This window comes from Cesiribacter sp. SM1, assembly GCF_020178975.1.
GTDB lineage: Bacteria > Bacteroidota > Bacteroidia > Cytophagales > Cyclobacteriaceae > Cesiribacter.
Map to the genome: position 1 here is coordinate 173015 of NZ_JAHXBU010000089.1, position 57671 is coordinate 230685.

46 protein-coding genes and 1 riboswitch (2 of these 47 running past the window's edge) are annotated in these 57671 nt (G+C 48.7%); of the genes, 21 read left to right on the forward strand and 25 right to left on the reverse strand.

What is annotated here, in order from left to right; genetic code table 11:
- From argC to KWJ01_RS15905, 8 genes are all read right to left on the reverse strand, one after another.
- Positions 1 to 745 carry the 5' portion of an N-acetyl-gamma-glutamyl-phosphate reductase gene (argC, locus tag KWJ01_RS15870; RefSeq protein WP_224997695.1) on the reverse strand. Its footprint begins 224 nt before the window's first position, so the window shows 745 of its 969 coding nt (coding positions 1–745); the start codon lies at positions 743 to 745; its stop codon lies beyond the left edge, outside the window.
- On the reverse strand, positions 742 to 1941 hold the full coding sequence (locus KWJ01_RS15875; RefSeq protein ID WP_224997697.1) for an argininosuccinate synthase: 1200 nt from the start codon (positions 1939 to 1941) through the stop codon (positions 742 to 744). The genes argC and KWJ01_RS15875 overlap by 4 nt, the downstream gene beginning before the upstream one ends.
- Positions 1938 to 2663: a GNAT family N-acetyltransferase gene (locus KWJ01_RS15880; RefSeq protein ID WP_224997698.1), complete on the reverse strand. Its 726-nt coding sequence runs from the start codon at positions 2661 to 2663 to the stop codon at positions 1938 to 1940. Before KWJ01_RS15880 ends, KWJ01_RS15875 begins: the two co-directional genes overlap by 4 nt.
- A 721-nt stretch (positions 2664 to 3384) precedes the next feature.
- Positions 3385 to 5808 carry a heavy metal translocating P-type ATPase metal-binding domain-containing protein gene (locus tag KWJ01_RS15885; RefSeq protein ID WP_224997699.1) on the reverse strand — a complete coding sequence of 808 codons (2424 nt, stop codon included), beginning with the start codon at positions 5806 to 5808 and terminating at the stop codon, positions 3385 to 3387.
- A complete protein-coding gene (locus KWJ01_RS15890) occupies positions 5801 to 6661 on the reverse strand; it encodes a hypothetical protein (protein WP_224997701.1) in 861 nt (286 codons plus the stop codon). The genes KWJ01_RS15885 and KWJ01_RS15890 overlap by 8 nt, the downstream gene beginning before the upstream one ends.
- A 197-nt stretch (positions 6662 to 6858) precedes the next feature.
- Positions 6859 to 7569 carry a Crp/Fnr family transcriptional regulator gene (locus tag KWJ01_RS15895; protein WP_224997702.1) on the reverse strand — a complete coding sequence of 237 codons (711 nt, stop codon included), beginning with the start codon at positions 7567 to 7569 and terminating at the stop codon, positions 6859 to 6861.
- A gap of 214 nt (positions 7570 to 7783) precedes the next feature.
- On the reverse strand, positions 7784 to 9730 hold the full coding sequence (locus KWJ01_RS15900) for an AAA domain-containing protein (RefSeq protein ID WP_224997703.1): 1947 nt from the start codon (positions 9728 to 9730) through the stop codon (positions 7784 to 7786).
- A gap of 240 nt (positions 9731 to 9970) precedes the next feature.
- Positions 9971 to 10708, reverse strand: coding sequence for a transporter (locus tag KWJ01_RS15905; RefSeq protein WP_224997704.1), 738 nt, complete (start codon positions 10706 to 10708; stop codon positions 9971 to 9973).
- A 359-nt stretch (positions 10709 to 11067) separates the two neighbouring features.
- On the opposite strand from KWJ01_RS15905, the gene KWJ01_RS15910 reads away from it, so the two are divergent.
- From KWJ01_RS15910 to KWJ01_RS15935, 6 genes are all read left to right on the forward strand, one after another.
- Positions 11068 to 11760, forward strand: coding sequence for a response regulator transcription factor (locus KWJ01_RS15910; RefSeq protein ID WP_224997706.1), 693 nt, complete (start codon positions 11068 to 11070; stop codon positions 11758 to 11760).
- Positions 11750 to 13108: a HAMP domain-containing sensor histidine kinase gene (locus tag KWJ01_RS15915; RefSeq protein WP_224997708.1), complete on the forward strand. Its 1359-nt coding sequence runs from the start codon at positions 11750 to 11752 to the stop codon at positions 13106 to 13108. Before KWJ01_RS15910 ends, KWJ01_RS15915 begins: the two co-directional genes overlap by 11 nt.
- Before the next feature lie 119 nt (positions 13109 to 13227).
- Positions 13228 to 14538 (forward strand): TolC family protein, encoded by a 1311-nt coding sequence (locus tag KWJ01_RS15920; protein ID WP_224997710.1) that lies wholly within the window; start codon positions 13228 to 13230, stop codon positions 14536 to 14538.
- Entirely contained in the window at positions 14513 to 15670 is a 1158-nt protein-coding gene (locus tag KWJ01_RS15925; protein WP_224997712.1) for an efflux RND transporter periplasmic adaptor subunit, read from the forward strand. Before KWJ01_RS15920 ends, KWJ01_RS15925 begins: the two co-directional genes overlap by 26 nt.
- Positions 15671 to 15678: 8 nt before the next feature.
- Positions 15679 to 18795 carry an efflux RND transporter permease subunit gene (locus KWJ01_RS15930; RefSeq protein WP_224997713.1) on the forward strand — a complete coding sequence of 1039 codons (3117 nt, stop codon included), beginning with the start codon at positions 15679 to 15681 and terminating at the stop codon, positions 18793 to 18795.
- A gap of 550 nt (positions 18796 to 19345) precedes the next feature.
- Entirely contained in the window at positions 19346 to 19945 is a 600-nt protein-coding gene (locus KWJ01_RS15935; protein WP_224997714.1) for an ACP phosphodiesterase, read from the forward strand.
- On the opposite strand, the gene KWJ01_RS15940 is transcribed toward KWJ01_RS15935, so the two are convergent.
- The 5 genes from KWJ01_RS15940 to KWJ01_RS15960 all read right to left on the reverse strand — a co-directional run bounded on the left by KWJ01_RS15940 (position 19946) and on the right by KWJ01_RS15960 (position 25797).
- Positions 19946 to 20989: a metallophosphoesterase gene (locus KWJ01_RS15940; RefSeq protein WP_224997715.1), complete on the reverse strand. Its 1044-nt coding sequence runs from the start codon at positions 20987 to 20989 to the stop codon at positions 19946 to 19948. It abuts the gene before it with no gap.
- A 78-nt stretch (positions 20990 to 21067) separates the two neighbouring features.
- Complete coding sequence (locus KWJ01_RS15945) at positions 21068 to 21754, reverse strand: hypothetical protein (RefSeq protein WP_224997717.1); 687 nt, start codon at positions 21752 to 21754, stop codon at positions 21068 to 21070.
- Positions 21755 to 21760: 6 nt separating this feature from the next.
- The gene (locus KWJ01_RS15950; RefSeq protein WP_224997718.1) at positions 21761 to 21964 is read right to left on the reverse strand and encodes a hypothetical protein; all 204 of its coding nucleotides are present in this window, start codon (positions 21962 to 21964) and stop codon (positions 21761 to 21763) included.
- A 255-nt stretch (positions 21965 to 22219) separates the two neighbouring features.
- Positions 22220 to 22726, reverse strand: coding sequence for a hypothetical protein (locus KWJ01_RS15955; protein WP_224997719.1), 507 nt, complete (start codon positions 22724 to 22726; stop codon positions 22220 to 22222).
- Positions 22727 to 22983: 257 nt separating this feature from the next.
- The gene (locus tag KWJ01_RS15960) at positions 22984 to 25797 is read right to left on the reverse strand and encodes a YCF48-related protein (RefSeq protein WP_224997720.1); all 2814 of its coding nucleotides are present in this window, start codon (positions 25795 to 25797) and stop codon (positions 22984 to 22986) included.
- Positions 25798 to 26249: 452 nt separating this feature from the next.
- Between KWJ01_RS15960 and KWJ01_RS15965 the strand changes: the two genes are divergently transcribed.
- On the forward strand, positions 26250 to 26396 hold the full coding sequence (locus KWJ01_RS15965; protein WP_224997722.1) for a hypothetical protein: 147 nt from the start codon (positions 26250 to 26252) through the stop codon (positions 26394 to 26396).
- Between the two features lie 218 nt (positions 26397 to 26614).
- Here the strand turns inward: KWJ01_RS15965 and KWJ01_RS15970 are convergent, their stop codons facing one another.
- From KWJ01_RS15970 to KWJ01_RS15985, 4 genes are all read right to left on the reverse strand, one after another.
- Positions 26615 to 27283: a carboxypeptidase-like regulatory domain-containing protein gene (locus KWJ01_RS15970; RefSeq protein ID WP_224997724.1), complete on the reverse strand. Its 669-nt coding sequence runs from the start codon at positions 27281 to 27283 to the stop codon at positions 26615 to 26617.
- A 182-nt stretch (positions 27284 to 27465) separates the two neighbouring features.
- A complete protein-coding gene (locus tag KWJ01_RS15975) occupies positions 27466 to 28521 on the reverse strand; it encodes a M42 family metallopeptidase (protein ID WP_224997727.1) in 1056 nt (351 codons plus the stop codon).
- A 72-nt stretch (positions 28522 to 28593) separates the two neighbouring features.
- Positions 28594 to 28884 (reverse strand): hypothetical protein, encoded by a 291-nt coding sequence (locus KWJ01_RS15980; protein ID WP_224997728.1) that lies wholly within the window; start codon positions 28882 to 28884, stop codon positions 28594 to 28596.
- A 125-nt stretch (positions 28885 to 29009) separates the two neighbouring features.
- On the reverse strand, positions 29010 to 29984 hold the full coding sequence (locus tag KWJ01_RS15985; protein ID WP_224997735.1) for a GTP-binding protein: 975 nt from the start codon (positions 29982 to 29984) through the stop codon (positions 29010 to 29012).
- A gap of 102 nt (positions 29985 to 30086) precedes the next feature.
- Between KWJ01_RS15985 and KWJ01_RS15990 the strand changes: the two genes are divergently transcribed.
- From KWJ01_RS15990 to KWJ01_RS16020, 7 genes are all read left to right on the forward strand, one after another.
- Positions 30087 to 30362, forward strand: coding sequence for a hypothetical protein (locus KWJ01_RS15990; RefSeq protein WP_224997737.1), 276 nt, complete (start codon positions 30087 to 30089; stop codon positions 30360 to 30362).
- A 267-nt stretch (positions 30363 to 30629) separates the two neighbouring features.
- Positions 30630 to 31049 (forward strand): hypothetical protein, encoded by a 420-nt coding sequence (locus tag KWJ01_RS15995; protein ID WP_224997739.1) that lies wholly within the window; start codon positions 30630 to 30632, stop codon positions 31047 to 31049.
- Between the two features lie 141 nt (positions 31050 to 31190).
- Positions 31191 to 33707, forward strand: a complete 2517-nt coding sequence (locus tag KWJ01_RS16000) for a YbcC family protein (RefSeq protein ID WP_224997741.1) — start codon at positions 31191 to 31193, stop codon at positions 33705 to 33707.
- Positions 33708 to 33712: 5 nt separating this feature from the next.
- On the forward strand, positions 33713 to 35584 hold the full coding sequence (locus tag KWJ01_RS16005; RefSeq protein ID WP_224997743.1) for a proton-conducting transporter membrane subunit: 1872 nt from the start codon (positions 33713 to 33715) through the stop codon (positions 35582 to 35584).
- Between the two features lie 28 nt (positions 35585 to 35612).
- Positions 35613 to 37250 (forward strand): SulP family inorganic anion transporter, encoded by a 1638-nt coding sequence (locus KWJ01_RS16010; RefSeq protein WP_224997746.1) that lies wholly within the window; start codon positions 35613 to 35615, stop codon positions 37248 to 37250.
- Positions 37251 to 37261: 11 nt separating this feature from the next.
- Complete coding sequence (locus tag KWJ01_RS16015; protein ID WP_224997748.1) at positions 37262 to 37798, forward strand: carbonic anhydrase; 537 nt, start codon at positions 37262 to 37264, stop codon at positions 37796 to 37798.
- Between the two features lie 21 nt (positions 37799 to 37819).
- Positions 37820 to 38041, forward strand: coding sequence for a hypothetical protein (locus KWJ01_RS16020; RefSeq protein ID WP_224997750.1), 222 nt, complete (start codon positions 37820 to 37822; stop codon positions 38039 to 38041).
- Positions 38042 to 38183: 142 nt separating this feature from the next.
- On the opposite strand, the gene KWJ01_RS16025 is transcribed toward KWJ01_RS16020, so the two are convergent.
- Together KWJ01_RS16025 and KWJ01_RS16030 are read right to left on the reverse strand one after the other, a co-directional pair.
- Complete coding sequence (locus tag KWJ01_RS16025) at positions 38184 to 40946, reverse strand: TonB-dependent receptor (protein ID WP_224997752.1); 2763 nt, start codon at positions 40944 to 40946, stop codon at positions 38184 to 38186.
- A gap of 369 nt (positions 40947 to 41315) precedes the next feature.
- On the reverse strand, positions 41316 to 42635 hold the full coding sequence (locus tag KWJ01_RS16030) for a voltage-gated chloride channel family protein (RefSeq protein WP_224997753.1): 1320 nt from the start codon (positions 42633 to 42635) through the stop codon (positions 41316 to 41318).
- Between the two features lie 37 nt (positions 42636 to 42672).
- Positions 42673 to 42742, reverse strand: a riboswitch (Fluoride riboswitch).
- A gap of 256 nt (positions 42743 to 42998) precedes the next feature.
- Between KWJ01_RS16030 and KWJ01_RS16035 the strand changes: the two genes are divergently transcribed.
- The 3 genes from KWJ01_RS16035 to KWJ01_RS16045 all read left to right on the forward strand — a co-directional run bounded on the left by KWJ01_RS16035 (position 42999) and on the right by KWJ01_RS16045 (position 45882).
- Positions 42999 to 43772 carry an SDR family NAD(P)-dependent oxidoreductase gene (locus tag KWJ01_RS16035; RefSeq protein WP_224997755.1) on the forward strand — a complete coding sequence of 258 codons (774 nt, stop codon included), beginning with the start codon at positions 42999 to 43001 and terminating at the stop codon, positions 43770 to 43772.
- Positions 43773 to 43868: 96 nt separating this feature from the next.
- Positions 43869 to 44663 carry a hypothetical protein gene (locus tag KWJ01_RS16040; RefSeq protein WP_224997757.1) on the forward strand — a complete coding sequence of 265 codons (795 nt, stop codon included), beginning with the start codon at positions 43869 to 43871 and terminating at the stop codon, positions 44661 to 44663.
- Positions 44664 to 44802: 139 nt separating this feature from the next.
- Positions 44803 to 45882, forward strand: a complete 1080-nt coding sequence (locus KWJ01_RS16045; RefSeq protein ID WP_224997758.1) for a DUF748 domain-containing protein — start codon at positions 44803 to 44805, stop codon at positions 45880 to 45882.
- A gap of 49 nt (positions 45883 to 45931) precedes the next feature.
- On the opposite strand, the gene KWJ01_RS16050 is transcribed toward KWJ01_RS16045, so the two are convergent.
- Both KWJ01_RS16050 and KWJ01_RS16055 read right to left on the reverse strand, forming a co-directional pair.
- Positions 45932 to 46357, reverse strand: a complete 426-nt coding sequence (locus KWJ01_RS16050; RefSeq protein WP_224997761.1) for a response regulator — start codon at positions 46355 to 46357, stop codon at positions 45932 to 45934.
- A gap of 6 nt (positions 46358 to 46363) precedes the next feature.
- A complete protein-coding gene (locus KWJ01_RS16055; protein WP_224997764.1) occupies positions 46364 to 48898 on the reverse strand; it encodes a PAS domain S-box protein in 2535 nt (844 codons plus the stop codon).
- Between the two features lie 445 nt (positions 48899 to 49343).
- Between KWJ01_RS16055 and KWJ01_RS16060 the strand changes: the two genes are divergently transcribed.
- A complete protein-coding gene (locus KWJ01_RS16060) occupies positions 49344 to 49763 on the forward strand; it encodes a response regulator (RefSeq protein WP_224997766.1) in 420 nt (139 codons plus the stop codon).
- 165 nt (positions 49764 to 49928) lie between these two features.
- Complete coding sequence (locus KWJ01_RS16065; protein WP_224997769.1) at positions 49929 to 50213, forward strand: DUF4235 domain-containing protein; 285 nt, start codon at positions 49929 to 49931, stop codon at positions 50211 to 50213.
- A 176-nt stretch (positions 50214 to 50389) separates the two neighbouring features.
- Here KWJ01_RS16065 and KWJ01_RS16070 read toward each other — a convergent pair whose 3' ends face one another.
- Together KWJ01_RS16070 and KWJ01_RS16075 are read right to left on the reverse strand one after the other, a co-directional pair.
- Positions 50390 to 51499 (reverse strand): PepSY domain-containing protein, encoded by a 1110-nt coding sequence (locus KWJ01_RS16070; RefSeq protein WP_224997771.1) that lies wholly within the window; start codon positions 51497 to 51499, stop codon positions 50390 to 50392.
- Positions 51500 to 51601: 102 nt separating this feature from the next.
- Entirely contained in the window at positions 51602 to 53950 is a 2349-nt protein-coding gene (locus KWJ01_RS16075) for a TonB-dependent receptor (protein ID WP_224997772.1), read from the reverse strand.
- A gap of 408 nt (positions 53951 to 54358) precedes the next feature.
- On the opposite strand from KWJ01_RS16075, the gene KWJ01_RS16080 reads away from it, so the two are divergent.
- Positions 54359 to 55684: an erythromycin esterase family protein gene (locus tag KWJ01_RS16080; protein ID WP_224997773.1), complete on the forward strand. Its 1326-nt coding sequence runs from the start codon at positions 54359 to 54361 to the stop codon at positions 55682 to 55684.
- A 157-nt stretch (positions 55685 to 55841) separates the two neighbouring features.
- Here KWJ01_RS16080 and KWJ01_RS16085 read toward each other — a convergent pair whose 3' ends face one another.
- Positions 55842 to 56729: a LysR family transcriptional regulator gene (locus KWJ01_RS16085; RefSeq protein ID WP_224997774.1), complete on the reverse strand. Its 888-nt coding sequence runs from the start codon at positions 56727 to 56729 to the stop codon at positions 55842 to 55844.
- A gap of 90 nt (positions 56730 to 56819) precedes the next feature.
- Between KWJ01_RS16085 and KWJ01_RS16090 the strand changes: the two genes are divergently transcribed.
- Positions 56820 to 57074, forward strand: a complete 255-nt coding sequence (locus tag KWJ01_RS16090; RefSeq protein ID WP_224997775.1) for a hypothetical protein — start codon at positions 56820 to 56822, stop codon at positions 57072 to 57074.
- Between the two features lie 24 nt (positions 57075 to 57098).
- On the opposite strand, the gene KWJ01_RS16095 is transcribed toward KWJ01_RS16090, so the two are convergent.
- Positions 57099 to 57671 carry the 3' portion of an oxidoreductase gene (locus tag KWJ01_RS16095; RefSeq protein WP_224997777.1) on the reverse strand. Its footprint extends 459 nt past the window's final position, so only the last 573 of its 1032 coding nucleotides appear in the window; its start codon lies beyond the right edge, outside the window — the gene reads right to left on this strand; the stop codon is at positions 57099 to 57101.

Below are 57671 nucleotides of genomic sequence, written 5' to 3' on the forward strand. Positions count from 1 at the left end.
TACGGTAGTATTGCTCGTACAGCTGGTAGGCCTGCTCCAGACTTAGGTCAGCATTGGTATAGATGCTGGCAAAAATACCGCGTGCAAAATCGCCGCGCAGTGGTATAAAATTAATCTCCTGTTTAAACCCACTATCCAGCTTCCTGATGCTCTGCTTAATTTCATCAAGGTGCTGGTGCTGAAATGCTTTGTACACCGACAGGTTATTGCTGCGCCAGCTAAAGTGCGTGGTAGACGAAAGTCCTGCACCGGCACCGGTAGAGCCGGTGATGGCATGCACATGTACTTCATCCTTTAGCAGCCGCTCCCTGGCCAGGGGCAGCAGCGCCAGCTGAATGCCGGTAGCAAAGCAGCCGGGGTTGGCTACATAGTTGCTGCCCATGATGGCTTCTTTGTCCAGCTCAGGCAATCCGTAAGTAAAAGACTTATCGCCCAGCTTTAGGCCCAGGCGGTAATCATTGCTTAGGTCAATAAGCCTGGTTTTATCAGATACAGGGTTCTCCTGCAGAAACTCCTTTGCTTTGCCATGCGGCAGGCACAGGAATATGACATCTACCTCCTGAATTTCATTGCTGAATTTCAGGTCGGTATCGCCTTTCAGATCGGTATGTACAGAAGTGACGGCTTTGCCGCTCTGGCTATTGCTGTATACGAATTTCAGTTCAGCAGCAGGATGGTGCAGGAGTAACCAGATCAGCTCGCCGGCGGTATAGCCTGTGCCGCCTATGATGCCTGCCGTAATCATGCTTCCTGCTGGTTTTGATTTACAGCATGGTATATCTTCAGGCTATTGGCCATGATTTTGGTGAATCCTTTTACATCTTCGCCAGACCAGCCGTTGTTCTCCTCGCCGTATTTGCCGAAAGTACTGTTCATCAGGTCGTGCTCCGATTCGATGCCCTGCACCTGGAAACGGTATGGCATCAGGGCCACGCGTACTTTACCGCTTACGTTGGTTTGGGTATCGTCCAGAAATTTCTCGATGTTGCGCATTACCGGGTCCAGGAAGGTGCCTTCGTGTACCATCATACCGTACCAGTTGGCCAGCTGCTCTTTCCAGTAGAGCTGCCATTTGGTAAGGGTATGCTTCTCGAGCTGGTGGTGTGCTTTTATGATTACGTATGAGGCAGCAGCCTCAAAACCAATACGGCCTTTAATACCGATAATAGTATCACCTACATGATAATCTCGGCCAATGGCATAGGGGGCAGCCAGCTCTTCAAGATACTGAATGTTGCTTACCGGGTCACCGAATACATCATTTACACCTACCAGTTCGCCTTTTTCAAAATGGAGCACCACTTCAGAAGGTTCTGCTTTTTTTAGCTGGCTAGGGTAAGCATGCTCTGGCAGCGGCTGGTGAGAGGTTAAGGTTTCCTTACCACCCACGCTGGTGCCCCAAAGGCCCTGATTAATGGAGTATTGTGCTTTGGTCCAGTCGCGCTTTACACCTTTTGCGGTGAGGTAGTCAATCTCTGCCTGGCGCGAAAGCGACTGATCGCGGATAGGCGTGATTACCTGGATCTCGGGGCAAAGAATATGAAAAACCAAATCGAAGCGTACCTGGTCGTTACCGGCCCCGGTACTGCCATGCGCAATATAGGAAGCGCCAATTTTCCTGGCATAATTAGCAATGGCAATGGCCTGGAACACACGCTCGGCACTTACCGATAAGGGGTAGGTACCATTACGTAATACGTTGCCAAAGATCAGATACTTTACGCACTGCTGATAATAGGCTTCTGTTTCTTCCAGTGTAACATAGGAAGCTGCACCCAGCTCCATAGCGTTACGTTCAATTGCTTCCAGCTCTGTGGTACTGAAACCACCGGTGTTTACCGTAGCGGTATGTACTTCGAGCCCTTTGTCGTCCTTGAGGTACTTAACGCAATAGGAGGTATCTAAACCGCCGCTAAAGGCCAGTACTACTTTATTGTTCATGACTGTAGTTTTGGTTGTTTTGCTTTAAAAAGTTGCTTAAGGCTGCCGGCTAACTTGCCCATTTTAGCAATCCCCCTGTCATCCTGCTGTATTTCCACCAGCTGCTCTTTTAGCTGCGGCTGTTGCTGCTGTTTTGGCTTGATCAGTTCCTTCAGGTTATTAACCGTTTTATTGATCTTTGCCATTTTGCTTTCCTGGGCAGGATCGTAGAGCATACCTGTGCAAAGGCACATTTTACGCTCGTTGCGGGTAAGGATGTCGAAGTTTTTACAGCTGGTGCAGCCCTTCCAGAACTCCTCGTCCTGCGTTAGCTCCGAAAAAGTAACCGGCTTATAGCCCAGGCTTGAATTGATCTTCATTACCGCCAGGCTGGTGGTAATGCCGAAGATCTTAGCATCGGGATACTTCTTGCGCGACAGGCGAAAAACTGCCTGCTTGATTTTTTTTGCCAGCCCCAGCTGACGATACTGAGGCAGCACAATAAGGCCTGAGTTGGCAATGAACTTAGCGTGGCTCCAGGTTTCTATGTAGCAGAAACCAGCCAGCTTATCATCTACCAGGGCAATTACCGCTTTGCCCTCGGCCATTTTAGACATAATATATTCAGGTTTGCGACGAGCAATACCTGTTCCCCTTGCCGCTGCAGAAAGGGCAAGTTCTTCACAAATTTGTTCTGCGTATTTTATATGCTGTGCACCAGCTTCCACAATGGTCACTTTCATTGGGTATTAGTAGTAATAGGGTAAGTAATAAGGAAGAAGAAAATAAGTGGAGCAAGCAAAGCACGAAGCTTCGCCCAGATTATATCCACCCCGGGGGATTAGATCCTGTGGGTATGCACCCCGCGGGTCGGCACACCACGGGTCGTCGGTGGTGCACTGTAGCATAAAAAGTACAATCCTGTAACGGCCCGGCTGAAAGCCCTGCGGAGGCCTGCTCAACGGCAAAAAGGATATGTAGTTTAGATGTCTTCAATTCCTTAACTGGAAATAGAATGAATGAAAGAGAAACTCTTGTTAAGAAGAAATATGCTGGGGTCTGAGATTGCAGAAGTGCACGGCTTCCGCTATGTATTTAATGTCGCCCGTTAGGGGCGACGGGGTGTACGTCGGGGGCTAATAACAGCAGCACACACAGACAGGGCGTCTGTTAAAAAAAGGGGCGTATGTGCGTTTAGTGCTGTCATTTGTGTACAAATGTAGAATAATAAATTTATTCAACAACAGGCTCTCCCTATTTTTTTTCAAATAGATAATTCTGCCGTTCTGTAGAATCATACGCCAGCCCCCCCTAAAAAGTTCAGCATCGGCCAAATTTTATTGGGACCACACCACAAAAAAAGGCGCCGGACTGCTTACGCAAATCCGACGCCCGGGAATAGAGAAATAGAGAGCTAACAAACAGAGGAGTTAGTTTATCTGCAGAGTAATCGTTATTTACTACTCATTTTTCTTTTGATGCCAGTCTTTTACCTGTCAGATGCACGGCAGCGCTTACAAATCCTACAATGGTAACCGAGCTTAACGGCATTAAAATGGCGCATACAATAGGACTTAGCTGGGCACTAACGGCAAAGCTTAAGCCTATGATGTTGTAGAGGAACGACAGCACAAAGGCTATACGGATGATCGTCATGCTGCTCTTGGCTAGCTGCATGCTGACCGAAATCTTATCAAAGCTCCTGGCATCCAGAATGGCATCGCAGGCGGGCGAGAAATGGTAAATATCATCGCTGATGCTGATGCCCATCTGGCTCTCTTTCAGGGCGCCGGCATCGTTCAGGCCGTCGCCCACCATCAGCACCTTTTTGCCGCTGGCTTTCAGCTTGCGGATGTACTGCAGCTTGTCCATGGGCTGCTGGTTGAAGTGCAGGGCATCAAAAGCTTCCTTAAGAACCTCACGCTCCCGGTCATTATCGCCGCTTAGCAGGTGCAGCTCATAGTTCCGCTTCCGCAGGTCACCCACCAGCTCATCGAGACCATCGCGGTAGTTGCTCTGGAACTCGTAATAATCCAGAAATTTTTCTGCCCTGCGGATGTACACACGTGTTGCACGGCTGGCCCCAGTATTTGCATTGCCTATATATGCTGCAGAACCCAGCTTATACTGCTCGTCATTTACCCAGCCACAAATTCCTTTGCCTGCTTCTTCCGTATACTCCTGCACCGGGCATAGCGGTGCGGTTTCGCCCAGCTTGCTGTAAATGGCCTGGCTTAAGGGGTGTGTTGAGTTGCGGGTAAGCGAGCGAATAGCAGAAGCTGCCTGCTCATCGAGCTCACCATGAAATTCCAGTAGGCCTCCCTTTTTATGGGTGATGGTGCCGGTTTTATCAAACACCAGGGTATCGGTAAGGGCGAGGTCTTCTACTGCCCCGGCATTCTTAAGGTACAAACCCCAGCGGCCCAGCACCCGGATGGTATTGCCAAAGGAAAATGGAATTACCAGCGCCAACGCACAGGGGCAGGCTACGATGAGCACCGCCGTTACAGAATTCCAGATCTCAGCCGGATTTACCACATACCAGTAGGCAGCGGTAGCCAGGCTTAAAAACAGGATAAAGAGGGTAAAGCGCCTGCTTAGGCCCTGCACCAGTGCCGACATTTTATGGCCATTGCCCTTGCGGAAGGCCTCCTGGTTCCAGAGCTGGGTAAGGTAGCTGCTTTCTACTGCTTTCTGAATCTCTACCTCCAGTGTGCCCCCGGTCTGGCGGCCACCTGCGTAGAGCAAATCGCCGCTCCGGCGGTCCTGCGGTTCCGATTCTCCGGTTACAAAAGCATAATCCACCTTGCCCTCTCCTTTCATCAGAATGGCATCGGCTGGTATCAGCTCCTGGTTGCGGATCAGGATCCGGTCGCCGGGCTTCAGGTCTTTCAGCAGCACGGTGTCTTCTACACCGCCTGTTAGTCTGGTAGCGGCTACAGGAAAATAGCTGTTATAGTCACGCTCAAAGCTAAGGGCCTCGTAGGTTTTGCTCTGGTACCACTTGCCGATGAGCAGGAAAAACACCAGACCGCAAAGGCTATCCATATAACCTGCACCAGTAAGGGTCAGGATCTCGTAAACACTGCGGCCCCAGATGGTGAGGATGCCCAGCGAAATAGTAAGATCAAGGCTGATGTAGCGGTAGCGGATGCCCCGCCAGGCAGATTTGTAAAAATCTGTAGCGGAAAACAGCACCACCGGCAGCGATAGCAGCATGTTTAACCAGGCAAAGAACTGCTGGTATTCAGGCTCTACCAAAGATTTACTGTCGAGGTACTCCGGCAGGCTTAGCATCATGATGTTGCCAAAGCAAAAACCGGCAATACCCAGCTTCAGGTAAAAGCTCCAGTCGCGCTTCTTTTTTCCTTTTTCTTTACCAGCTGCTGCCAGTGTAATATCGGGAGCATAGCCCAGGCGGCTAAGCAGCTCTGCCAGCCCTCGCAGGCTTAAGCTGTCTTCGGCCCAGGTAATGCCTACCTCTTTCTTGCCGAAGTTCACTACGGAAGCACGTATGGCAGGCTGCAGCTTATGCAGGTTTTCCAGCAGCCAGATGCAGGAGCTGCAGTGGATGGCCGGCAAGTAAAAGGTTATTTTACTGATGCGGCCATCGGTAAAGCTTAGAAGCTGCTGGCGCACCTCGTCCTTCTCCAGGTAAGCCCAGCGGTCTTTCTGTTCCTCACCACCCTTGCTGTTTGTACGCTCGGGCAGGCTGTAGAACTCCTCCATGCCGCTCTCGTTGAGCAGCTCATAGACTGTCTGACAGCCCTGGCAGCAAAACTGATGATTGTGGCTAAAGAGCGGCTTAGCGGGTAGTTTATCGCCACAGTGGTAGCAAAGGGTTTCGGCTGCTACCGGCTGGGGTGCGGTTTTTATTATTTCAGACATTGACTATCTCCTCTTCTATATCTGCGGCTCCGGATGTGTAGAGCCTTAGGGGTGGATGCAGCATGGCAGAGCCATCCAGCAGCTTTCTGAGCATAGGCAGGTTTTTGGGCGATGGGTTATTCACCACCACCAGCGCCCTTTCATTTAAGCCTACTGCGCTTAATAAAGTATGTTCCGATCCTTCTGTCAGGCGGTGCAGTGCTACATTGCTGAAATGCTGCTTCAGGTATTCTATGAATAACTTTTCTTCAGAAGCCGGCAGTTCGCTGTTATGACTGTAAGTAGAGAGTATGGTAATGGGTAGCTTTTGGGCCAGGCCATCGAGCAGGTAAGTGAACTGCTTAATGCCTGCCATAGCACGGGCAGAGCCATCAAAGGTCATCACCACCTGCTCCAGGTCTGCCGGTTGTGCAGGCAGCACAAAAACAGGGCAGCTACAGTCTTCCAACACTTTGCTTACCGGTACCGGGTGCGGCCCTGCTACCGAAGTAAGGTAGGTTTCCTGCGAAAGCACCAGCAAATCTGCATAGCGGGTCTGGTGCATAAGCTGCTCCAGTGTACAGCCGCTTTCCTGGTGAATGATGGATTTAGCCCCAAGGTCTTTGCATTGCTCCTGCAGGTAGTGGTAAAGGCGGGTTCTGTCGCGCTGGGTATTTTTATGCACACAACTATGCCCTTCTTCACTGCAGCCTGATTCACTGCAGCCTGCATGGCTGGTGGTAACCAGCAGATCTGTGATAACCGTACCCACCACCAGCATCTTTGGCTGTGCCAGGTAGCGGAGGGTAAAATCTATCTCCAGTTCACTGAACTCGCTGCTACCAAATCCTATAATTATTTTTTTGCACCGCATACTCTTCTTGCTTAATGCAGGCACCTTAAAGGCCTGCGACTATTACTCACACTGCAAAAATCAACAGAAGGCACAAGAGGGGCTATGACTGGTATCAAGGCTAAACATGATATTTGTCAACTTTCTGGCATCCAGGAAAAAGAAAGAGGCAGCCTTGGCTACCTCCTGTAAGTTGATTGGTTGGTTTTGATTATTGGTTATAAGCGGGCTGCTTTTGCTAATCCTCTGGGATTTTTTACTACTATTTTTCTGCCCCTGGTTTCAATCAGGTCTTCTTCCTTGAAATCGTGCAGCAGGCGGATAAGTGTTTCGGTGGCGGTACCTACAATATTGGCTAAATCCTCGCGGGTAAGGTTAATTTCAACCTCCTCGCTCTCCTCCCCATCTATGCCGTAAGTATCTTTTAACATCAGCAGGGCCATGGCAAAGCGCTCCCTTACTGATTTCTGCGCAAGGTTGGTCAACTTATTCGACATAACCCCCAGCTCATGACAGATGCTCTGCAACAACCTTTTATTGAAAGAAGGACTATCGGTAACCAGGTGCAGAAAATCAGACTTTGGCAGAAAACAGATGGTGCAGTCTTCCAGCGTTTCGGCCGTTACCGGGTACTCATCTTCGCTGATCATGGCTTTATAGCCCAGCACATCGCTTTCCCTGGCAATACGAATGATCTGCTCTTTACCGTCGGAGCCCAGCTTGTAAACCTTTACCTTGCCTCCGTATATACAAAAAACCCCCAAAGGGCGGGTACCTTCATGAAAGAGCACCTGTCCTTTTTTATAAACCGTACAGGATTTGGCATCCGATACACGCGTTGATTCCTCGGTGCACAAAGCACCAAAAAGGGAATTTCTGCGGAACTGGCAATCCTCACAGCGAACATCCAGGTATTTTTTATTCGGCATACTTCGATCTAATTTTGGCAGCGCCATGCTGAACACAGCCGTCAGCGCAGCTACTTTTCGGTCGAGCAGGAGACATACAATTTCTATTGAAGTTATTGATGCTTCACCCAACCCTAACCTTATCTGTAGCACAAAATTAGTCTCCCCCTCTGCAAGCCACTATGATATATATCAGCTTTTGCCGGAGATTTAGCTGCTTGTTATCATGTTTCTGCTATTCATACATCCATTCAAACACGCTGCGGTAGGCACCTACCTCATGTACATAGTCCAGAAAGCGGCTGTAAAAGGGGTTGTTGCCGAAGGTGGCACTGTCACCAATCACCACCAGTTTTTTTCTGGCACGGGTAAGGGCTACGTTCATGCGGCGCACATCGGCCAGGAAGCCAATCTCGCTGCGATCGTTGCTGCGCACCAGGCTGATGTACATGATATCCCGCTCCTGCCCCTGGAAGGCATCTACCGTGTTGATTGTGAGATCTGGCAGGGCTTCTTTTAAATCTGCCTGCTGGGGGTGCATTTCTGTTAACAGCTTTACCTGTGCCCGGTATGGCGCAATAATGCCGGCTTCCAGTGCTTCGGTGGCTACGCCAGCTGCTTTCAGGCGCTCCAGTAGCGCATTAAGATGCTTGAACAGGGCTCTTGCTTCTTCTTCATTAAATAAGCTGCGGCTCTCCGGATCGAGGGTTTCTGCAAAACCACTGCCGGCCGTGTCTACAAATTCAAAAGGCGCTTCATCTGGCAACAGCTGCCAGCTGGCTACGGCAGGAGCCGCCTGGAGCCTGCCTTTGTAAAACTCTCGGCTGCTAAACTCCATGATCTGGCTATTCATGCGGTACTGCACCTCCAGCATGCGGGCAGCTCCGGTGCGGGTAATGCACTTTTCAAAGAGGGTTTCTGAAAGTCCTTCGCGGGCGGCATCGTAGCTTTTAATTGTGGGTGGCAGCTGCCAGTGGTCGCCGGCAAAAATTACCCGGTCGGCCATTTGTATAGGTATCCAGCAGGCAGGTTCCAGGGCCTGGCCGGCCTCGTCGATAAACAGGGTTTTGAAGTGCATCTCCTGCAGCAGCGGATTGCCTACAGCGCCCACCATGGTAGCACAAAATACCTGGGTTTTGGCAAAAATGTCGTACATGATGTAGTACTCCAGCTGCTCTGCCTGGGCTTTCATATCAGAAGATTCCTTGATCAGCATTCTGCGCTGCTCCCGCTCCGACCGGCCAAAACTGCGCTTGTATTTAAAGGCCATGTTGCGCATTTCTTCGGCTTTGCGGCGCAGCTGTTTCAGCTCTTTATAGCTGGGGTGGCTGGCCATGCGCCCGTCTACGGTGTAGGGCAGGTTATCTTCGTTTACCCGGGCAGGGTGGCCTATTCGTAATACAGATAACTCCTGCTCGGAGAGCTTATCGGCCAATAAATCTACGGCTGCATTGCTGGGGGCACAAACCAGCACCTGGTTTTCTTCCTGTACTACCTGTTTAATTACCTGTACCAGCGTAGTGGTTTTACCAGTGCCGGGAGGGCCATGGATAATGGCTACATCTTCGGCTGCCAGGGCATAACGCATGGCTTCCTGCTGCGGCTCGTTGAGGTTGAGTCCTTCGGGTATAGGGCCCAGCGGACGAAAATTAGGCTTATGATGCCCAAGCAAAGTATCGCGCAGCTCAAGGGTGCGGCCCTTTGCTTCCAGAATTTTATACATGGCAGCATCCATGGCTTTATAGCTGGCTTCATCAAACAGCAGGTCAATGCCCAGCTTGCCGTCGTATAGCCAGTCGGGCAGGTCGTCGCCATTGAGGGTAAAGCGCATGCGGTTGCCTTTTACCCAGTTTACCACCGCCGCCGCCCTGTTGGCTGTGGCGCCCCCTTTACTGTTGTCATTTACGAACAGGCTAATGGTTTTACCTGCATTGAAAACATGCGGCTCATTTGGATTGCCAATACGCTCCACCTCCATCACATAGCGCTCACCGGTTGAGATCCGGTGGTTGATCAGGTTAATGGGATACCAGCACAGGCCTTCTTTTTTGCGGTCTTCATGAGAAGTGTTGAGTACTTTATTCCTGTAGTACTCCAGCTCTGCCTTTTTCTCTTCTTTAAGCAGCCTGCGGGTGTGCTCCAGCTCTTCTTCGGGTTTCGGTAGTGGTTTATGTGTAGCCAAGATTTATATAGATGTTAGAGTTTAGAAGATAGAAGAAAGACAAAACTGCGGCATTGCTGTCAGTTTTTTTTCCCGAGACGCCAGCATAATCGTTTTCTTACGTTAGTCTGCCTGAAACAGGCACAGATTTAACTGCCCAAACACAAGTATAAAGTAGCATAACTATTTTTGCGGCAAAAGGTAACAAAAAAGCCACTCGAGCGAGTGGCTACACGGTAAAGGTTTCTGTACGGAGCAGCCTCAGTAGGGGAAACGCCAGGATATTCCGGCACTTACATAGCCATTTTCTGCCTCTTCTGTTAAGCCAAATCCTCCTGAAAGGTCTAGCTGCAGGTTGTAGAGCACAAGGTATGTAAAGCCCCCATCGGCAGAAAGACTCACATCGTCACTATTTTCCTTCTCACCAAACACCTCTACATAAGCACCCAATTTATCGGTTAGTTCTCTGCTCACAGCAAGCGTATATACCACTATAAATTTATTCCGCCCCATGTAAGCACCTCCTATATTGTACCCAAGCCCTACTTTATCAGTCAGACTATGGGAGAACAACCCCCGCACCAGGTACTGACTTGTTTCACCTTCTCTAAGCACCTCCGAACCTGTAGGCAATACATAATCCAGAATAACAGCAGCCTGTGGCCGCAGGGCTTTTTCGTTCCAAAGTAATATTTTTGTACCAACTGTTAAAGGGCCTAAACCATCCCGGACTATTTCTCCATTTTCCACATCTATATGCTGGCGCTGTAATTGTTGTGTTAAACGAAGTTCAGCAAAACGGGCAAGGCCAATGCGAAGTAAGGTGGAATTATAATCCAGCGTAGAACGGCTTCTGTTCTCCCAGTTCATTTTTACTTCTGTTTCTAGTTGTAGTGTTCTTACTGGAACCAGAAAAGCCGATTCTGTCTGATCTGGACGATCAGTAATAATGGGCAGTGTTTCCTTAACAAGCTCCTGCGCCCATACTGCCTCTTGCATCAAAATCAGGATTATCGTAAAAAGATATCTCATTTAAAAAATATTTAGACTAGACTAAAAATATATTTAACTTTATGTAAACATATAAATTAGATATTTCTAATGCAATATTTCGACAAACAAAACAATAAACTTAATCAGATGGAGGGTGAAGTATTTTTATAGTAAAGCTTTTAGAAATACGCTGATCTTCTCTTTTTACCAGAATGCCCCCACAATGCTTATCATAAAATTCTCTGAAGTGGCTAGGCTGCACACTTGCAGCACATGAATTAGTAACAGTCTACCTGAAAAATAGAGAGAGAATCTTGCAGTAGATAGGTATGCCCCATTCCCATTTATTCAGTAAACTTGTCCCTATGATTAAATGCCTCATAGTTGAAGACGATCAAAGGGTAGCTTCTTTCATACAGGAAGGGCTGTTGGAAAAAGGCTATGTGGTAGAGCTGAGCGGCGAGGGCTACGATGCAATTCAGAAGATTCAGCAGCACGATTTCGATGTGGTAATCCTGGATATCATGATCCCGGGAATAGATGGATACGAGGTATGCAAGATTACCCGAAAGAGAAACATCAAGTCGATCATCATCATCCTGAGTGCCCTGGGCAACCCGGAAGAAAAAATTCAGGGCCTGGAAGCTGGCGCCGACGACTTTATGACCAAGCCCTTTCATTTTCGTGAACTGCTGGCCCGTATCCAGGCCAACATGCGCAGAAAGCAACTGGAAAAGGGCATCCATGAAGATAACCATTATGGCGACCTGGAAGTAAACGTGGAGCAGAATATCGTAAAGCGGGGCGATCAGGAGATCACCCTCTCACCACGCGAGTTCAGCCTGCTGCTCTTTATGTTTCGAAACAGGGAAAAGGTACTTTCCAGAACCGAAATAGCTGAAGCCGTGTGGGACATCCACTTCAGTACCAACACCAATGTGGTAGATGTTTATATCAATTACCTGCGCAACAAAATAGATAAAAACTTCCCCCAGAAGCTTATTCACACCATTAAAGGCAGGGGCTATCAGTTAAAATTGAAGGAAGATGAATCTTAAGAAGAAATTAGCCCTTCGTTCTACCCTGGTTTTTGCCATTACCCTTGCCATAGTATTCGCAGGTACTTTGTACTTTTTTGATCAGTACCTCAGCAATCAATTCTTCCACCAACTCCGGGAACGAGCCCTCACCACTGCCATTATTTTTCTGGAGAAAGATGAGCTTAACAAACGGAAATACCAGGAATACGAACAGGCATACAACCAGGTAGTAACCGAAGAACTGGCCCAGATTTATGATACCAGCGATCGGGTAAGATTCAATCCTGAAATCCCGGACTTTCCCGTGAGCAACGAATTTCTGGAGCAGGTGCGCCAAACGGGCATGCAGGAGTTTCAGGAGGGGGGGCGGCAGTTTAGCGCTATCTTTTACCAGGATAACCAGGGCGATTTTGTGATTGTGCTTTCCGGCATCAATGCGCAGGGCCGGGCGCAGCTTCAAAACCTTGCCCTGTTACTGGCAGTAGCATTGCTGGTGGGGCTCCTTATCAATTACCAGTTCAACATTGCCCTGGCCAGGCGCACCTTCAGACCCTTCACCAGCATTCTGAATAGAGTAAACGCCCTTTCGGCAGAAAACCTGCACCACCGCCTGGCGCCACCCTCCGCCTCCAAAGACGAACTGGCACTGCTGGTAACAACCCTCAATACCTTTCTGGAAAGGCTGGAGAACGAGGTAAACAACCAGAAACAGTTCCTGAAAAATGTGTCGCATGAACTAAACACGCCACTTACAGCCATAATTGGCCAGGCAGAAGTAAGCCTGGAAAAAAGCAGCAGCCCTGCAGAGCTACAGGCCGTATTACAAAAAATCATCAAAGACACCTTTGATCTGAAAACGGTTATCCAGAGCCTGCTGCTCATTAGTGGCCTGCAATCTGCTAAAAGCGGTAGCAAGCCCCAGGCTTTTCGCTTGGATGAACTGGTGTGGGCTAGCCTGGAAAAGCTAAAATTCAAATATCCTCAGGCAATCATCAATACCTCGCTGGAAATAGAAAGCGAAGACGAAGGGCTGCTGGAGCTGGTTTCGCATCGGGAGCTGTTGGCCACGGCCCTGCTTAACATTATCGACAATGCCATCAAATACTCCCAAAGCCAGGAGATTGACATTAGAATCACCAAAAATTCCGGCAGGCTGATGCTGCAGGTGAAAGACGATGGACCCGGCATACCCGCCGGAGAGGCAGAAAATGTTTACGAGCTGTTCTACCGGGGCTCCAATATACGCCACATTCCAGGCCATGGCATTGGCTTATCCGTTACCCGCCAGATTGTAGCCTATTGCCAGATGGAGATGCAAATTGCCCCTGCTCCCGATAAGGGGACAGTGGTAAGCCTACTGTTCTGATGCCTCTAAGGGAAATATAATGCTGTTCTAATCTATCTCTAATCCAGGCTTAGTCTGGCTCTAATCCCGGCCCTCTAGTTTTGTGCCTATACAAATGAAACCAAGCACAAAGTTAGAATATGAAGTGGATCATACCCTTATTGCTAGTACTACCCTGCTGGACGTGGCTGCCGGTATTTGGCCAGGTGGCAACACCGGCAGATACTATTCAGCTTAGCAGAGCAGGTGCCGAACAGCTGTTTTTGTCCAATAACTTACTGCTCATAGCCGAGAAGCTAAACATCCAGCAGGCAGAGGCCCTGGTCATGCAGGCCCGGCTTTGGCCCAACCCCTCCCTCAGCATTGATGAGGTAAACTTATGGGCTACAGACAGGCAGCTTGCCATGGGAGAGGAACTGCCGCCCCTGACTGGTAGCAGATTCGGAAAAAACCGACAGATCTCGGCAGAGCTGGAACAGGTGATTTTAACTGCCCGCAAGCGCAAAAAGCTGGTGGCCATGGAAGAGGTGTCGCGCGATATGGCGGCCCAGTATTTTGAGGACCTGCTGCGAAACCTGAAAATAGAATTCCGAAACAACCTTACGCAACTGCAATACCTGCAGCTATACCAGCAGGTGTATGCCCGGCAAATGGAAGAAACCAGCCGCCTGCTGGCCGCCTACGAGCAACAGGTTATCAGGGGTAACATCAACAGGGCAGAGCTGATCCGCCTGAAGGCCCTGCTGCTGGAGCTCCGCAACGATCACAAGGAAATACGCGAAGAGGTGAATACGCTGCAGCAACAATTGGCTGTACTGCTGCACCTGCCTGCAGAAAGCTACATAGTGCTGGAGGACGGAGGATTTTTGCCCGAGTACAGCCCGCTGAATGGCACAACAGTAAGCGAGCTGTTGCAACAGGCACAAAACTACCGGCCCGACCTGCAGGCTGCCCAGCTGGAGCATACCTATTACGAGCGCATGCATGCTTACGAACGGGCGCAGCGGGTGCCTGACCTAAGCCTGAAAGCAGGCTACGACCGCGGGGGCAACTTCCTCTATAATTTCATAGGTTTTGGTGTTGGCCTGGACTTGCCAATCTTTAACCGCAACCAGGGGCAGATCCGCTATGCCCAATTGGGTATAGAAAAATCTCGCCTGCAGCAAAGCCACACGCAGCGCACGGTAGAAACTGAGGTGATGGCCGCCTACCGTAACCTGCTCAACAGCATCAGCTTCTATGAAGGTATCGAAGCCGACTATGATGCAGAGCTCGATCGCCTGCTCGACAGCTATACCCGCAACTTCCGAAGCCGCAACATCAGCATGCTGGAGTTTCTGGACTTCTTCGAAGCCTACCTCGATAATAAGAGAACCATTCTGAACGCACAAAGAGAATTAAACATCAACCTGGAAGAATTAAGATATGTTGTTGGAACAGAAATCGAATAAACTGGTGGGGCGCAAGCCTCAATACCTAAAGGGAAACAAAGCTTTTAGCTTACTGCTCCTGATCGCCTGCTTAAGCACCCAGGCCTGCTCCAAAAAAGAAGAGAACAAAGAGGTGCTACAGGCATCCGGCTTCTGCCTTTCTCCGGAGCTAAAGCAAAAAATAAGCACACAAACTGCCCAACTGGCAGGCATTACAGAAAGCCGCCGCCTTTCGGGCAAGGTAGAATATAATCCCGACCGGGTGGTAAACTACGTGAGCCTGGTGGGAGGAGTGGTAACCAACACCTACTTCAGCCTGGGCGATAAGGTGGAAAAGGGTCAAGTGCTGGCCGAAATCCGCAGCGCCGAACTAAGCTCACTGGAGTCGGAGCGCAAAAGACTGACTGGACAGCTGGGCGTGGCCGCACGCAATGTAGAGTCGGTACAGTCGATGTACGAAGATGACATTGCCTCGGAAAGAAGCCTGCTGGAAGCCCGTAGTGAACAAAGCACCCTGGAGGCAGAGCTTAACAAGGTGCGCGACAACCTGGCCCTGTATAGCGCCAGCAGCGAGCGCGGTGTGTTCCAGATCAAGGCACCTGTAGAAGGGTTTGTGGTAAGCAAGCAAATCAGCGCTGGCATGCAGATAGCCGCTGAGGGCGATGCGCTCTTCACCATCTCTAACCTTGACGAAGTTTGGGTAACGGCTAACATTTATGCTGCCGATCTGCCTTATGTACAGGAGGGCATGGAGGTGCAGCTCCAAACCACCGCCTACGGCAACGAAACCTTCAGCGGCAAAATTCAGGGCATCTCGCAGGTTTTCAGCGAAGAGGAACGCGTGCTGAAAGCACGCATCGTGATGGAAAACACCAGCAGGAAATTAAAACCCGGGATGTTTGTGAATGTGGTGGTAAAAAAACAGGCAGCAGAAGAAGCAGTGCTTGTACCGCAAAAGGCCATCATTTTTAACAGCAACCGCAATTACGTAGTCATCTATCAGGACGATTGTAATCTGCGCCTGCAGGAGGTAGCCGTTCTGTCGAAGGACGAGGATAAGGTATATCTGAGCGCCGGGCTGCAGCCTGGATCAACCATCGTTACCCAAAACCAGCTGCTGGTTTACGAAGCACTCAAAAACAAAAGTAAATAAGGCGACCCATGCAAAAACTAGTTCAAAACATCGTCGCCTTCTCCCTGAAAAACTCCATCCTGGTCTTTTTCTTTACAGGCGTGCTGCTGGTAGCGGGCATCATCAGCTACATGAATACGCCCATAGAAGCCTTTCCAGATGTAACCAATACCCGGGCCCGCATTATTTCGCAGTGGCCGGGCCGCAGTGCAGAAGAGGTAGAAAAGTTTGTAACGCTGCCCATTACTAAGGCAGTTAACACCATTCCGCGCAAAGCTGAGGTGCGGTCTATCTCGCTCTTTGGTCTTTCGGTAGTAACCGTAATTTTCGAAGATGATGTAGATGATTTTTATGCCCAGCAGTATGCGGCAAATCGACTGCAGGGAGTAGACCTTCCACAAGGCGCCGATGTGGAAATTGAACCCCCTTCCGGTGCCACCGGCGAAATCTTCCGCTATGTAATCAAGAGCGAAAGGCCCATCAAGGAAATCACCGCCCTGCACGACTGGGTAATTGAGCGGGAGCTGGTATCTGTACCAGGTGTAGCCGACGTGGTAAGCTTTGGCGGCGAAGAAAAGATTTACGAAATACAGGTAAATCCCGCCGCACTCGCAAGCTACGAGCTTTCCCCACTCGATTTGCACGAGGCTGTAGCTGGCAGCAACATCAACGTTGGCGGCGATGTGATCCAGCGTGGCGATCAGGCTTATGTGGTGCGCGGCTTGGGCCTGCTCGAAAGCATTGAAGACATCGAAGAAATTCACATCAAGGATGTAAAGGGCACGCCAGTGCTGGTGAAGCATGTGGCGGATGTAGCCATTGCGGCCAAGCCACGCCTGGGGCAGGCGGGCCTTAATGATGATAATGACCTGGTAGAAGGTATTGTGATTATGCTTAGGGGCGAAAACCCCAGCGAGGTGATTGGCCGGCTTAAGGAAAGAATTGCTGATTTAAACGAGCGTATTCTGCCTGCCGACGTGCAAATTGTGCCTTTCCTGGACAGGAACGAGCTGGTGGATGCTACCGTGAGTACGGTAACCAAAAACCTTTTGGAAGGCGTGGTGCTGGTGTCGCTGATTGTGTTTGTGTTCCTGTTTAACTGGCGCACTACCGTTATCGTCGCCATTATTATTCCGCTTGCCTTCCTGTTTGCCATTACGCTTCTGCGGATTCAGGGGCTGCCGGCCAACCTAATTTCCATTGGCGCCATCGACTTTGGTTTGCTGCTGGAAGGAACCATGGTGCTTGTAGAACGGATCTTTGTAGGCCTCGACAGAAAGGCTAAGGAGCTGGGCATGGAACGCTTCAACAGCATGTCAAAATCTGCCATCATCAGCGACAGCGCCAGCAGTGTAGCCAAGCACATCTTTTTTGCACAGGTAATCCTGATTGTAGCCCTGCTGCCCATCTTTACCTTCCAGAAGGTAGAAGGCAAGATGTTTACCCCCATGGCCTTTACCTATGGTTACGCCCTGCTGGGTGCCACCCTGCTAAGCCTTACACTGGTGCCGGCTATGTGCAAGCTAATGCTGTCTAAGAACATCAAAGACCGGAAAAACCGCTTTGCAAACTTCTTCCGCAACATCATCTACCGGATGTTCGAATGGGGCTATGCTTATAAAAAGCTTACCATTGGCCTTTTTATGGGTCTGCTGGGCATTTGTATCTTTTCCTTTGGTACTCTGGGCTCTGAATTCATTCCTAAGCTAAACGAAGGCGCCATTTATATCAGGGCAACGCTGCCCAACAGCGTTAGCTTTGACGAATCGGTACGCCTGACCCAGGAAATGAAGAAGGAGCTACAGCAGTTCGAGGAGATCAAATTCATTCTTACCCAAACGGGCAGGCCTAACGACGGTACTGACCCTACCGGCTTCTTCAACATAGAATTCCACGTGCAGTTGAAGCCTGCAAAGGAATGGAACCGGAAGATAAGCCACGAAGAGTTGCTGACAGAGATGGAGAAAACACTTACCGTTTATCCCGGTGTTTCCTTTGCCTTCAGTCAGCCCATTCAGGACAATGTAGAGGAATATGTGGCGGGGGTGAAAAGCTCCCTGGTGGTAAAAATTTTCGGTGAAGATCTCTACGAGCTGGAGGAATACGCCGAGGAGGTATTCGGCGCTATTGATGGGGTGGAGGGTGTAGAAGACCTTACCATTTTCCGCAACATTGGTTTGCCCGAGCTCACCATAAAGCTGAACGAAGCCCGCATGGCGCGCTATGGCGTAACCATGGCCGATGCCCAGGCTGTGGTGGAAATGACTGTAGGTGGAAAAGCTGCCAGCCATTACTATGAAGACGAGCGCATGTTCGACATCCGTATTCGCTTTCAGGAAGAGTTCAGGAATTCAGAAGAAGAAATCAGGAATATCCTAATTCCAACCAGCGGAGGTAACAAAGTACCCCTCTATGAGATTGCCGATATCCAGTTCAAAACCGGTCCGGCCTTTGTTTACCGCGAAGGAAGCTCCCGCTACATTGCCGTAGGTTTTTCTATCCGCGGGCGTGATTTGGGCAGTACCGTTACCGAAGCCCAGAAAAGGGTAAGTGAGCGGGTGCAGCTGCCAAAATCCTACAAGCTGGAGTGGGCAGGTGAATTTGAAAGTAAAGAGCGGGCAACCCGGCAGTTGATGTACATTGTGCCGATCTCGCTGCTGATGATCTTCTTCCTGCTGTACCTGAACTTCGGCAATATAAAAGATACAGCGCTGTCGGTAATTACCCTGCCGTTTGCTTTTATCGGGGGCTTTATCTCCCTCTGGGCAACGGGCACAATCTTCGGTATATCTGCAGGCATAGGCTTTATCATTCTTTTTGGGGTGGCCACCATCGATGGTATCATTCTCATCGCCACCATGAAAGATAACCTGAAGAAGGGCTTGCCCCTGGATGAGGCTATTCGCACCGGCGTCTTTAACCGCATACGTCCCGTGCTGATGATTGCCCTGATGGGTTCACTTGGTCTTTTGCCTGCAGCCTTATCTTCGGGCATGGGTTCCGAGATTCAAAAGCCCCTGGCCGTGATGATTGTAGGCGGGCTTCCTATTCTCATGTTACTGTCAATGATTGTACTCCCACAGGTATTTTACCTGGCGTATAAAAAGACTGTAGCTACTCCTCATGAGGAGCGGATGATGGCTTAGTGTGGTTTGTTTGATTAGGTTACCCGCAGCTGGTGAAAGCTAAGTACGCATAGTTCTTTACCGCTGCGGGTTCTTTTACTCCTTTTCTGATTAAAATAGATAGCATGAAATACCTATCATTCCTGTGCTATGGATGCTGTTCATGTAAATATCAAATAATGAATTTACAGCCATGAATACTTCAAGGCCTTTGTATCACAACCATTAAGTAATTACGTCAGCGAAAGCCCGCTGATTTTAGTTACAGAACAATGCTGGATGTTAGGCTAATCTGGATGTTAGGCTAACATAAAATTATTTTTTTTCGATAGAACATCTGCAGTCTGAGCAAGGGATTGACCTGATACAATGCAGCCAAAAAATAAACTACCAATTTTTAACCATTGTATAGTGTATATCTGTTAATCGTAAATATTAATATTGAAAAATATGGAATGATTCCTTTAACTGTAAAACTTTGTCTCCCTCCACTAAAATCCTTCTATCATAAGCTATCGGACGCAATGCGCAGACCAATGTTTTCAATTCACAAAGTACCGAACTCTATTACATGAACTTTCTTGCCCACGCATTTTTATCCGATCTCAAAAACCCGATACAGTTAACTGGTAACTTTTTTGGCGACTTTGTGAAGGGCCGGGAGGAGCTGCAGGCACAGTCTCCTGAAATGCAGGAAGGCGTTTATCTTCACAGGGCAATTGATACCTACACCGATGCCCATCCGGTGGTTTTACAGAGCAAGAAGAGGCTTTTTCCAAAATACAGGCACTACGGCAGGGTGCTGGTAGATTTGTACTACGATCACCTCCTGGCCGCACATTTTGAGCGCTACTCCTCTACGCCCCTGCTCCCTTTTACCAAACAAGTTTACAGCCTGCTGAAGGAACAGCGTAAGCATGTTCCTCAAAGGGCGCAGCTGCTGCTTAACCGTATGTCGGCCGACAACTGGCTTTACCATTACCGTACACTGGAGGGAATTGGGCAGGCCTGCAGGGGCATGTCCATGCGCAGCAGCTTTCAGTCAGGCATGGAAGAAGGCGCTAAGGACCTGGAAAAGCATTATGCAGCCTTTGAGCAGGAGTTCTTCCTTTTTTTTGAAGACCTGCAGCAGTATGTAAATACATGGAAACGGGAAAAGAAAGCAGGCTGATCAGGCACCAGAGGCTTGGGTTCTGCCACCATCGCTGCTCAACACATAAAACTTACCCTCTTCAAACAAAAGAGCTCCGGCTGCTACTGCAGGAGATTCTATATCCAGGTCTACAGCCCATAAGCTCCCCCCGAAAAAAGATTTGATACGGTCTACAGTCGTATGAGCTACCACCATGTGGCTGGCGCTAAACTGCTCAAGCACCTCCCCAACCTCCTGCTCTGTAGCGGGGCTGTAATAAGGATTCTTCATCAGGTAGCCCCTGTACCAGAGAGGTCCGAGATTGCCCAGCAGCAGTTCTTCCAAATCTGTTAAACTACGCTTATCAATGGCCGCCCTGATGCTGGCATTCAGCGCTGCAATATTAAGGCCTTCATGAGCTGTTGCGGCAGAAATGCCTGCGTGGGAAATAAGCAACCCATTTAACCTGACTACAGCATGACGGCTGCGCAACCATTGCCCCAAATACCAGTCTTTTCCAAAAAGCTTGCCATACTCCATACCAGACAAAGCATAGCGCTGCATAAGATTGGGATTTACATAGCGGTAGTCGCCCTGCAGCACCATCAGCTCGTGATTTCCCAGCAACAGGTGAAGGGCACCGCCAGCCTCTTGTGCCTGCTGTTCCAGTTTGCAGAGTAGCCATAGCAGCGGCAGCACCTCCATACCCCGGTCCATTACATCGCCACACATCACCAGGTGCCCCCTGCCCCAGCGCCAGTTCCGCTCTTCGTCTATCACCCTATGGGCCTGCAGCAGGCGTACAAGCTTTGACAGCTGCCCATGCATATCACCTACCATCAGGATACGCGCTACTCCTTCCTGTTCTGCGGTGGCAGCTTGTGGTGTGCGCATCAACACATAGTGCTGATGCTCTCCGCCAGCGGCAATCCCATCAAGCTTAATCAGCTGCGCTTCGGGGGCTACCGGTTGTTCTTTGACCTCCGCACCCTCTTCCTTTAAATAAAGGAGCTGCACCGACTGATGGTCCTTAAAGCGGATGTGAGGGCCTTCAATCCATTCTCTGCCTGGATGTGTCTTCATATCATGTAAAAAGAAACCAGGAGAAAATAGTTACAAAAAAAGCCACCCTTCTGGGTGGCCCTGGTAAATATGGCTGTTTTACAGGTCGGTTAGCGCTGCCAGCTTCAGGTTACTCTGCTTTAGCACCTCTTCTTTTTTCAGAATTATATCTTCCAGCTCCTTTACCTTTTTGCGTGCCTGCTCCAGGCGCTCCTGCTGCTGGGCAAATACTTCATCGGTAATGCTTTTTTCTTCCCGCTTTGCTTTCAGCCTTTCTTCCGCCTCTTTTACTTTTTTATCGGATTCTGCTGTTGCCTTGCGTGCCTGCTCAATCTCTGCTTCCTGTCTTCGGATTTCTTCTTTTAGCTTTTCCCGTGCATCAGCAGCCCGCTGCTGGCCAAACTCACGGCCTTCCAGATCGCCTTTGTGCCTGCCGTAAGCATTGCCATTGCCCTGCTTCTCCTGTTCGGGCCTGCCTTGCTTTTCTTCTGCCTTTGCGCTTTTACGCTCTTCTTTCAATGCTTCCCTCTGTTCTTTTTGTTCTTCCTTCAGGGGCTTGTGCTGTGGCAATTCAGCAGGCTTTGGTTTCTCCTCTCCCTGCTTACCACTCACATCCTGGACTACACTGGCCTGAGCATTTGCAGGCTTATCATTTTCTTTCTTTTCTCTATGCTTATCAGCCTTTAGCTCTTTTTTCTCCTGTCCTGGAGCCTGGGCAAATAACGCATCACCCTGCACCAGCAAGAGTGATAAGGCAAATCCGCTGATGATGATAACTTTTTTCATATTCTTCTAAATCCCATCCAGTAAACTATCGATTTCATGAACGTGATGCTGCATTTCAGGAGAAAGCTCGCCAGCCGGCGAAGCTGCAGCTGCATTCTGCGGCAGGGTATCAGCAGGCACAGTTGTAGATTCAACTGCTCCGGATACAACAGGCTCTTTGCTCTTTTCGCCGCTACAGGCACTCATACCTGCCAGAAGCAATAAACTCATCAGTAGTGGTTTCATAACTATTTAACAAATTGTCTGCGAATGAAAGATTTGGTCGCTAAACGTGAGAGTCCAGGCTGCTAACAGACCTACCCGGCCTGCCATCAGAATTAATGTTATTATTTGAACTGCCTTTGCAGGTGCATAAACCTTTAGAAATTCTTCTAACAGTAGCTTATAAATGAAATGAGGGGAAAAATCCGGAAACAAAAAAAGCCGGGGAGTGCCCGGCCTTTTGACAAGATGTAATATAATCAACTACAGTACACGTATGCCTGATATTTTATAAGGAGCCTCGGGCTCAAAGTATACATCGATGAGGTACTCCTGATTAGTAAGGTTGCTCATTACGCCAATGCGGTAAGCATTGTCAAGATTTTCGATAGATTCTACTTCTGCACCCTGTATCTGCTTTTGCAGGTGCAGGAGCAGGGATTTATGATCATCCTGCGGTACCTGGTCGATAAAATCAGGATCGTAGTGCTCGTACACAAAGGGCAGTATCTGCTCTTCATCTTCGGCCGTTACTACTTCCAGCAGGGCCTGCGCCCTGTAACCCTGTGGGGTATCTGGCATCCGCACAAAGTGCCGATCCACCATCTGCTCGGTTACCATTACTGTATCCGAGGTGGTTGCAGCTTCATACTGCACAGGTTCCATTTCAAACTCATCTGTATCCTGACCCTGCTGGTCTTTCTCCTGCACACTGCAGGCTGCTAAACTTCCAATAATCAGACTGTATATTAGTAAACTATTAATTTTCATAAGCATAAAGGGACAATTGTCCTTTGTTCCGCTACATATACTGTATTACGCTTAAATAGGTTTCATATTTTCACCACATAACTCACTTGTTTATAAGCTTTTACCCCCCTGACATTCATTATAAGCTTAACAATCTGTATGCCCTGGCAGCCATTCTTTGTTTCCTGCTGATAAACAGGGGCCTGTAAGGCAGAAAAAGCGAAAAAGGAACCCAATATGAGTTCCTTTTTCACCTTTAGCTGATAAACCACCGTCTTCTACTTTACGGTGAGCTGAGTGCTTGCGTTCCTGTTACCCTGGCTAAGGCGAACGGTATACTCTCCCTTCGGGAGGTAGCCACCTTCTGCTGCCTTATTTTTGCGCCCGGTTTGGCCGTTGCGGTTCATCTTCAGGTTCCAGCCCCACTGGCTAAAGCCCCTCTCGCCCCTAATGGCAGTTGAGTACACCAGGCCGCCCTCTTTATTCAGCACCTCTACTTGTGCCTGGCCCTGCTGTGGAAGGTAGTAGAGCAGGCTTATTTTCGGTTCGTTTACAGGGGTGTAAGGATAGGTGCGCCCGCCCCATTTTTCAGAATGCCGTACGCTTGGTTCTCCCTCCAGCAACACCTGCTCCGGATTGCCTTTGGCCAGCTTTTGCAGGGGTTTTACATCCATTACATAGGCACTGCGGCCGTGGGTAGCCAGCACCAGCTCATTTTCCCGGGGGTGCACAATCATATCGTAAGTAGCTACGTTGGGCAGTTCGTTGATGGGGTTCCAGTTAGTACCACCATCGAGGCTGATGTAAGCGCCATGATCGGTGCCAGCATACAGGAGATGGGGCTGAACCGGATCTTCAATCACAATATTTACCGCCTCTTCGGGCAGGTTGCCTTTGATGGACTGCCAGGTTTTTCCGTAATCATCTGAGCGGTAGAGGTAAGCCCTGAAATCATCGAAGCGGTAGCCGGTAAGGGTGGCGTACACCCGTCCCTCCTGGTGGCGGGATGCCTGCAGGCTGCTGATCCAGAGGTTATCGGGAAGGTTGCTGTTGATTTTCTCCCAGCTGCCGCCTCCATTGCGCGAGAGCTGAATGTTGCCATCGTCGGTACCTACGTAAAGCAGGCCAAATCGCAGCGGGCTTTCGCTAATGCTCACAATCGTGCTGAAGGGCACATTGCCCTGCGGCAGGTTCTTGGTCAGGTCGGGGCTGATGGCCTCCCAGCTTTCGCCCTGGTTAAGGCTGCGGTACACCTTTTGTGCTCCTATGTAAATAATATCGGAGTTGTGGCTGCTCATGATGAGCGGTGCCCGCCAGTTAAAGCGCAGCCGGTCTTCTCCTATGTCTGCCCGTGGGGTAATGTAGGTTTGCTTACCGGCATTGAGCTGCAGCCTGAAATAGTTACCAAACTGGTAGCCCGTGTACACTAGGTTGCTGTTGCGCGGGTCTACCTGCACAAACATACCATCGCCACCCATAAGGTGCTCCCAATCTTCTGTTTTATTGGGAATGCTCCTGCTGCTGCCCTTCAGCACACCATTATCCTGCAGACCGCCGTATACATTGTAAGGCGTTTCCATATCTACCGCCACGGTATAAAACTGCCCGGTAGACATATTATTCACATGCCGCCAGTTGGTGCCGCCGTCGTAGCTGATGTAGAGTCCGCCATCGTTACCCAGCATGAGGTGTTCCGAATCCTGGGGATTGATCCAAAGCGCCTGGTGGTCTACGTGTACATCGCCGGTGGTATCTACGCGGTACCAGCTGCGGCCGCCATCGTTGCTGCTTAGCAAGGGCACGCCCAGGATGTACAGCTTATCGGCATTATCGGGGGCGGTGCGTATTTCACCAAAGTAGTAGCCATAGGTGTAGTAGACTCCTTCCAGCGGATACTGGTTTTGCTTGTTCCAGTGCTGGCCACCATCGTTGGAGCGGTACACCTCGGCGCCACTCACGCTGGTGTTAAAGAGCGCTTCGTTGGCATTACCCAGGTACTCGGCCAGGGCCCTGGGCTGATACCTGTTTTCGCGTACCTCCTGCTTTACACGCTGGGCGGTGTATTTTTCCGGAAACCTGTTTTCTTTCAGGAATTTCTGCAGCTGGTCATCCGGCAACTGCAGAAACTGGTCGCGGCTCATGCTGATAAAAGAGGCAGGCGTGAGCACTCCCTTTTCAGGCTTAATTTCCTGGCGCGTTTCTTCCAGGTTATCGAGCAGGGCATACACAACCCCGGGGTTCTGTGCTGCCACACTTAGTCCTATACGGCCTACACCAGCACCCTGCGGAAGGCCATTCTGCAGGCGCTGCCAGGTGGCACCACCATCGGTACTTTTGTAAATGGCACTGCCTGGGCCGCTTCCTTTAAAATTCCAGCTCTGGCGGGTACGCTCCCAGGCGGCAGCATATAGCACCTGTGGGTTATTTGCATCAATCTCCAAATCGATGATGCCGGTACTGTCATTTATGTAGAGCGTTTTGGTCCAGCTACTGCCACCGTCAGTACTTTTGTAGACACCCCGTTCGGCATTGTTGGTGTAAAGGGCCCCTATGGCAGCTACCCATACTACCTGTGGCTGCGTGGGGTGCACCAGTATACGGCTGATGTGCTGTGTACCTTCCAGCCCCAGGTGCTGCCAGCTTTTACCGGCATCGGTACTTTTGTATACACCTGCGCCAGCATAACTACTGCGGCTGCTGTTTTTTTCACCGGTGCCCACATACAGAATATTATCATCTGAGGGCGCCAGGGCCATATCGCCTATTCCAAGGGCGCCTAAATTATCAAACACAGGCTCAAAGGTGATGCCTGCATTCCGGGTTTTAAACACGCCCCCCGAGGCATAGGCTACATAAAATAATTTTGGATTGCGACTAACGGCAAGATCGGTGATGCGGGCTCCCTGCACCACAGGACCAATGCTGCGCAGCGGGTATTCCTTTAGCATAGAAGCCTCCTGCAGGCTCTTTTTTTGTTGCCATGCCTGGTGAAGGTCTTGAGTAGTACTTGGCCTGGAGGGTTGCAGTGGCTGCTGCGCCTGCAAGCTTAGAACAGAAGTACAAGAAAAAATCAGCAGTAAAATCTTCTTCATATAGATCAATAGTTCTTCTCTAAAGTAAAGGCTTTTCCTAAAATTACCCGCCTTTCAGCTGAATTTACACTACAATCTGGTGCCGTGTCTACTTAGAAAGATGAGTAAGTTCTAAAAAAATTTTACAGGAACAAAGGCCTGTTTTTTTCTTCAAGTACTACTTTAAGCTACCATCTTAAAGTACTGATAAGTTGAACTGAAGGCAGTGGACACAAACCCTATTTTCTATGTAAAATACAAAACAAGCCCCTACTCATTCAATTTAAAAGCCTTTTTACTGGGGTTACCTTACTAATACGCCAAAGTATTAATGATGAAACATTAAAAATAAATCACCTGCACACATAAACATATTGCAAATATTTCGCATAATATTGCATGTAATATTTCACAAGCACAAAACCCTTTTAGGGTGCAGACCGTAAAAGACTAATCAACCAAAACTCCCTATTATGATTGTAGCACAACTTATGCTTCTGGCTCTTATTCTGGGCATTGCCTTTTATGCAGGCCGTTACCTGTTCTGGGTGCTTTTTATGAAAGACGCTCCTTCACTGGAAGAGCATGACGGACGGTTTGGCTACAGCAACAGGCTATAATTTTATTTTTTTAGCTGTCGGGGGGCTTAGTAAATGAAAAGCCTGTCTGCTCAGCTGCTGATTCCTCTGTTTATCAGGCGCGGCAAAGCATCATAAAAAAAGAAAACGCTGATCAGGCACAGTCCGGGGCTACCTTAGCCGGTGACTATGCATTGAACAGCGTTGTGCAAAAGCCTGATATTTTTTTTTGTTGCTTTCGCTTTTAATCCGCAGCCAGTTTACTGATCATCAAAATCTTTAACGCGGGCAGGAAATCCATCCAGCTTTTCCATGCCTTGCTGCGTAAAGCGACCTTCGCGCCAGTCGCGAATAAAGTTTCTCCAGCGGTCGGGATTGATAAAATCATTCCGGGCACTCCTTTCGGGCATTACATATAATTGCTGAAAGCGCATATAGTCATCTATGTACTGCTGCATGTTGGTAGGGTCGTTGGTAACCTGCTCCAGGTTCTGATCCAGTTCATTAGTACGGTTCACCAGGTTAGGCTGATCCATCCGCAAAATAGTCTCATCAAACTGCTGCTGTGTAGGAAAAGGCCTTACGCTGGCATTCTGCCCCAGGGGATCTCTTTGCAAAAGCTGCACCAGGGCGTACTGCGATTCCTTCAAGTCAACAGGTACGAGGTACTTCATGGGCTGGTAACTCATGTGCTGGATCAGGAGCGTATCTCCTGGGCGTACTCTAATGTTGAAGAAGCCATCCTCATCGGCCCTTAAGGCATTCAGGCTGCTTATATTTTTAACAGTAGCGCCACTTAGTGGCGTAAGGCTGTCGGCATCCAGCACGGCACCGCTAATGTATAATCCAGATTGCTGCGCCAGCCCCGGCAGTGCCAGTGCGAGCGTCAGCACTATAAAAAAAGCTGTTTTTCGATATATGGTATTCATTTTTTATTCTAAAAGGTATACCTATATATTCGGAAAACAGCTTTTTATGTTGCCAAACGCTTGGCATATCCCGCGGCACTGGCCTTTAGCTAGCTCTGTAAACAGGCTTTACCATAATGGTATTTGCTGCAGTACACTTAGCAGGCGTGGATCACTAGCCGTGCGCCACTAGCCGTGCGCCACTAGCTGTGTGCCCAGTTATATTTATCGAAAGTGCTAAGGGCAGAGTGCAGCAGGTCTATGCAGGCGGCAATATCTTCTTTATGCGCCATTTCTATTACCTGGTGCAGGTGGCGGGTAGGTACTGAAATAGCACCGGCAATGGAGCCACGCTTACCCATACGCTGTAAACCGGCTGTATCTGTACCACCGGCGGTCAGAATCTCAGGCTGCCACTTGATGTTGCTCTTTTCGGCTGTGGTTTGCAGAAAATCTACCATACGCGGATCGCAAATGGCAGATCCATCCATAATTTTGATGGCAGCACCTTTACCCAGTTCTGTAATTTTTTCGTGTGCAGGGGCACCGGGCACATCAAAGGCAATGGTGGTATCCAGGCCCAACCCAAAATCGGGGTCGATCTGGTGCGCGGCCACGTTAGCACCTCTTAGTCCTACCTCTTCCTGTACAGTAAAGGCAGCGTACACATCGTAAGGTGGATTTTTAAGCCTGCGAAGGGCTTCTATCAGGATAAAAACCGATACCCTGTTATCTATTGACTTACTGTTTACGCAATCACCAACCTCTACCATTTCACGCTCACGCGTAATAGGATCGCCCACGCGCACCCATTTTACCACCTCATCTTTAGGCAGGCCAAGGTCTATGAAGTATTCGGTTGTTTTGGGCAGCTTCTGGCGCTCTTCGGGAGATAGTACGTGAATAGGCTTGGTGCCCATTACGCCCAGCATATCTTTTTTACCATGAATGATAACGCGCTGTGCCGTTAAGGTTTTAGGATCGAAGCCCCCAAGGGTATGAAAACGCACAAAGCCGTTATCATCTATGTGGGTTACCACAAAGCCAATTTCATCTATGTGGGCGGCTACCATTACCTTTTTGCCCTCGGGATTATTCACTCCCTTTTTCAGGGCAAGTATGTTGCCCATATTATCAACCTGCACTTCGTCGGCCAGTCCTTCTATTTCCTGCAGCACCAGTCTGCGGATTCGGCTCTCATAGCCCGGAGCACCGGGTTCTTTGCAAATTCTTGCCAGTAGTTCTGTATTAATGCTCATAAATCCTCTATCTAAATATCTGAAATAAAAGAACCGGACCTTCTGCAGGATCCGGCCTTTAAAATAACATCTTTATTGTTTTAAGATCGCATTCTTATGTACGACTCCCTGTACATAATCGCCCTGGTCATCAAAATAAGTAAATACAATATAGGCTTGTTTGTTCCAGTCGGCAACGGTTTTATCTTCCAGTTCATTGCGGTAACCTGCAACAAGGTAAGCTTTGTCGGGATCGGCTCCTACAAAGGTAATACGCTGCCCCAGCTCCAGGTGTGGTTCGGGAGGGCTGTCGTTCTGTGAGGAATTGCAGCTTAGCACTACAGCCATCAGGCAGCTTATGGAGAGTAGCCTTAGTATTTTCATCCTGTAAAACTTTTTTCAAATATAAAGCGATCCTGTATTTTATCCCCCTGTTTTGGCGCAGACGTAATTTATTTCTGCAATCCTCTCAAAAAGAAAGAGTACTACTGCTCCTTTTCATTCTTTGCTTAAGCAAAACATCTTTTCAGGTGCTTCAGCAAAATCTCTTTTTTCAGCTCTCTGCCAATAAACACCAGTCTGCTCTCCCGTGCCGGCGCCTCTGCTCCTGCAGGCCATGGGCTACCCTCACTCATCACAAACTTATTCTTCACACTCTGAAAAACTACTTTTTCGGCTTTGCCACTGAAATTAAGTATGCCTTTGATGCGGTAAATTCTGCTGTTCTGGAAGGTCATGAGTTGGTTTGCCCACTGGTAGAACTTTCCATAATCGAGGCTCTCGGTAAAGCAAATGCTGTAAGACGAGATTCCTTCGTGCAGGTGCTGGTGGTGATGGGCTACCTCCAGCTGTCGCTTTTCCAGCGAGTCCGGACTAAAGGCATGCAGGCTTGTAAGATTCTGATGGGCTACCCTGGCATACTGTGCCTGCAGTGGCTGGGCAAAAGGATTGATCTGCCGGATCTTGCTCTCCAGCTCCTGTAAATCTGCTGCCGTTACGCTGCTGGTTTTATTGAAAAGGATCAGGTCGGCCGCACTGATTTGCCGGGCAACAACCTCCTCCTGCCTGAGCTGTTCTGCCACCAGCTCGCTATCGAGGAGGCATATGATGGCATCGAGCCGGTATTTCTGCCGGATGACCGGGTGCGACAGAAAAGGCTCGGCTATGGAGAGTGGCTCGGCCACGCCCGTTGTTTCTATAATCAGGTGATCGAACTGTTTGTCACCCCTGTTCAGGTTCAGCAGGTAGGTAGTTAACTCACCGCTAACCGTGCAGCAGATACAACCTCCCCTGATTTCAAATACACCCCCGTCGTTGCCGATCAGCAGCTCTTTATCAATGCCCACTTCACCAAATTCATTTTCAATAACAGCGAACTTTTTTTCGGGCATTTTTGCTGTTAACTCATTGATAAAGGTGGTTTTACCGGAACCCAGGAATCCGGTAACAATCGTAACGGGTATGGCAGATATTGGTAGCGACATGAAACTATAAATCTTGCAGCAGCGTTGCGGCTTTATCGAATATACGATGACTAACTAAAAAAATATTGAAAACTTTACCGGCTAACTTTAAGAATTAGGCATATGGAGAATAACCAAACATCCCATTCCTGCAACACAGAAAAATGCTGCCAGATACGCAACTGGGTAAGTGCATTTTTGCAAACGCCTTCAGAGGTTTTTGTAGGAGAATACAGCTATAACACCGACGAGGGCATTAGCAAAACTAAATCGGTGATCTGTATTATGAACCTGTTGCCCCAGGCCGGGATCTTTTGTGTAGATAAATCCATCGACGAAATTCAGCCAACCGATATTGTGATGCTCTATAAGGCACTCAACCAAACTGTAGTTTCCTGACAAAATTATTGATGCAATGCCGGCAGGGTAAGGATTCTTTAAAGGAATACTCTACAATTTGCACCGGGATTTAAGATATTCAAAAGAACGTCTGAACAGGGCGTTCTTTTACTGTATATAAAGGCCTGACACAGGTAATTTACTGATGCATAAGTGACTACATTAGCAGTTTACAAGTAGAAAATTTGGTTGAACAAATCATTTTGTTACACTTTACTTTGAGCGATCTTAAGATAAAGTATATTTGTATTCGAATATCAGCCAATAATGGTTAACAGAAAGAACCGCTTTTTTATGTTTGCCTTCCTGCACCTGACAGTAGTCTTACTGTTTGCAGTGCTGGGGTATGGCATTCCTAAAAGCGAGGTCTCTTTCTATCAGCGTGTATCAGCAGTCTCTTCCCAGGAGCCTGCTCAAAATCAGGTTAAAGCCGAGTTTAGTGAAAGGGGCCATCGCCAGGTACCCGATCTTCCGGAAGAAGTCCCCGTTAACGAAGCGGAAAAAGAGGAAAGCTCCGATGAAAAGGAAAGAGCCGATGGCGAATCCTTTTTCCTGCATTTGCTGGCATACAAATTTGCGCTCTCACACGCCTCTTCTACTTATACACATTACCTGGCATCTTCTTATGTCCAGGCTTCAGTTCCCCTCTATGTGCTCTTCCATTGCTGGAAGAACTACCTGATCTGATGTTTATCATTTAGGCCTATTACAGGCTGCTGTGCTATAGGCATGGCCTGATGGCTTATTGTTTCCCATAAGGAGACTCCCCTGCCCCATTCCGGGCAATCTATACTACCCTATTTTCTATTTGATAAATATCAGGGCAAAATGGATTCTAACACCATTTTCTTTGATGAACATGCCGTTATTCACAGGCTGCAACACTACCTGCCTTCGCAGGCAGCCCTGAAAGACTTTGTTCATCACAACACACTACATGCCTTTCAGCACGATAAATTTCATGAAGCGCTGCAAAAGGCCTCAACAATCTTTGGTTACAAAACTTACCTTTCGCTGGATGAATTCCGGGCTTATTACAGGGCTGGAAAAATCCGGGAGGATATACTGGAAAAAGTAATTGCAGAGCAGCAGTGGGCTGCCTTGCAGGGCACTGCTGCTGCTGCTGCTGCTGTAAGCAGATGGAAAGACAAAGTGCTGCATCAGCCCTACGAGGGCACTATTGGCCCGCGTATTGGGCAGCTCCGGGAAAACTGGAAGAGCAGCTGCAAAATCAGCCTCGATAAAGTGGTACATCCCTTCCTGTTTCGCCTGCTTTCTACCTACCTCGACCAGGGCATTCTGATCTGGCCCTTCCCCATTACCGGGAAAAGCTTTCTGGAGGCCATGCGGGAGCTGGAGCAAAACAAGCTGACCAGCATCTTTAAAACCAAAAGAGCGCATAAGCTGCTGCTGGAGGGAAACAGCACGCTAAAGGACCTGCTAACAATACTGATAGGCAGTGAAGAGCTGTTTGAGCAGTACCTGTTCGATCAGCAGTTTGCACACCCGGGCTGGTCGGGCCTGGTATCGGTCATAGAGCGCCAGCCGGAAACCCTGCTGGACCCGCGCCAGATCTCGCTGCACGACCTGATGTACCTGGAGCTGCTGCTGGAAATTGATGCCCTGGACAATAAACTGGGCAGCAGGTGGAAGCCGTTGGGCCGGTTAATCGATAAAAAGCCTGATCCGCTCTTTGCCCCTGTAACAGACACAGAGCTGCAGCAGGTGCTAAAGATCTGGCAGGAGGCTTTTGAGTGGAGCTATTTCGATGATGTGCTCTCCGGCATCCGGCTGGCACACGAGCGTACTCCCGGCGACAACAAGAGCTTTCAGGCTATTTTCTGTATCGACGACCGGGAATACTCCCTGCGGCGCTACATCGAGAGCATTGATCGCCAGAGTGAAACCTTTGGCACACCCGGCTTTTTTGGCGTAGAATTCTTCTTTAAGCCAGAAGGCGGCAAGTTCTCTACCAAAGCCTGCCCGGCACCGGTTACACCTAAATACCTGATAAAAGAGGTGGCCCGTAAAAACAGCCGCCAGACAGATGCCCACTATGCCAAACATGCACACATGCCACTGCAAGGCTGGCTCATCTCGCAAACACTTGGTTTTTGGTCGGCTTTTAAGCTGTTCGTCAACATCTTTAAGCCCTCTGTTAGTCCGGCTACGGCTTACTCGTTTCAGCACATGGATAAACACGCCAGGCTGATAATAGAGAATAAGGATGGCCAAACGGAAGACGGCCTGCAGCTGGGCTTTACCGTGCCTGAAATGGCACTGCGGGTAGGCAATATGTTCCGCAGCATTGGCCTGGTGAAGGATTTTGCACCTTTTGTGTACATCGTAGGCCATGGTGCCAGCTCGGTAAATAACACCCACTATGCGGGTTATGATTGCGGTGCCTGTTGTGGGCGTCCAGGTGCGGTAAATGCCCGTACTTTTTCCTTTATGGCCAACCATCCGGAGGTACGCGCAATGCTGAAGAGCGAAGGGCTGGAGATACCGGAAACTACTCTGTTCCTGGGCTCCATGCACGACACCACCCGCGATGAGATTGAGTATTATGACGAGGAAGTGATAACGGGTGCGCATGCCGACCTGCACGCGCAAAACAAGCAGGTGTTTGAAAAGGCGCTGGCCCTTAATGCCAAAGAGCGCTCCAGGCGGTTCGATACTGTTGACACCAGTAAGCCGCTGCCACAGCTGCATGAGGAGGTGAAGAGGCGCTCGGTTTCGCTTTTTGAGCCCAGGCCAGAGCTGAACCACGCCACCAATGCACTCTGCATCATTGGCCGCGGATCGCTTACCCAGAGTCTTTTCCTGGACAGGCGGCCCTTCATGAACTCTTACGATTACCGCGTAGACCCAACCGGCAAGTACCTCTTGACCATTCTGAATGCGGCTGCACCTGTATGCGGCGGTATTAACCTGGAGTACTACTTCTCGCGCGTTGACAACGAGAAGCTTGGTGCCGGTACCAAACTGCCCCATAACGTGGTAGGCCTGATTGGTGTAGCCAATGGTGTAGAGGGCGATTTGCGGCCGGGCCTGCCCAGCCAGATGATCGAGGTGCACGACCCGGTGAGGATCATGTTTGTGGTGGAACACTTTCCTGAGGTGGTGCTGCAAACCATCCAGAAAAATCTGGCTACCTACGAGTGGTTCATCAACGAATGGGTGCTGCTGGCGGTGAAAGATCCTAAAACAGGCGAAGTGTACTGCTTTAAAGATGGCGCATTTGATCCCTACAAGGCACTGCACGCAACTCCTGAAGCGGCAGAAGATGTCACTGCTTACATCGAAAAATACCAGGACAATATACCGGTGCTGCTTACCAAATAATCCTCATGGAACTTAGCATTCATTTATTCATACTGCTGCCGGTATTGGGCTTTCTTATTAGCCTGCTGATACCGGCAAAAAAAGAAGAACTGATCTCAAAAGTTGCTTTTACAACGGTTGGCCTAAGCCTGCTCTCGAGCATGGTGTTTATAGGCCTCTGGCTTGTAAAAGGACTTCCGGATCTAAACATCCGGGATTTCTCGCTCTACAAATCGATTAACTACGATTTCTTTATCGATTTTTATTTCGATAAGGTATCGGCAGTGTATCTGCTGGTGGGTGCCGTGCTAACCTTTCTGGTTACAGTGTACAGCCGCTATTACCTGCACCGCGAGTCGGGCTATAAGCGCTTCTTTAACACCATCCTGTTCTTTTACACAGGTTATAACATTACCGTGCTGGCGGGCAACTTCGAAACGCTCTTCATAGGCTGGGAAATCCTGGGTATTTCGTCTTTCCTGCTGATTGCCTTTTACCGCCAACGCTACCTGCCTGTAAAGAATGCTATTAAGGTGTTTACCATTTACCGGATAGGCGATGTAGGCATTCTGCTGGCCATGTGGATGAGCCACCACCTGTGGCACGAGAATATAACCTTCCAGAAGCTGGCTAATTATGAACTGGTACACCACTATCTGCAGGCACACAGCTCCATCGGCATCTTTATATCGCTGATGATCCTGATTGCTGCAGCAGCCAAATCGGCACAGCTGCCGTTTTCGGCCTGGTTGCCCAGGGCTATGGAAGGGCCTACCCCCTCCAGTGCTATCTTCTACGGTTCGTTGTCGGTGCACATTGGTGCTTTTTTGCTGCTGCGAACCTTTCCTTTCTGGGAGCATCAGCTGCTTATTCGCTGGCTTATTGCAGGTGTTGGTCTTTTAACCGCGCTGGCTGCCTCCCTCATTGCCCGGGTACAGTCAACCGTTAAAAGCCAGATTGCGTATGCCTCGGCTGCTCAAATCGGGATCATTTTCATGGAAATTGCTGCCGGATGGGATATCCTGGCCCTGGTGCACTTTGCGGGAAATGCCTTTTTGCGCACCTATCAGCTGCTGATCTCGCCCTCGGTGGTTACCTACCTGATCCGGGAGCAGTTTTACAACTATACGCCAAGAAAGCAGACGATCGAGAGTGCCTTTGGCAAAAGGTTGCGCTACGCCCTGTACCTGCTATCCATCAAGGAGTGGCACCTGGACTCGGTGATCTTCACGTTTTTCTTCAGTCCGCTGAAGAAGATCCGCAGGGCTATTAATTTCCTGACACTGCGGAATGTGCTTTTCTTCTTTGTGCCACTCTATGTGCTGGGTTTAAGCTTTGCCTACACCCAACAACACCTCTCGCAGGAAATTAAAGATGTGCTGGCTCCTGTCGTTGCCTTTTTAGCGCTGCTGATGGTGGCAAAGGCCTATAACGAGCGTAGCAGTTCCAGGCTTGCCTGGCTGCTGATTGTACTGGCACACTTTTTTGTAGACCTGTCTATTTCATTTAACGATGAGTTTAACCTGAAAGAGGCTGCCGTTTACCTGAGTGGTGTGGTGATCTCGGGCATTGTAGGGTATATCTGCCTGCACGAGGTGAAAGCTTTCGAGCACCATGGCATTGGCTTAAACCAGTTTCATGGCCTCATCAGGCGCTACCGCAGCATAGCCTTTGTGTTTTTGCTCTGCTGCCTGGGGCTGGCGGGTTTTCCCATCACCACCACCTTCTTCGGAGAAGACATCATCCTAACCCACATTCACGAAAATCAGGTACTGCTGGCGTTTCTGGTAGCCCTTACCTTCATCATCAACGGTATTGCCGTGATCCGCATCTACGCCCGGGTTTTCCTGGGTGCCAATTCCAGAAGCTTTTTAACACAATCAGATCTTACCGCCTGATCTATCCGGGCTTTAAAAACTAATCTAAATGAAAAATATTCATATAAACCGGCAGGCACCTAAAGATGGCCTTGCAGGATTGAAAGAAAACTGGAAAACTGATTTAACTTCAGGATTCCTGGTTTTCCTGATAGCACTACCGCTGTGCCTGGGTATTGCCATGGCCTCTGGCTTTCCGCCCATTGGTGGTATTTTAACGGCCATTATTGGTGGCCTGGTGGTGAGCCCCCTCATGGGTTCAAGGCTCTCTATTAAAGGCCCGGCTGCCGGCTTGATTGCCATTGCCGTTGCTGCGGTTGCAGACCTGGGGCAGGGCGATGCCGCCCTGGGTTATAAACTTACTCTTGCTGTAGTTGTGGTGGCTGGCCTTATACAGGTGGCCTTTGCGCTGCTTAAGCTAGGCCGCTTTGTGGATTTCTTCCCTACCTCGGCAGTGCACGGTATGCTGGCAGCCATTGGCATCATCATTATAGCTAAACAAGTGCCGGTAATGCTGGGCGCAACCCCTGAGAGTAAAAACCCCATTGCGCTGCTCATGGAAATACCTGCCATGCTGGGCAGGCTAAACCCTGAAATTGCCTTTATTGGCGGTCTGAGCCTTTTGATCCTGTTTGGCCTGCCGCTGATCAAAATTTCATGGGTAAAGAAAATTCCTGCCCCTATGCTTGTGCTGCTGGTAGCCATACCCCTGGGCAGCCTGTTTGATCTTACCCACGAGCACAAATACCTGTTCCTGGACCACGACTATATTGTAGGCCCTAAATTCCTGGTAACGCTTCCCGGCAACTTCCTGGATGGTATCACTTTCCCTGATTTCAGCCAGGTATTCAGCCTTACCTCTTTCAAATACATTATTATGTTTGCCCTGGTTGGCAGCCTGGAGTCGCTGCTAACCGTAAAAGCTATTGATGGCCTAGACCCCTACAAGCGCAAATCTGACACCAACCGCGACTTGCTGGCTGTTGGTGCCGGTAATACCCTGGCTGGCCTGGTAGGTGGTTTGCCCATGATTGCCGAAGTGGTACGCAGCTCTGCCAACGTAGGCAACGGTGCCAAAACACGCTGGGCCAATTTCTTCCACGGTGGCTTTCTGCTGATTTTCGTCGCCTTTTTCCCGAACCTGATCCACCAGATTCCGCTGTCGGCCCTGGCTGCCATGCTTATCTTCACAGGCTTCAGGCTGGCTTCGCCCAAGCTGTTCAAAGACACCTTCCGCATTGGCAAAGAGCAGCTGGCAGTATTCCTGGCAACCATTATTGTAACCCTGGCAGAAGACCTGCTGGTAGGTATTGCTGCAGGTATTGTACTGGAGGCGGCTATCTACCTGTTTTCCGGGGTATCATTCAAAAATCTGTTCAAATCTAACTTCCTGCAGGAGCGTGTGGGCAACAGTATTTACCTGAAAGCCAAAAATGCAGCGGTATTCACTAACTACCTGGGCTTTAAAAAGCAAATCGAGGCAGTACCTGCCGGCCAGGATATTGTGCTGGACTTTACCCAGGCCGACCTCGTAGACCACACTTTTATGGAGCAAATCCACCACTTCAAGCACGATTATGAAGCTCGCGGTGGATCTGTTCACCTCATGGGCCTGGACAGACTCACCCCTGTTTCAAGCCACGCCCTTTCTGCCAGAAAAGCCACAAGAAAAACTGTAACCGCATAACAGGAATAGCCATGTGTAAATTAGCAGCCTACGCCCGCAGCCAGCAGAAAAAAACGCTGTTTATATTTTGCAACGACTGTAGTTGTATGCAAAAGCTGATCCCGCAGGAGAACTTTATTGTCTGCACTGCCCTGGGTACATTTCTGAATGCCCAGAACGGTTTTGACACTACTTTCTTTAAGCATTATGTGGAGCAGGAAGGGGTTAAACAGATCATTCTGGTGGGGCATTACCCCTGCAAAGTGCTCGACTTTCTGCTGCAGGATGGCACAGACAGTCCTCATTGGGCAGATGCTAAACAGTACATGCGGCAGTTAAAGCAATCTTTTGAAGCATTAACATTTGATGCTACACTAAACTGGGAGAAATTCATACACTATCACATTGCCACCCAGGTACAAAACCTTTCGCGTTTCTCTTTTTTCAGGAAAAGAACCGGCGAAGCCGCTATTTCTATCAAGGGCATTGTAATAGAGGAAAATAACAGCCTTGAGGTGGTGGAGACCGACCACCTCGAGGCGATTCTCCTGCCTATTAACCTAAACTAGCCTTAGCGCATAACTTTAGACATGAAAAAATATATTGTCGTGCTGCTCTTTTGCTGCACGCTTGCTACCCTATTGTCCGCACAAACCACCAATACACTTCCCATACAGAAAAAGCCGAAGGACCTGATCTACCGCCTGAATGAAGACGGTAGCCAGTATGTAAAGCTCACCTTCCTGAACCAGATATGCGCCTGCGCGGGGATGACGATTAAGGTGCAGTTGACACGGATGCTAAACCCATAACTCACGTGATTTAGTATGCAAAAACCTACCTTCCCCTTCCTGGAACAGGTAGGTTTTTTGTTTTTGTACTGATGAAAAGGCTTGATTGAAGATGGTTGGCAGACTATCCGGAAGCCATATCATGAAACTTTCAACCTTGCCGCTATTCATTGTGCAGCTCTTCATAATCTTTCATATCCGTTCCCCTGCTGAAATGCCGCAGGTTGTAGGTAAAGGTGAGCATCACGTAGCGCTGCAGCACATTAGACTGCACATCCTCCACATAGGTTTCGGTGATATTACGCCTGATGTTGTTGTTTTGCCCCAGCAGGTCGTAAACATTCAGGCTTATTTCGCCACGCTCATTCGGGAATATCTTCTTACCCAGGCTCATGTTCATGAGCAGAAAGCTGTTGTCGAGGCCTTCGGCCAGCCCGGTATTCAGCTGGTGGTTAAGATCGAGCCGGTAAATGAAGCCCTGCCAGAAGATCCAGTCGAAGCTCAGGCGCGTGGTCTGGTTAAAGTAGTTATTGTCCAGGGCCGGGCGCAGCGTGTTTTCCACTATGTTGTAAGAGGCCCTGCTGAAGAAGTTAAAATCTACCTGCTCACTGATGTTACTGCTTACCGAAAAACCCAGCCTGTAGTTGCTCGAATTAATATAGTTAACTGTATTGTTGATCATTCCGGGCCTGTGGGTGTAGTTCACAGAGCCATTTACACTTACGTTAGAGCTAATAAATTCTACAGGCCTGCCCCAGCTGACGTAGGAACGAAAATCCCAGTAGCCATCCAGGTTGATGGGACTGGTTAGCTGCGAACCCTGGGCTAAAATTACCTCCCGGCTTATGGCAATAGGCTCCTCTGCAATGGTTGTGGCGTTTACAATGTTGTTTTGAATAATTGAGCCAGCTGCGTAAACAAACAAGGTTTGCTCGTTTTCCGGGTTGCGCCCCCTGTAGCGTATCCTGATGCGGTTGTGATAAGACTGGTCGAGGTTTGGGTTACCCGTTCTAAGGTGAAGGGGGTTTGAGTTATCAATTACATTCTGCAGCTGGCCAATGGAGGGTTCCCGGGTCCAGGTATCATAGTCGAACTCAAAGTTTTTAGACTCCGAAAATTTATAATCAAAGCGTACCGTTGGCAGAAAACTATTAAAGGTACGCTGCAGCGAAAAAGGAGCCGGAAACTCCTGCTCGTTATTGAGGTTGGCCTGCTGATACTCTCCTTCTACCTGTATGCGTACTTTTTCAGTAGAGTACTGGTAGCCGAGCTCAAGCTCCTGGGTAAGGTATTCACTTTCAAAGGTATTGCTAAGGGCAGTATCCAGCTGGCTGTATGTAGCATAGGGCTCCACATCTTCTGTATAGATGTTATAGGTGCGCTTATCAGAATCATTTATCCGGTTTCCGATTTCATACTCAAGCTCCAGCTGCCCTCTTTCTCCAAGAGGCTCTGTATAAGAAAAGTCGGCCTCCCAGGATAAACCCGTTCTGTCGCGGTTGGTGCGCTGGTTCAGGATTTCAGTTCGGTTTTCTTCCCTGTAAAATATGTTTTCCGCCAGACGGCTGGCCTCGTCCTGGTTTGTATGGTAGCCCGACTCCAAGCCTAGGGTAAGGGTTCTGCCCCTCTTCCTGAAGCGGTGGCTGTAATACATACGGTTGTTAAAATCATAATCGAGATTATCTGAAGCCGAAGTATTTTCTGTCTGGTTCAGCAGGCTGTTATCTGTGGCAGTGCGGCCGAGGAAAAATAGATTATTCTCATCGTTCCTAAGGGATATGTCCGGGCGTATCAGTATCCTGTTGTTGCTATCCAGGTTGTACTCGAAGCGCATATCAAAACGATGATCCATGTTCTTCCTGATGTTGGTGCTGTTTTCGGTATACACCTGGCCCGAATCGGCCGAAAGTACATAGTTTCTCACCAGGGAAGTAATGCCCCTGTTTTCGCGCTGGCTAAAGAGGTAGCTTGCACTAAGCTCTATTTTTTCGCCCCAGTCGTCAGTAAAATTGAGCCCTACAGTATTGGTGGTAATAATTCCGTTTTGTGTTCTGGTTTCGCCCTGGCTGTTGGGATCTGCAGAATAATCCAGCGCATTGATATTATTGCTTAAGCCGGTGATGGTAAGCCTTCTGTCTTCATTAAAAAGATTTACACTGGCACCCAGTAGGTAGCGATCGTCTGTACCATAGCCTACCGAGGCTTTGCCAAACTGGCCTTTGCGGCGGTTGGGCTTGGTAATGATGTTGATTGTTTTTTCCCGTTCCCCATCATCAAACCCACTGAGCAGGGCTTTATCACTTTTCCGGTCGTAAATCTCCACACTGGCAATCACCTCTGCAGGCAGGTTCTGTAAAGCAGCCTTTACATCGGTGCCAAAGAAAGGTTTGCCATCTACCAGAATGCGCACCACGTTTTCGCCCTGGGCCTGTATGTTTCCATCCTGTATGCTGATGCCGGGCATTTTCTCCACCAGGTCCTGGCCGCTGGCATCCTGTAGCGTCTGGAAGGAGCTGGCATTAAAGCTGGTGGTATCTCCTTTCTGTTCTCCCAGCGGCCTTTGCGCCACAATTACTACCTCCTCCAGTCTGTCTTCTTCTTCCCGAAGGCTAAGGGTGCCAAGGTTCAGGTCTTTTTCCTGGTCCTTGTTCAGGGAAATCTTTCTCAGCAGGGGGTTGAAGCCCATAAACTGTACCCGAAGCACATACTCTCCCGGCTTCACATTTTCAAGTATAAATTCGCCATCCATGTCGGTTACAACGCCTGTAACGGTGGTAGAATCTACAGGATCCTCTAAGACAACGGTAGCACCCGGCAGGGTACTATTATCTTTTGCACTTTGTACCGTTCCGTATATAGAAAACTCCTGGGCAAAAACATTAAACACGCTAAAAAAGAAGAACAGAAAAAAGAGGGTGTTTTTCATGAAAAGCAAAATATAAATCCTAAAAACCTGGAGTGGTACTAAAGCAGATGACGGCTTACGTAAACTTAAACATCTCCCGACAGTAATGTTTGCACTTATGCACGATGATTACCTCATTATAAGATCCTTACCCAAAATAAGGGCTTCTTAGCGTAATGTAAAGACATCGGACAGACTATTACCCGGCCATAGTGCCTGGCCCGTGCTGTGTTTAGCCTAGTTTACGGAAACAAATCCAGAACGATCAATAGATGATGATGGCTTTTACAAAATCTGCCCTACCCAGGCCGAACAGCATGTGACAGCTGCACCAGGCCCACAGCTAAATAAAGAAGCGTGGCGTCAGTTAAAAACGCAACTGCAGAGTTCTCATTCCTTTTTAAAGCGCCTGCTTTTCTTTCTGAGCTGACCGATCTCAAACAGGGTTTTTCCTTTCTCCAGACCAAAGAGCAGGTGCTTTGGTGTACCAAGCAGCTGCGATCCATAGATGCCGGAATGGCCCGAGAACAGGTAGGCGGTAACACAGGCAACCGCAACAAATAAGCCTGGCTCGATGCCAAACAGCTCTATGCCCATAAAAGTACAGGCCAGTGGTGTATTGGTGGCACCTGAAAAAACGCCCACAAAGCCCATGCCTGCCAATAAGGCCAGGGGCAGGGGAATAAAAGAAGATAAGGCATTGCCCAGGGTAGCACCAGTAAAAAACAAGGGAGTTACTTCCCCTCCCTTAAAACCCGCTCCCAGGGTAAAAGAGGTGTAAAGGATCTTTACAGCAAAATCGTAAAGGGGCAGTACTTCCTGAAAAGCATCTACAATGGTGGGTACGCCTAAGCCAATGTATTTTGTAGTACCCAGCAGGTACACCGACAGGGCTATAACAGCCCCCCCGGCAAAGGGCCTCAGGGGTGCCCAGGCGATGGTACGCTTAAAAAAGGAACCCCAGAAATGAATTGCTTTGGCAAAGAGCATACCGGCCAGCCCAAACAAAACACCAGCCAGAACAGCCCACAACAGGTTTTGTGGCGTCATGGCAGGCACCAGCGGAATCTGGTAATGGGTATGGCCCACGCCCCACAGCACCTGGCATACATAATCGGCCAGCAGGGCGGCTAAAAAGCTGGGCAGAATGGCATCATATCGGATGCGGCCCAGCACCAGCACCTCCATGGCAAATACAGCACCCGCCAGCGGGGTGCCAAAAACAGAGGCAAAGCCGGCACTGATCCCCATAATAAGCAGGATTTTTCTATCACGGGAGCGAAAGCCAAACAGCTTTGTAAACTGATCTGCAATGGAACTGCCCATCTGTACAGCCGTTCCCTCGCGGCCTGCCGAGCCTCCAAACAAATGGGTAACCAGCGTGCCAAACAGTACCAGTGGCGTCATGCGCATGCTGATGATGTTTTGCGGAATGAGGATCTCATCAATGATCTGGTTGTTCCCCTTCACCACATTCTGCCCCAGGTAGTGGTACGACAGGCCTATCATCAGCCCACCAAGCGGCAACATTGAAATGATCCACAGGTTTTCTTCCCTGTAATTGGTAACCCAGTGCAGCGATATCAGGAAGAAAGCAGAAGCAGAACCTGCCGCCACGCCTACCAGGCAGGCAATCAGCAGCCATTTTAAAGTAAACAACAGGGCAGGGAGCTGCTCTATTGTACGAAAGTAGTACCTCAATTTTTTCATGAGCATAGCTTGTCAGTAGGATCATGCAGGGCACGATCGATGAGCAGGCGCCATCATCCTGACAATACTACAGGCGGTTTAAGGCAGACACCATTGCCTATTTGTGCCACTAAAATAATAATTTGGCCTGAATATAAAAATGAACCCTACCGCTCCTGCATCCGCTGCAGATCACTACACGGCCCTGCTATTGAGCCCGGCCGAGCTCCCCTCAGTAGGCCAATGCTGCCCTAAGCAGGGACTGCCTGTCGCAGGCAGTAGCTGTACTGTTTTTAACTGCTGCTGTTTTCACACAGCAGTTAAAAACCATTGCCCTCCACAGCTGTTAGCATTTCAACATACATATTAATCGATCGACGCGGAATGTACAAAGCTAGTTTTGATTTGAGTGGAAAGGTTGCCCTGGTAACCGGTGCCGGAAGAGGCATAGGAAGAGCACTGGCTGAAGGCCTGGCACATGCCGGAGCCAGTGTGGTACTGGCTGCAAGAACCGGAGCAGAAGTAGAAAAAGCTGCGCTGGAAATTGCTGAAGCCACCGGCAGCAGTACGCTGGGTGTTGTCTGCGATGTTACCAGCAGCAGCTCAGTTGAGGAGGCTGTAAACAGGGCGCTTCAACAGTTCGGGCATATCGACATCCTGATTAACAATGCCGGTTCCAGCGTTCGCGAAACTGCCCTGAATCTTTCAGAAGACGACTGGGACAGGGTGATGAACGTTAATTTCAAATCAGTTTTTCTTGTTTCAAAAGCAGTAGGCAGGCATATGGTGGAGCGCCAGTGGGGGCGCATCGTAAACGTAGCGTCTGTTGCCTCCAGGCTAAGCCTTGCCTCCGGCACCCCCTATGGGCCCAGCAAGGCAGGCGTTGTGCAGTTAACCCGCCAGCTGGCCAACGAATGGGCTACAAAGGGCGTTACTGTTAATGCCATCAGCCCCTGGTTTTTTAAAACTTCATTAAATGCACAGGCACTTGATAATGACGATTTCCGCAGCCTGCTGGAGCGCAGAACCCCCATGCGCAGGCTGGGACAGCTCTATGAGCTTATTGCCCCGGTGGTGATGTTCTGCTCCGATGGCGCAGGCTACATTACGGGCCAAAACCTGTTTATTGATGGCGGGGTAACCAATTACGCTTTCTGATTTTCTCCAGCAGATCCTGCTAATTAAAGCAGCTGCAGGCAATGAATAAAACTTGTGTACCCCCGAGGGGTTAGGGTTATAGAAAAGTTTACCCTTATGAAAGCCCTTATACTTTTACTGGCAAACACCTTAAGCCTGCTGATCACCCTTGCTGTAAACTATACCGCAGGTACCGGGGCTATTTCCAGCAAATCTATAGGTGATGTAAGCGATGAGTACCCTACCCTGCTTACGGCTGCAGGCTATGCCTTTTCTATCTGGGGGTTAATTTATCTCATGCTAGTTGCTTTTACCGCCTACCAGTGGTATGCCTGGTTTAAGGGCAGGAACAGAGAATCGCTTCTTAAAGCGGGCATCTGGTTTTTTATGGCCAATCTTGCCAATGCGCTGTGGGTATTTGCCTGGCTTACTGAAAACCTGGGTCTGTCTGTACTCATCATACTCTTTCTGCTTTTCTCCCTAACCCGGCTGGTGATACGCCTGGAGCTGGAAACCTGGGATGCCCCGCTGCGCATTATCATTTTTGTGTGGTGGCCTGTGTGCATTTATCTAGGGTGGATTGTTCTGGCTACAGTTATTAATATTTCTGTTTATCTTGAAAGTCTTGGGGTACTAGCCAATCTTATGGCTCCGGAACTCTGGGCCATTCTGGTACTGGTGTTAGCAAGCCTTATTTACCTGTTCCTGACCTGGTCGAGAAACATGCGTGAAGCAGCTCTGGTAGGTGTTTGGGGCCTGGTGGCAATTGCGTATAAACAATGGAACAACCATGATGCCGTTGCAATAACTGCCCTGCTGGCTGCAGCTGTACTTTTTTTATATGCAGGCTATCATGGAATAAAAAATATGGATACCTCCCCTCTTGCCAAAGCAAAGAGAGGAGAATGGTAGTACTGCCTGACACCTCCAGTCTATCCCTTAAAAGCTTCTCATATTCAAAATCTTACAGCTATTAATTTTCTAATGTTCGCAAACTGAAAATTACGGTTTGCGTATGCCAATGAGGTAATTCAATAATTGCATTATCGCTATGGTAAAACATAAAAGATATACATTAGCTGCTGCTGTTGTGGTATTGCTGATCATCATCAGAATAGCGCTGCCTTTTATTGTAGAGCGCTATGTAAACAAAACGCTAAACGACCTGCCCGGCTATAACGGCCATGTTGAGGATATAGACCTTTCGCTGTACCGGGGTGCTTATAAGATAGAGGGACTGCTGCTGGAGGAGGAAGAGAGCAAATCAAAAACTCCTTTTTTGCAAATCCATGAAATTGACCTGTCTGTAGAATGGCGTTCGCTCTTGAAAGGGAGGCTTGTAGGCGACGTAAACCTGCTGCGGCCGGAGCTTTACATCAAAACGGCTCCTGCCAGCCAGGAGGCACTGGATCAGTCGGAGCGGGAGCACTGGACAGAGGTAGTTAAAAGCCTGATGCCCATGACGATTAACCGGCTGGAAATCAGGGAAGGCAGGCTTGCTTACCTGGATTACACCACCTCTCCCGATGTTACCCTCCACATTGATCGTATGCATTTGCTGGCACATAACTTGGCCAACGTAGAAGAGCAGGGCAATGCACTGCCGTCTTCTGTTCATATAACAGGCACCTCAATTGGCGGGGGCAAACTAACAGGTGATATGCGTATTAACGTACTGAAAGAACTGCCCGATTTTGATCTGAACCTGAAGCTGACAGGCATAGACCTGACCAGCATTAATGATTTTATAGAAGCCTACGCTAAATTTGATGTGGAAAGGGGCCGCCTGGATATGTACAGCGAGTTAAAACTGATGAATGGTCATATTGAGGGCTATATGAAGCCATTTTTTGAAGAGGTTAAGGTACTTAACTGGAAAGAGGATAAAAAAGAAGATGGATTTTTAAGGGCAGCCTGGGAGGCCATTGCGGGTCTGTTTGTAGAAGCTGTTGAAAATCAGCCCAGAGACCAGGTAGCTACCCGCATCCCCATATCGGGCAATGTAAACCAGCCCGATACGGATATCTCTACCACCGTGGTGAATGTACTGCGACACGCTTTTATAGAAGCCTTCAATAAAGGACTGGAGGGTGCAGCTGCATCTTCCGGGGGTAGCACTAAGAAAGACTAAAGGCCCAATCCCTGTTGATCAGAAGCTGGTTGCTCTTCTGTAAAAATCTTCAAACCAGATCCTCTCTCTCCACTGCGTCCACACCTGCACCACCAGCAGCTATTAACATGCTGATGGACTCCAGGCTGATTGGTTTATGGATAAGCCCGGACAACATTGAATTGTGGGCTGCTCTGTGCTGATCGGATGAGGCAAGAGAGGATGTAAGGATATAAATTCTGCATTTTTCCCTTATTGCAGGCCTCAAAGTGGCAAGCACATCCAGAAAATGCCATCCATCCATAACAGGCATGCTTAAATCCAGCAGCACCAGCCCCGGCAAAGCTTCATCACTGCACCCGGTGAGGGTACTTAATGCATCCGCAGCAGAAAGAAAAGTATGAACATCTTTTTCCGCAGCCAAGCCCCCAAAAACAACCAACCTTTTTGTAATAAAAAGACTTACCTCCTCATCATCAACAACAAACACTTTCATCGCTCTTTATTTAAAATAGATTAAGAACCTTGTTCCTACGTTCACCTCACTTGTTACTTCAATATGACCGCCCATCGCATCTAAGTGCGTTTTAACCAGGAAAAGGCCAATGCCTCTGCCATCGGAATTAGCATGAAACCTTTTGTAAAGCTTAAATACCTTATCTCCTGCCGACTCCGTATCAAAGCCCGAGCCGTTATCAGACAGAGAAATAGTAGTGCCTGTGCCTGTATTGCTCATGCACTCAATGTTAACTACTAAGCTGCGGCCGGAGGCTCTGTATTTAATGGCATTCGACAGGAGATTATGAAATATGCTGTAAATATAGGCCTTATCGCCCTGTACATTTATACTTTCATCTATACCCATCTTCACTTCTGCTCCACATGCATGCAGCGGCTCACTTAAATCAGATATTGCCTGCTGGCACACAAGCGCCAGCGGAATGCTCTCCCTGTCTATGGTATCTCTTTTATCCCTGATGGAAAGGATCATGTTCAGGTCCCTTAAAACTGTATCAAGCTGATTAACACTCTTTCGCAGAAAATTAAGAGAAGTGTTGAATTCAGCCGAATCCTTACTGATCATCGATAGTATATCAACCAGCCCCATTGCATTGGCAACAGGCGACCTAAGGTTGTGGGATACAATATAGGTAAACTGTTGCAGATCGCGGTTTTGGTTGAAAAGATCTTTTGTTAACTGCAGCTGGCTTTCCTCAACTTCTTTCCTGTAGCTGATATCAGACTGAATGGTGATAAACCTGCTTACTTTACCAGCCTCATTTAATACCGGCGTTACCTCCAGCAGTAGCCATATCTTTTCTCCAGACTTTTTATAGTTCAGCATTTCTTCATGAAATGGCTTACTCTGCATCCGTTTTTCTATGAACCGCTCAAGAACAATTTTATCTGTTTCTTCTCCTGTAAGGAAAGAAACCGGGGCTTTTCCTGCCACTTCAGGCAGTGTGTAGCCTGTAAGAGCTACAAAACCCTCATTAACCCATTCTATCAACCCGTCTGCATCAGTAATAACTACACCATTGGTTATTTTACTAGCCACCAGCGAGAGTCTCTCCAGTTCAAGCCTTGACTTTACTTTTTCAGTAACATCATCAAAGTAAACCGACAGGCCTTCTTCAGAAGGAAAAGCTTTTACCTGCAGCCAGACATCGAGGTGCTTTAAATAAGCTTCGAAATGAGCAGATTTTCCTGTTTCAAGAGCTTCGCTATAGTGCCTGTGAAATTCACCATTTAACTCTTCCGGAAAGATATCCCAGATACTTTTACCGATTAGCTGCTCCCTGTTAGTATGTAAAATCCTGTCAAATTCGCTGTTTACATACGTAAAGATCCAGTTCTTATCCAGGGTAAAGAAAGCATCTGTAATGCTTTCCATAATGTTGTTGAGCTTTTCGGCCTGCCGCCTGATGGTTTTATTGTACTGGTGAATTTCGGTAACATCTCTTAGAATGCTGTAGACACCAATGGCGCTGCCGTTCACAACCACCGGAATTTTTGCAATGTCGAAGGTGTAAGTTCCCTTGCCTTCAAAGGGAATTGTTGCCTCATACCTTACCCACTCTCCATTGAGCGCATCCCGAAGGGCTTTATCACAAATTGGTATTACCTCGGGGGTAAGAAAGTATGAAAATGGATGGTTGAGGATTTCCTCTTTTTCAACACCAAAAAAAGAAAGCGTGGTAGCATTTGCATCAATAATTATCCCCTCTCTGTCCTGAAACAGCACGATGTCCAGGTGATTCTCAAAAAGTGACTTAAACCTTTGCTCACTTTCCCGTAGCTTTAACCTGGTTTCTATTCTTTCTGTAACATCACGGGAGTTGGCTACCAGCGCCCTTACCTCGGGGTTATTCAGCTGGTTACTTATGGTGGTTTCAATCCACCGCCACTCTCCCTTTGCATTTTTGAAGCGATAATCGGGCACTTTGATATAACTGCTGGAAGTCAGGATCTTTGACAAGAGATCGGTTGCCAGCGAAATATCATCCGGATGAATGTAGTTTAGGGCATTTGTACCAATAAGCTGTTCATTGGTATATCCCATTTGCCTGTGAATGGAGCCTTCGCTGTGTAAATAATTCAGCTCCTGATCCAGCATAGCCAGCATATCTACCCCATGCTCCACAATAGCCTGGTGCAGCTCATTTTTCTGCCGTGCCTTTTTTTGTTCGGTAATATCACGGCCAACGCAAATCACTACACCATCCTCTTTCAACCATGCCCCAGACCACATCATGTACACTTCATGACCGGCCTTATGAATATACCGGTTCTCGAAATTGTTGATCTTTTGGCCTTTGATCACATCATTTGCAACCAGAAGGGTACGGTCCAGGTCATCAGGATGTATAAAGCAGCGCAGGCTTTGGCCTATCATCTCCTCCTGGCTGTACCCTAAAATATTTTTACAAGCTTCATTAACTTTAGTGTAGCACCCGTTCTGATCAAGTGCACAAATAATATCAAGAGAATTCTTTATAATCTTCTCCCAAACACTAACATCCCTGCTGACTTCCATGGAGTTGATTTAATCTTAAGCTCTTCGATTCCAACATACAAATTTAATACACACCCATGGATAAAGGTACCAGATGTCGTAAAAAAGCAGAAGTTAAGTAAAATAGCAAACAGAAAGCTTTTTTGCAGATTCTACCGGGCATTTCAGGCAAGACGCAACACCATCAGCCATGTAATAAAAATACGATCTATCACAATGCTCCACACAACAAAGCAGCATCTCACGCCCTGTAATTCACTAACAGTAAATAATTTACACCCTTTATAATATACCAGGAATTCACCAACTGGAGTTATAAGCAGCAGTAAGGCATGTAACATTTAAGCTGGCAAACAGAACAAACAGTACTGCCTTTAAGACATGAAGGAGTTTCATACATGCGCCGGTCAGAAGTATCTGCCGGTGTACCTATGACATATAAAAAATATATTGGTATTTTGCGTTAATGAAGTTAAGGAAGATACTACTGATTGATGATGATGATGTTACCTGCTACCTGAACAAGCTGTTGCTGGACAGAATGTCGGTAGCCCGGGAGGTTGTTTCTTTAACTGACGCCTGGCAGGCCTTTAAGTTTATTCTCGATAACTACCATAAACAAAGCATTCCGGAAGAAGATGGCTACGATCTGATCTTTCTGGATATTAACATGCCGGGGATGGATGGTTTCGCGATTCTCGAAGACATGGAGTCTCTGGAAATTGACCGGAGCAGGATTTTTGTGGTTATGCTTACCTCATCCATAAGCCCGGCAGACAGAGCAAAAGCGGTTTCACTGGGCGACAAACTGCAGGGGTACCTGATTAAACCACTGCGCAGGGAAGATGTGGAGAAAATTGTACCAGCGCTTATAGATAAACCATAAGCACTTTTAAACATAAAGCCCGGCATTATTATTTTTCTGGCCGGGCCTGATGTATATGTTAATCCGGATTATCTCTGGATACCTGCTAATTTGTGCTAAACCCTTCAGGCACCCATTCGTATTCATAAGCAGGAACTCAATTTTTTTATTTATAAATTTTTCACAATGAGCGCATTAGGCATATCCAGAGATACGCAATACAAAATTCTTGACAAATTAACTACCATTGGCGTAGCAGTAGGCACTCGTTCTTTATTGAAGATGGGCTGGCAAAGTTTTGAGAAAAGCAATCCGCCGGAAAACCCAACCGACCCTGATGTTATCTGGAAAGATGCTTTTATCTGGGGAGCGGCCGTAGGTCTTGGCGTTGGCCTCTCTAAGGTACTGATGAAAATTATCCTGGATGAATCATGGCAAAAATACATGGGACCAAAACCAGATGATGAATAGGTGTTGCTATACAATGGACGCACCCGTCATCTCTTTTGAATTTGACTGATTAGAATATGATCAGCAAATGATTAAATCATGAAGCGGACTACTCTTACAATTTAAGATTAGTCCGCTTTTGTTTTCAAAGGCGGCTTAAGTCTCCGCTAAGCCAGGTCAATGAGCGCCACTACCATCTATATACTTGTAAAGTGCTCTGGTTCTTTTATGGATGGCCTTGCGAAGGTTACTTTTTTTCTCTTGCTTCTTTTCAGGTAAAGGAACCACCCACTGATGCTTAGCCAGGCGGGTGCCAGACCAAACAGGCAGTACAGCAGCTTAACTGGCATGCCTCCAAAACCACCAAAATGCAGGGCAATTACCCAGGCATATAACCGCTTTCCCAGGGGCTGCTCATGGCTTAGCACCAATTCAGCAGCATTGTAATCTTCAATACCCAGCTTCAGCTGATCGGCATAGGCTGGTAATAAGGGGTTTGTGTGTTTGCTTTTTCCGTACACCAGTAGTGGTGAAAGGCTGTCTGCAGGTAAAATAATAAAGGCGGGTGTAAAAACTGTTTTATGTTCCTCTACCTCCTGCATTAGCTGCTGCAGCGATACAACTGGGTTAGGCTTTGGTGCTGCCACAGGGCTGGGTTTACCCATATTGGCGCTAATTACAACAAATTGTATCCAGATACCTGTAACGGCTAACAGCAGGTTCAGCAGCAGCGACCAGACACCTATATAGCGGTGGGTGCCCGAGTAAAAAGTGCGCTTGCTCTTCAGGCTTAGCCTTTCCCTGAACAGGAGCACCGGCAACAGACGCCTGCGGTACACCCAGAGCCCCGTAAGCAGAGAAGCGATCATACTCAGGCCTAAAAGGGCCAGCAGAAAATTACCGGCAAGGCCCGCAAAGAGCGTATAGTGTAGTTTTAGCAGCCAGCGGCTTGGGGTGCTGAAGCGATCAATATCCAGCAAAACCTCCCCCGACTGTGGATGCACATAGAGCAGGCGCTGGCTTTCTTCTCCCCGTGCCTCAAACACCAGGGCCTGGCGGTAGGGCTCCGGCTGAAGATACAGGCGCAGCCGGTGGTAAGGGTAACGGCTTAATACCGCCGCCAGGGCCTGATCATACTGAAGACTATCTGCTGCCTGATCAAAAACGGCCCGGGCAGGAAAAGTAGCCCTGTCTATTTCCTTATGAAAAACCAGGGCAGCGCCGCTCAGGCTAACCACCAGCAGCAGAACTCCTGATACAAGCCCCAGCCAATGATGCCACCGAAACAAGAGTGCCCCTTTGTTCATGCTTTATTTTCTGCTTTAAAATCTATCTCACAGCTACTATATACCTGTGCCGTTAGCAGCAGTTAAGCCGGGGCAGAGCAGTTTACGCCCTGCCCAACCGCATTACAGGCTTATGTTCACAGACAGGTTGAATGCCGCACCCTTGCCTTTGGTATATAAGGAAGGTTGCGTAAACCACTGCGAACGGGCCGGGAAGTAATCTTCATTAAAAAGATTTTCTATACCCACTCGCAGGCTGGTACTTTCATTTACCCGGTAGCTGGCCGCTAGGTTCACGAGGTTATAGGCTTCTACAGGTGCCTTGTAGGGATCGTATGAGCCTCTTTCGTTCTGCTCAAAGCGGCTACGGTTGCGGATGCCTGTATATTGCAACTGCAAGGAGAGCCTTTCCTGAAGCAGCGAACAGCTCACATAGCCCGTGAGCTTTGGCGCAGAAATCCGCTCGCCGCCCAGGTACACATCCTCCGCATCTGATACTGATCCGTTATCATTCACATCCAGCTTGCCTTCTGTCCAGGAATAAGAAGTGCCAATGCTAAGATTATCCAGGATGCGGTAATCGGCAATGCCCTCAAAACCCCAGACCTTTTCCGGGCTGCGCATCACTTCATACACCCCATTCACAAAACGGCCACTGGTGCCCAGCTCCGAGGTGCTTAGGTAACCCACGCCTTCCAGGCGGAGGTTCTTCCACTTGCTTACAAATCCTCCCTCGTAGTTGTTAATGATAATTGCTTCTGTATTGATGGCCGCAATACTGTTCACCCTTGCAGAGCGCAGCATCAGGCCAAGATCGGCTACACTAAAGCCCTGCGAAAAACTGGCATAGGGCGTAAACAGGTCAAACTTATTATAGCGAACACCAGCATTGAAAAGGTAGGCATTGTAGCTAAGACTGCCACCCTTTACACTAAAGCTTTCGGTAGTGCCGCCGGTCTGGTGGTTCACCATTTCCATGGTGGCATAGTCTTCTACGCCAATGTTTACTTTCTCCATTCTAAAGCCACCTTTAAACACCAGGTCTTTCCAGAGGCTGAACTTTAGCTGGGTGAATGGTGCCAGGCTGTTCATGTTCATCTCCGGCACCCAGATACGGCCATCTACCAGCGGCTGCGAAGTAACATCATTGAGCAGGTCGAGTCCATAGGTAATATCGCTGGCAAACACCGCTGAGCTTAGCAGTGGCGTATTGAAGGCAAAGCGAAGCCCCTTCTTTTGTGAAAGGATACGCGACTGACCTCCGTTTACAAAATCATTAGACCAGAAAAACACATTGTCTACCGACTGGTAATAAGCATCCACATCATAGCTGGTTTGCCCGGGAAGCCCCTCCCCTTCGAACCGAAGGTTCAGGTTATGATTTGCCCTTACACCCTGGGGCACCCCCAGGATGTCGCCCAATACTGCAGCAGTTTTACGTTTCTCATCATAATTACCGAACTCAGAAACATAGTTGGTTTTTTGTTCACTGCTGTAGTAGTTATAGCTAAGCTGCGCCCGTTGTCCGGGCATCCAGTTATATCCAAACTTTAGGAAAGCATTGTAAGAATCTGTTTCACCCAACCCATAAGTGGGTGGCAGCACATCACCTTCTGCATCTTTCCATTCGCCGGTCTGCTCGTAGATACCACTTACCACATAATCGAACTTATCCAGTTTTCCATATACCATCTGGCTTATCCTGGCGCCTAAACTGTTATCAATAGAAGATAGCGAGCCTGTGGTGCCCAGCTCAGTTACAGAAGAAAAAGGGTCGTCTTTTTTAGGTGTTCGGGTAATGTAATTGATAATACCGCCGGCAGCACCATTGCCCCATACGGCAGTGGCGCCTTTGAGCACTTCCACGCGCTCTATTACGGCAGGATCCAGTGCGCGCATATCCATCGAACCATTCCGAAGGGGTGTGGATTGCGGCACACCGTCAATCATAATAAGCATGGGCCTGCCCCGGAGTGTTTGGCCCCAGTTACTGCTGGTGCTGGTACTTGGCGCCAGTCCGGGCACCTGGTTGCTTAAAATGTCAATCAGGTTGGTGGTAACAATCATAGATTCCTGCAGCGCCTTCTGTGGAAGAATGGTAACGGAAGAAGGTGTTTCATCCAGGGTTTCAGGCGTGCGGCTGGCAGATACCACCAGGGCTGACAACTCTTCTACAGCCTCAGAAAGGGTAACAGAGAGTGCGCTTACAGGCGCTGTTACCTTAACCTCCTCAGTTTTGTAGCCAACCATTGAGAGCACAAGTGTTACTGGCAGTGGTCTTTGGGTTTGTAAAGAAAAGCGGCCGTCTACATCGGTAACTACACCTTCAGAAGTACCTTTTATACGCACGCTTACACCTACCAAAGGCTCATTGCTGGCGATGTTAACTTTTCCAGCTATCGTAACTGCGGATTGCGCTGCGGCAAATTGCGTCAGCAGCAGGAGCGCAAAGAGAGTAAAAAATTTGCCCATACATTAAATTAATCTAGACTAATTCTAAATAGTGAGCAAATGTAAATAAACATCCTTTTTTTTCAAGCAGCAGGGGAACTTTTTCAGGGATTTTACCAAAACTTAATAAACAGCCGCTACAGCTAAGAGCAAACGTATGTTAACCATAATGCGCCCCCATCCTGAAAAAATAACCAGGCTATATGTTGCGCTTTGCTGCAGGCCTGCTAATCACACCTGTTTGCGCAGAAAATGGTGAGCATACACCACAGCAGTTTGCTTAACCTTTCTGCCTGTGCCTGGTTAGAAAAGCAAACAAATAGCTGGCAGCAGCTCGGCAGACAACAGGAGGGCAGTATGAGAGAGAATACCAGAGTTTGTATATTAATGATTGCTGTTGCAGCACTCCTGAGTACCTGCAACAGCCCCTTGACTGCACAAAGCCAGCAAATCCCTGAAGGGCAGGCAGCATCAGAAGAAGTTTTTATTGCAATTCCGAACCACCCCCTCCGGACAGAGGCCGACCTGGACGTGCTACTGCAGGAAATAGGCGATGCCCGTATTGTTTTACTGGGAGAAGCCTCCCATGGCACCTCTGAATACTACACCTGGCGCGCCGCCATCACCAAACGCCTGCTACAGGAAAAAGGCTTCGATTTTATAGCCGTTGAAGGAGAATGGGCCGACTCCTACCGGGTGAACCAGTTTATAAAAGGCCCTCCGCAGGATAGCGCCGCTGTTGTGGAACTACTGCAGCACTACAACCGCTGGCCCAGCTGGATGTGGGGCAACCACGAAGTGGCCGCACTGGTAGGCTGGCTTAATCGCTATAACCAGCAGCAACCCCAACAGGAAAAAGCAGGTTTTTACGGACTGGATGTATATTGCCTGTGGGAAGCGATGGAAGAGCTGATGCCCTACCTCCCCGACTCAGCCAAACAAGCCCAAAGAGCAGCAAGGAGGGTAGATAAATGCTTCCAGCCCTATAGTGCAGATGCACAGGAGTATGCCAGGGCAGTGGCAAATGCCTCTGCAAACTGCCGCCACACCACAAGCCAGCTCTGGAGAAGAGTACAAAAGCTTAGCAGGGAGGCCGCAGAAAAAAGCGAAGCCCTGTTTGTAATGGAACAAAATGCCCTGGTTGCCCTGAACGGCGAGCGCTACTACCGTGCCATGGTAAGCAGTGAGCAGGAATCCTGGAACATTCGCGACCGACACATGACCGAAACCCTCAGGCGACTACTGGCATTTCATGGTCCGGACTCCAAAGCCATAGTCTGGGAACATAACACCCATGTAGGCGACGCCCGCTATACAGATATGGCCCAAAGCGGCATGGTAAATGTTGGCCAGCTGGTACGGGAGGAATTTGGTGAGGATGTGTTTATTGTAGGCTTCGGCTCCTACGAGGGATCGGTTATTGCTGCCCGGCAATGGGGAGGGGCGGTAGAAGAAATGCAGCTGCCGCCAGCACCCGAGGGTAGCTGGGAGAATATGTTGCATCAGCTAAGCGACGAAAACAAAATTATCCTGTCTCGCGATATTCAGAACCAGCAATACCTGCAGCAGCCGCTGGGGCACAGGGCAGTTGGTGTTGTTTACCATCCAAACCTGGAAGCATACGGCAACTATGTGCCCTCTGTTATCCCCAAACGCTATGATGCTTTCCTGTTTATTGACAAGAGCCGGGCATTACATCCCATAAGTGTACCCCTGCAAAATGAACCGCCCGATCTCTATCCATGGGGCTATTGAATTTTATCAACGCTCCTATATGCCGAAAGAAAAGGAGTAGAATTAAAGGCTGCATAGAAAACAGCATGATTAACCCCTGATGTAATCATGGCATAAGACCTGCCTTTCCCGTCTTGCCCAAAGTGCAGACTTGAAGACAACTGTTAAATCTCCGGCTTTAACAGTTCCTGAATTTCTCTGCTAAATGCTGCACCTGCTTCAATACATTTCTAAGTACAGGGCTTACATCATCTTTTCGCCAGGTTACATACAGGTTTGCTTTATACGGCAGGTTTATAAACCGCACACCAGGCTGTGCACTGTAGCAGTATGAGTTTGGCAGAATAGAAACCCCCAGCCCTTTTGCTACCAGGCCCAGGATCATGGCTCCAAAATCAGATTCAATGTAAACGTTCGGTTCAATATCATAATCATTGAAGATCTGCCGAAGACTGGTTACATAAAAGGTTTTTTGGTGCAGGGCTGAAAGAATAAACTTTTCATCTTTTACATCCTGAAGCCCCTGGAAATTTTGTTCTGTAAGAGGATGATTATTCGGGACTATCAGCGAAAAATGTTCTGAATACAGGTAAACAGACTGAAGTGCCGGGTTTTCAGCAGGATCTCTCCTGAAGGCAATATCCATCTGGTAGTTCAGCAACAGCTGCTCAAAGCTTATGTCGATTGGCTCTACCAGTTCTACCTTAAGCTCTGGCAAAGACCGGGCAATGCCCGCAATAAGTTCTGGCAGAAAGCCATAGGCAACAGAGCCGGGATAGCCTATTTTAATAGAGCCGGAGGCACCCTCATGAATTTTCTTTGCCTGCCTGTGAATGCGGTCTATCTCATCCAGCATCGGCAGCCACTGATTTCTTAAAAAAATGCCTGCTTCTGTAAGCTTTACATTTCGCTTATTGCGCTCAAAAAGTTTTACCTCAAGCTCATCTTCCAGGGCTTTGATCTGCCTGCTCAGCGCCGACTGTGTTATAAACATTTTCTCGGCTGTATTCCAGAAATGCAGCTCCTGGGCCAGGGTAAGGAAATATTTTATTTGTTGCAGCTCCACATCCACTAAGTTGGTTTATGCATTAGTCAATTCAAAATTGGCATTTTTAAGATGATGCCCACCAACTTTCTTTGTCTAAAATTTATACCAATGCTAACATTGCGAAAATACAAAGAAGAAGTCATCGGTTGGACTGGTGCAGTATTTTCCCTATCTGCATTTAGCTTAAACAGCCTTAACATTATTGGCAGCCAGTCAATAGAATACTTATTGATGAATATCGTTGGCTGCTCTTTCCTGATCATATACGCCGTATTCAAAAAAGCCCACGCCAGCTGGGTGTTAAATTCCATCTGGCTGCTGATGACAGCCGTAGCCCTCCTTAAGGCGTACATGAATTTTTAAGCGGCTAAGGAGCTGGAGCTTTCCCTAATCTTTTTCAGCAGTAACGTCAATAACAAAAACAGCGCCCTGCGCCCCTACAGCCCAGGCACGCCGGCCGGCCGGGGAAAAACGAATGCTGTTTAGGTTTTCATCGTTCAAGGCCGACCAGTTTTTACCCCCATCCCGGCTAACATCAGTACCCCTGGTGCCCACACTAATATAAGTGCTGGTACCGGGCAGATGCGCCAGCCCGGAGCGGTAGCCCCTGGGAGCCGTTTGAGGTAAGTGCCAGCGTTTGCCCCCATTACGTGTGTAAACAGCCGCCTGGCTACCCTCTTCTGGCTGGTCGTAGGCACCGCCAACTGCCACACCCTGCTGCTCTGTTGCAAAGGAAAGCGCATAAAGCCCCGAGGCCGCCGACTTGCGCTGAAGGGGTATGGCCTGAATTTGCCAGCGCTCGCCACCATCGGGGCTGTGCAGTACCCGTATGGCACCGCCTCCGGTACCAATCCACACTTTTTCCGGAGCGGCCATGGCAATGCTGGCATTGCTGGCAGCAAAAAATGCTTCTTCTTTTTCGGCTGCAGGCAGCGCTATGGGGCTCCAGTTCCAGCCACC

Excerpts from the sequence above, each read along its gene's own strand:
- KWJ01_RS16075 (WP_224997772.1), bottom strand. The coding sequence starts at position 53,950 with ATGGGCAAATTTTTTACTCTCTTTGCGCTCCTGCTGCTGACGCAATTT.
- KWJ01_RS16060 (WP_224997766.1), top strand. The coding sequence starts at position 49,344 with ATGAAGTTAAGGAAGATACTACTGATTGATGATGATGATGTTACCTGC.
- KWJ01_RS15875 (WP_224997697.1), bottom strand. The coding sequence starts at position 1,941 with ATGAACAATAAAGTAGTACTGGCCTTTAGCGGCGGTTTAGATACCTCC.
- KWJ01_RS15950 (WP_224997718.1), bottom strand. The coding sequence starts at position 21,964 with ATGAGTTTATTGCTTCTGGCAGGTATGAGTGCCTGTAGCGGCGAAAAG.
- KWJ01_RS15890 (WP_224997701.1), bottom strand. The coding sequence starts at position 6,661 with ATGCGGTGCAAAAAAATAATTATAGGATTTGGTAGCAGCGAGTTCAGT.
- KWJ01_RS16025 (WP_224997752.1), bottom strand. The coding sequence starts at position 40,946 with ATGAAAAACACCCTCTTTTTTCTGTTCTTCTTTTTTAGCGTGTTTAAT.
- KWJ01_RS15970 (WP_224997724.1), bottom strand. The coding sequence starts at position 27,283 with ATGAATACCATATATCGAAAAACAGCTTTTTTTATAGTGCTGACGCTC.
- KWJ01_RS16045 (WP_224997758.1), top strand. The coding sequence starts at position 44,803 with ATGGTAAAACATAAAAGATATACATTAGCTGCTGCTGTTGTGGTATTG.
- KWJ01_RS15985 (WP_224997735.1), bottom strand. The coding sequence starts at position 29,984 with ATGTCGCTACCAATATCTGCCATACCCGTTACGATTGTTACCGGATTC.
- KWJ01_RS15935 (WP_224997714.1), top strand. The coding sequence starts at position 19,346 with ATGAACTTTCTTGCCCACGCATTTTTATCCGATCTCAAAAACCCGATA.
- KWJ01_RS15965 (WP_224997722.1), top strand. The coding sequence starts at position 26,250 with ATGATTGTAGCACAACTTATGCTTCTGGCTCTTATTCTGGGCATTGCC.
- KWJ01_RS15990 (WP_224997737.1), top strand. The coding sequence starts at position 30,087 with ATGGAGAATAACCAAACATCCCATTCCTGCAACACAGAAAAATGCTGC.
- KWJ01_RS15980 (WP_224997728.1), bottom strand. The coding sequence starts at position 28,884 with ATGAAAATACTAAGGCTACTCTCCATAAGCTGCCTGATGGCTGTAGTG.
- KWJ01_RS15915 (WP_224997708.1), top strand. The coding sequence starts at position 11,750 with ATGAATCTTAAGAAGAAATTAGCCCTTCGTTCTACCCTGGTTTTTGCC.
- KWJ01_RS15955 (WP_224997719.1), bottom strand. The coding sequence starts at position 22,726 with ATGAAAATTAATAGTTTACTAATATACAGTCTGATTATTGGAAGTTTA.
- KWJ01_RS15945 (WP_224997717.1), bottom strand. The coding sequence starts at position 21,754 with ATGAAAAAAGTTATCATCATCAGCGGATTTGCCTTATCACTCTTGCTG.
- KWJ01_RS16015 (WP_224997748.1), top strand. The coding sequence starts at position 37,262 with ATGTGTAAATTAGCAGCCTACGCCCGCAGCCAGCAGAAAAAAACGCTG.
- KWJ01_RS16050 (WP_224997761.1), bottom strand. The coding sequence starts at position 46,357 with ATGAAAGTGTTTGTTGTTGATGATGAGGAGGTAAGTCTTTTTATTACA.
- KWJ01_RS16090 (WP_224997775.1), top strand. The coding sequence starts at position 56,820 with ATGCTAACATTGCGAAAATACAAAGAAGAAGTCATCGGTTGGACTGGT.
- KWJ01_RS15880 (WP_224997698.1), bottom strand. The coding sequence starts at position 2,663 with ATGAAAGTGACCATTGTGGAAGCTGGTGCACAGCATATAAAATACGCA.
- KWJ01_RS15975 (WP_224997727.1), bottom strand. The coding sequence starts at position 28,521 with ATGAGCATTAATACAGAACTACTGGCAAGAATTTGCAAAGAACCCGGT.
- KWJ01_RS15920 (WP_224997710.1), top strand. The coding sequence starts at position 13,228 with ATGAAGTGGATCATACCCTTATTGCTAGTACTACCCTGCTGGACGTGG.
- KWJ01_RS15960 (WP_224997720.1), bottom strand. The coding sequence starts at position 25,797 with ATGAAGAAGATTTTACTGCTGATTTTTTCTTGTACTTCTGTTCTAAGC.
- KWJ01_RS15940 (WP_224997715.1), bottom strand. The coding sequence starts at position 20,989 with ATGAAGACACATCCAGGCAGAGAATGGATTGAAGGCCCTCACATCCGC.
- KWJ01_RS16055 (WP_224997764.1), bottom strand. The coding sequence starts at position 48,898 with ATGGAAGTCAGCAGGGATGTTAGTGTTTGGGAGAAGATTATAAAGAAT.
- KWJ01_RS16065 (WP_224997769.1), top strand. The coding sequence starts at position 49,929 with ATGAGCGCATTAGGCATATCCAGAGATACGCAATACAAAATTCTTGAC.
- KWJ01_RS16070 (WP_224997771.1), bottom strand. The coding sequence starts at position 51,499 with ATGAACAAAGGGGCACTCTTGTTTCGGTGGCATCATTGGCTGGGGCTT.
- KWJ01_RS16020 (WP_224997750.1), top strand. The coding sequence starts at position 37,820 with ATGAAAAAATATATTGTCGTGCTGCTCTTTTGCTGCACGCTTGCTACC.
- KWJ01_RS16005 (WP_224997743.1), top strand. The coding sequence starts at position 33,713 with ATGGAACTTAGCATTCATTTATTCATACTGCTGCCGGTATTGGGCTTT.
- KWJ01_RS15930 (WP_224997713.1), top strand. The coding sequence starts at position 15,679 with ATGCAAAAACTAGTTCAAAACATCGTCGCCTTCTCCCTGAAAAACTCC.
- KWJ01_RS16040 (WP_224997757.1), top strand. The coding sequence starts at position 43,869 with ATGAAAGCCCTTATACTTTTACTGGCAAACACCTTAAGCCTGCTGATC.
- KWJ01_RS16010 (WP_224997746.1), top strand. The coding sequence starts at position 35,613 with ATGAAAAATATTCATATAAACCGGCAGGCACCTAAAGATGGCCTTGCA.
- KWJ01_RS16030 (WP_224997753.1), bottom strand. The coding sequence starts at position 42,635 with ATGAAAAAATTGAGGTACTACTTTCGTACAATAGAGCAGCTCCCTGCC.
- KWJ01_RS15995 (WP_224997739.1), top strand. The coding sequence starts at position 30,630 with ATGGTTAACAGAAAGAACCGCTTTTTTATGTTTGCCTTCCTGCACCTG.
- KWJ01_RS15895 (WP_224997702.1), bottom strand. The coding sequence starts at position 7,569 with ATGCCGAATAAAAAATACCTGGATGTTCGCTGTGAGGATTGCCAGTTC.
- KWJ01_RS15925 (WP_224997712.1), top strand. The coding sequence starts at position 14,513 with ATGTTGTTGGAACAGAAATCGAATAAACTGGTGGGGCGCAAGCCTCAA.
- KWJ01_RS16035 (WP_224997755.1), top strand. The coding sequence starts at position 42,999 with ATGTACAAAGCTAGTTTTGATTTGAGTGGAAAGGTTGCCCTGGTAACC.
- KWJ01_RS16000 (WP_224997741.1), top strand. The coding sequence starts at position 31,191 with ATGGATTCTAACACCATTTTCTTTGATGAACATGCCGTTATTCACAGG.
- KWJ01_RS15910 (WP_224997706.1), top strand. The coding sequence starts at position 11,068 with ATGATTAAATGCCTCATAGTTGAAGACGATCAAAGGGTAGCTTCTTTC.
- KWJ01_RS15905 (WP_224997704.1), bottom strand. The coding sequence starts at position 10,708 with ATGCAAGAGGCAGTATGGGCGCAGGAGCTTGTTAAGGAAACACTGCCC.
- KWJ01_RS15885 (WP_224997699.1), bottom strand. The coding sequence starts at position 5,808 with ATGTCTGAAATAATAAAAACCGCACCCCAGCCGGTAGCAGCCGAAACC.